Source organism: Nocardioides agariphilus (assembly GCF_015352445.1).
In the GTDB taxonomy this organism is placed as follows: Bacteria; Actinomycetota; Actinomycetes; order Propionibacteriales; family Nocardioidaceae; genus Nocardioides; species Nocardioides agariphilus.
In genome coordinates this window covers 1-43,311 of sequence record NZ_JADKPO010000038.1, presented here as the reverse complement: position 1 = coordinate 43,311, position 43,311 = coordinate 1, and the positions used below count along the sequence as shown (strand labels likewise).

Annotated in this window: 36 protein-coding genes; 16 read left to right on the top strand and 20 right to left on the bottom strand. The window is 69.9% G+C overall.

Annotation, left to right across the window (positions count from 1 at the left end):
* Window positions 1-150: 150 nt before the first annotated feature.
* A complete protein-coding gene (locus ISU10_RS20155) occupies window positions 151-999 on the bottom strand; it encodes a GNAT family N-acetyltransferase (protein ID WP_194698236.1) in 849 nt (282 codons plus the stop codon).
* 44 nt (window positions 1,000-1,043) lie between these two features.
* On the opposite strand from ISU10_RS20155, the gene ISU10_RS23325 reads away from it, so the two are divergent.
* Together ISU10_RS23325 and ISU10_RS20145 are read left to right on the top strand one after the other, a co-directional pair.
* Window positions 1,044-2,660 (top strand): glycosyltransferase family 61 protein, encoded by a 1,617-nt coding sequence (locus ISU10_RS23325; protein WP_194698235.1) that lies wholly within the window; start codon window positions 1,044-1,046, stop codon window positions 2,658-2,660.
* 44 nt (window positions 2,661-2,704) lie between these two features.
* A complete protein-coding gene (locus tag ISU10_RS20145) occupies window positions 2,705-4,150 on the top strand; it encodes an MDR family MFS transporter (protein WP_370865749.1) in 1,446 nt (481 codons plus the stop codon).
* Here ISU10_RS20145 and solA read toward each other — a convergent pair.
* Complete coding sequence (gene solA / locus ISU10_RS20140; RefSeq protein ID WP_194698234.1) at window positions 4,147-5,289, bottom strand: N-methyl-L-tryptophan oxidase; 1,143 nt, start codon at window positions 5,287-5,289, stop codon at window positions 4,147-4,149. The genes ISU10_RS20145 and solA overlap by 4 nt on opposite strands.
* A gap of 23 nt (window positions 5,290-5,312) precedes the next feature.
* Here solA and ISU10_RS20135 point away from each other — a divergent pair, with 23 nt between their 5' ends.
* Window positions 5,313-5,954, top strand: coding sequence for a hypothetical protein (locus ISU10_RS20135; protein ID WP_194698233.1), 642 nt, complete (start codon window positions 5,313-5,315; stop codon window positions 5,952-5,954).
* A gap of 54 nt (window positions 5,955-6,008) precedes the next feature.
* Here the strand turns inward: ISU10_RS20135 and ispG are convergent, their stop codons facing one another.
* From ispG to ISU10_RS20115, 4 genes are all read right to left on the bottom strand, one after another.
* Entirely contained in the window at window positions 6,009-7,139 is a 1,131-nt protein-coding gene (gene ispG, locus ISU10_RS20130) for a flavodoxin-dependent (E)-4-hydroxy-3-methylbut-2-enyl-diphosphate synthase (protein WP_194698240.1), read from the bottom strand.
* Between the two features lie 116 nt (window positions 7,140-7,255).
* Window positions 7,256-8,617 (bottom strand): M50 family metallopeptidase, encoded by a 1,362-nt coding sequence (locus ISU10_RS20125; protein WP_306442233.1) that lies wholly within the window; start codon window positions 8,615-8,617, stop codon window positions 7,256-7,258.
* A 40-nt stretch (window positions 8,618-8,657) separates the two neighbouring features.
* The gene (locus ISU10_RS20120; protein WP_194698232.1) at window positions 8,658-9,770 is read right to left on the bottom strand and encodes a 1-deoxy-D-xylulose-5-phosphate reductoisomerase; all 1,113 of its coding nucleotides are present in this window, start codon (window positions 9,768-9,770) and stop codon (window positions 8,658-8,660) included.
* Between the two features lie 37 nt (window positions 9,771-9,807).
* On the bottom strand, window positions 9,808-10,731 hold the full coding sequence (locus tag ISU10_RS20115; RefSeq protein WP_194698231.1) for a LysR family transcriptional regulator: 924 nt from the start codon (window positions 10,729-10,731) through the stop codon (window positions 9,808-9,810).
* Window positions 10,732-10,851: 120 nt separating this feature from the next.
* Between ISU10_RS20115 and ISU10_RS20110 the strand changes: the two genes are divergently transcribed.
* From ISU10_RS20110 to ISU10_RS20100, 3 genes are read left to right on the top strand one after another with little or no spacing between them, the layout of a single operon-like run.
* Window positions 10,852-11,160 carry a CBU_0592 family membrane protein gene (locus tag ISU10_RS20110; protein WP_194698230.1) on the top strand — a complete coding sequence of 103 codons (309 nt, stop codon included), beginning with the start codon at window positions 10,852-10,854 and terminating at the stop codon, window positions 11,158-11,160.
* A gap of 15 nt (window positions 11,161-11,175) precedes the next feature.
* Window positions 11,176-12,333 (top strand): acyl-CoA dehydrogenase family protein, encoded by a 1,158-nt coding sequence (locus ISU10_RS20105; RefSeq protein WP_370865748.1) that lies wholly within the window; start codon window positions 11,176-11,178, stop codon window positions 12,331-12,333.
* A gap of 5 nt (window positions 12,334-12,338) precedes the next feature.
* Window positions 12,339-13,124, top strand: a complete 786-nt coding sequence (locus tag ISU10_RS20100; protein WP_194698229.1) for an enoyl-CoA hydratase-related protein — start codon at window positions 12,339-12,341, stop codon at window positions 13,122-13,124.
* A 12-nt stretch (window positions 13,125-13,136) separates the two neighbouring features.
* Here the strand turns inward: ISU10_RS20100 and yczR are convergent, their stop codons facing one another.
* Window positions 13,137-14,588: a MocR-like transcription factor YczR gene (gene yczR / locus ISU10_RS20095; RefSeq protein ID WP_194698228.1), complete on the bottom strand. Its 1,452-nt coding sequence runs from the start codon at window positions 14,586-14,588 to the stop codon at window positions 13,137-13,139.
* Window positions 14,589-14,649: 61 nt separating this feature from the next.
* Between yczR and yczE the strand changes: the two genes are divergently transcribed.
* Together yczE and ISU10_RS20085 are read left to right on the top strand one after the other, a co-directional pair.
* Window positions 14,650-15,297: a membrane protein YczE gene (yczE, locus tag ISU10_RS20090; protein ID WP_194698227.1), complete on the top strand. Its 648-nt coding sequence runs from the start codon at window positions 14,650-14,652 to the stop codon at window positions 15,295-15,297.
* 20 nt (window positions 15,298-15,317) lie between these two features.
* Window positions 15,318-16,592: an alpha/beta fold hydrolase gene (locus ISU10_RS20085; protein WP_194698226.1), complete on the top strand. Its 1,275-nt coding sequence runs from the start codon at window positions 15,318-15,320 to the stop codon at window positions 16,590-16,592.
* Window positions 16,593-16,665: 73 nt separating this feature from the next.
* Here ISU10_RS20085 and ISU10_RS20080 read toward each other — a convergent pair whose 3' ends face one another.
* From ISU10_RS20080 to ISU10_RS20045, 8 genes are read right to left on the bottom strand one after another with little or no spacing between them, the layout of a single operon-like run.
* The gene (locus tag ISU10_RS20080) at window positions 16,666-17,130 is read right to left on the bottom strand and encodes a thioesterase family protein (RefSeq protein WP_194698225.1); all 465 of its coding nucleotides are present in this window, start codon (window positions 17,128-17,130) and stop codon (window positions 16,666-16,668) included.
* The gene (locus ISU10_RS20075; RefSeq protein WP_194698224.1) at window positions 17,123-18,073 is read right to left on the bottom strand and encodes a 3-hydroxyacyl-CoA dehydrogenase NAD-binding domain-containing protein; all 951 of its coding nucleotides are present in this window, start codon (window positions 18,071-18,073) and stop codon (window positions 17,123-17,125) included. Before ISU10_RS20075 ends, ISU10_RS20080 begins: the two co-directional genes overlap by 8 nt.
* A complete protein-coding gene (locus ISU10_RS20070; RefSeq protein ID WP_194698223.1) occupies window positions 18,070-18,954 on the bottom strand; it encodes a beta-keto acid cleavage family enzyme in 885 nt (294 codons plus the stop codon). Before ISU10_RS20070 ends, ISU10_RS20075 begins: the two co-directional genes overlap by 4 nt.
* 8 nt (window positions 18,955-18,962) lie before the next feature.
* Entirely contained in the window at window positions 18,963-20,123 is a 1,161-nt protein-coding gene (locus ISU10_RS20065) for a serine hydrolase domain-containing protein (RefSeq protein ID WP_194698222.1), read from the bottom strand.
* Window positions 20,124-20,128: 5 nt separating this feature from the next.
* Window positions 20,129-21,934 (bottom strand): ABC transporter ATP-binding protein, encoded by a 1,806-nt coding sequence (locus ISU10_RS20060; protein WP_194698221.1) that lies wholly within the window; start codon window positions 21,932-21,934, stop codon window positions 20,129-20,131.
* Window positions 21,934-22,839: an ABC transporter permease gene (locus ISU10_RS20055; protein ID WP_194698220.1), complete on the bottom strand. Its 906-nt coding sequence runs from the start codon at window positions 22,837-22,839 to the stop codon at window positions 21,934-21,936. The genes ISU10_RS20060 and ISU10_RS20055 overlap by 1 nt, the downstream gene beginning before the upstream one ends.
* On the bottom strand, window positions 22,836-23,873 hold the full coding sequence (locus ISU10_RS20050; protein ID WP_194698219.1) for an ABC transporter permease: 1,038 nt from the start codon (window positions 23,871-23,873) through the stop codon (window positions 22,836-22,838). The genes ISU10_RS20055 and ISU10_RS20050 overlap by 4 nt, the downstream gene beginning before the upstream one ends.
* 10 nt (window positions 23,874-23,883) lie before the next feature.
* Complete coding sequence (locus ISU10_RS20045) at window positions 23,884-25,308, bottom strand: ABC transporter substrate-binding protein (protein ID WP_370865747.1); 1,425 nt, start codon at window positions 25,306-25,308, stop codon at window positions 23,884-23,886.
* 330 nt (window positions 25,309-25,638) lie between these two features.
* Between ISU10_RS20045 and ISU10_RS20040 the strand changes: the two genes are divergently transcribed.
* On the top strand, window positions 25,639-26,424 hold the full coding sequence (locus ISU10_RS20040) for an IclR family transcriptional regulator (protein ID WP_194698218.1): 786 nt from the start codon (window positions 25,639-25,641) through the stop codon (window positions 26,422-26,424).
* Between the two features lie 31 nt (window positions 26,425-26,455).
* Window positions 26,456-26,989 carry a CGNR zinc finger domain-containing protein gene (locus ISU10_RS20035; RefSeq protein ID WP_194698217.1) on the top strand — a complete coding sequence of 178 codons (534 nt, stop codon included), beginning with the start codon at window positions 26,456-26,458 and terminating at the stop codon, window positions 26,987-26,989.
* A gap of 10 nt (window positions 26,990-26,999) precedes the next feature.
* Here the strand turns inward: ISU10_RS20035 and ISU10_RS20030 are convergent, their stop codons facing one another.
* A complete protein-coding gene (locus ISU10_RS20030) occupies window positions 27,000-27,671 on the bottom strand; it encodes an AMP-binding protein (RefSeq protein ID WP_194698216.1) in 672 nt (223 codons plus the stop codon).
* A 65-nt stretch (window positions 27,672-27,736) separates the two neighbouring features.
* Between ISU10_RS20030 and gabT the strand changes: the two genes are divergently transcribed.
* Genes gabT through ISU10_RS20015 form a run of 3 tightly spaced genes read left to right on the top strand, consistent with a single transcriptional unit; the run spans window position 27,737 to window position 31,929 of the window.
* Window positions 27,737-29,092, top strand: coding sequence for a 4-aminobutyrate--2-oxoglutarate transaminase (gene gabT, locus ISU10_RS20025; RefSeq protein WP_194698215.1), 1,356 nt, complete (start codon window positions 27,737-27,739; stop codon window positions 29,090-29,092).
* A gap of 42 nt (window positions 29,093-29,134) precedes the next feature.
* Window positions 29,135-30,838 carry an arginine--tRNA ligase gene (gene argS / locus ISU10_RS20020; RefSeq protein ID WP_228501463.1) on the top strand — a complete coding sequence of 568 codons (1,704 nt, stop codon included), beginning with the start codon at window positions 29,135-29,137 and terminating at the stop codon, window positions 30,836-30,838.
* A gap of 38 nt (window positions 30,839-30,876) precedes the next feature.
* Window positions 30,877-31,929 (top strand): LLM class flavin-dependent oxidoreductase, encoded by a 1,053-nt coding sequence (locus tag ISU10_RS20015; RefSeq protein ID WP_194698213.1) that lies wholly within the window; start codon window positions 30,877-30,879, stop codon window positions 31,927-31,929.
* Window positions 31,930-31,960: 31 nt separating this feature from the next.
* Here the strand turns inward: ISU10_RS20015 and ISU10_RS20010 are convergent, their stop codons facing one another.
* Both ISU10_RS20010 and ISU10_RS20005 read right to left on the bottom strand, forming a co-directional pair.
* Window positions 31,961-33,178 carry a saccharopine dehydrogenase family protein gene (locus tag ISU10_RS20010; protein WP_194698212.1) on the bottom strand — a complete coding sequence of 406 codons (1,218 nt, stop codon included), beginning with the start codon at window positions 33,176-33,178 and terminating at the stop codon, window positions 31,961-31,963.
* 8 nt (window positions 33,179-33,186) lie between these two features.
* Window positions 33,187-34,623 (bottom strand): gamma-aminobutyraldehyde dehydrogenase, encoded by a 1,437-nt coding sequence (locus tag ISU10_RS20005; RefSeq protein ID WP_194698211.1) that lies wholly within the window; start codon window positions 34,621-34,623, stop codon window positions 33,187-33,189.
* A gap of 173 nt (window positions 34,624-34,796) precedes the next feature.
* Here ISU10_RS20005 and ISU10_RS20000 point away from each other — a divergent pair, with 173 nt between their 5' ends.
* Entirely contained in the window at window positions 34,797-36,020 is a 1,224-nt protein-coding gene (locus ISU10_RS20000; protein ID WP_194698210.1) for an LCP family protein, read from the top strand.
* A gap of 172 nt (window positions 36,021-36,192) precedes the next feature.
* Here ISU10_RS20000 and ISU10_RS19995 read toward each other — a convergent pair whose 3' ends face one another.
* Entirely contained in the window at window positions 36,193-37,881 is a 1,689-nt protein-coding gene (locus ISU10_RS19995) for an amidohydrolase (protein WP_194698209.1), read from the bottom strand.
* Entirely contained in the window at window positions 37,882-38,883 is a 1,002-nt protein-coding gene (gene speB / locus ISU10_RS19990) for an agmatinase (RefSeq protein WP_194698208.1), read from the bottom strand.
* 193 nt (window positions 38,884-39,076) lie between these two features.
* Between speB and ISU10_RS19985 the strand changes: the two genes are divergently transcribed.
* Window positions 39,077-40,477 carry an aspartate aminotransferase family protein gene (locus ISU10_RS19985; RefSeq protein WP_194698207.1) on the top strand — a complete coding sequence of 467 codons (1,401 nt, stop codon included), beginning with the start codon at window positions 39,077-39,079 and terminating at the stop codon, window positions 40,475-40,477.
* A gap of 110 nt (window positions 40,478-40,587) precedes the next feature.
* A complete protein-coding gene (helR, locus tag ISU10_RS19980) occupies window positions 40,588-42,798 on the top strand; it encodes an RNA polymerase recycling motor ATPase HelR (protein WP_194698206.1) in 2,211 nt (736 codons plus the stop codon).
* Window positions 42,799-43,311: the final 513 nt, after the last annotated feature.

Here is a 43,311-nt window from a genome sequence, read left to right as displayed (position 1 = left end):
GAGACGGTCGCTGCGCGACCTCCTCAACCAACCGACGAGTCGCCGGTTGAGGTGCGAGCCGAGACGGTCGCTGCGCGACCTCCTCAACCAACCGACGAGGCGCCGGTTGAGGTGCGAGCCGAGCGAGCCACGACACCAAGATCCGTCCGTTCAGTACATGACCGTGCTGAACGTCGCAGTCTGCTCGAAGCCGACCCGGTCGTAGGCGCGGCGGGCGGGCTGGTTCCAGTCGTTGACGTAGAGGGAGACGACCGGGGAGATGCGTGACCTGACAAGGGCGACGACGGCTGCCATGCCGCCGACCGCGAGTCCCTCGCCGCGGCGCTCGGGAGTGACCCAGACGCCTTGGACCTGAGCGTTGGTGGGCGTGGCGAAGGCGACCTCCGCCTTGAAGACCACGCGCCCCGCCTCGTAGCGGGCGAACGACCACCCGAACTGGATGAGCTGGCGCACCCGCGCGCGGTAGCCGTCGGCGGCGCCACCGAGCTCAGGTGAGACCCCCAGCTCCTCGGTGTACATCGCCACGCATGCCGGGTAGAGAGCCGCGAAGTCCTCGGCGCGACTCGGACGCACCAAAGGGTCCGGCTCGACGAGTGGAGGGCCCGACGCGACCAGGTGCGGCTGGCACCAGCGCGTCTCCCTGGGCGGCCCCCACGGCGCCTCGAGATGGCTCCACAACGAGCGGACGGCCTGCTCCGGGCCGACCACGGTCGACACCGTGCGTCCTCGGCCCAGCAGACGCTCGGCAAACACGGCCGTGTCCTCGGGCCCTGCCTCGACCGGGACCAGGTTGGCGCCGACGTGGCACGCGGAGACCAGCTCACCCTCGACGAACCGGCCCCACACCTCGCCGCCGAGCAGCCGGGGCTCCAGGCGGGTCTGACGGGCACGGTGGGCGGCGAACACGTTGACCGTCGGGTCTCGGTCGGTCAGCGCGAGGAACTCCGCGAGATCGGAGGCGCCGAGGGGGCGCACCCCTGACCGCGTGGTCGTCCGCACGGGCGTGAGCCTACTTCGACCTGGGGTTCCCTAGGCTGAGTCGAGTGGGCTCCCCGACGACACCGGTCGACATCGCCCGAGCGGCGGTCGCAGGCGTGCGCTCACCCGCGGTGGCCGTCGTGGCCCGAGGTGCGCATCCCGACCTGGTGGCTCGTCTCGGCCAGGCCCTGCCCGACGCCATCGTCTCGGCGTTCGACCTAGACGAGGAGATGAGCTCGGTCCACCTGGCGCTGACCGCGGGCCGGCCGTGGGACCTGGTCCTCGACGTGGCCGGCGGCAAGGGGGCCGCGCGGCGCTGGCCCAACCTGCTCCACCACGTCCGGTGCGGCGGCCAGGTCGCGGTCCGCGTCCCCGACGAGGCAACCCAGCTCGGCGCGTCCTTGGCCGAGATCCGCGCCGCGCAGCAGGCCGGGGCAGCTGCCCCCACCCCCGGCCGCGACCTGCGCGACAACGCCGAGCGAGACCTGGCCGCACTCGCCGCCTCGACCCATGACGTCCACGTCAGTGACGGCTGGCTGCGTGCAACCAGCGATGTCGAGACACTGGCCAAGGTTCCGGAGGAGGACGGCGACCGGTTCTTGGCGGCGAGACCGGAGGCGGGACGCACGCTGACGACCATCCCCGGCCTGCGCTTCTCCTCGCGCTGCGCGGTCAGGTCGAGCGCGCCGATCGACCTCCCTGCCGCGTACGACGCTCCTGCGATGTCGCTGCGCGAGTACGCCGACGCGATCTGCCTGGGGCGCCAGGCGGCGTACGGCGACGGGTTCGTGCTCCCGGAGAGCTACCGCCACCCGTTCAAGCGGCGCCTGCGCAACGTGGCCTTCGCCGAGTGGGCGCCACGGTTCGTGCTCCGGCCCGAAGCGCCCTCGGCTGCGCTCGAGGGACCGGCGTACCTGCTCGACACCTATGTGCGGGGCCACTTCGGGCACGCCCTCACCGATCAGCTGGGGCACTTCTGGGGCTGGCGCGCAGCCCTCGAGCTGCACCCGGACCTCTCGGCACTGATCTTCGCCGAGCCGGGTGAGGACCTGGCCGGCTGGGAGTACGACCTCCTGGCAGCAGGTGGCGTCGAGGCCTCGCGCGTCGTCGTCGCGCACGAGCCCACGCGGGTGCGACTGCTGGTCGCCTCGTCGCCGATGTTCGGCATGCCCGCCTACGTGCACCCGGCGATCGCGACGACCTACGCCCAGATCGGCACGAGCCTGGCCTCGCGCGCCACCTCCCAGACCCCTGCTCCTGTGCGGATCTTCTGCTCGCGACGCCCTGGCAAGCGCAACTGCCACAACGCCCAGGAGGTCGAGGCGCTGTTCGAGGCCTACGGGTTCACGGTCGTCTTCCCCGAGGACCACTCATTGCCCGACCAGGTGCGGATGGTGCGTGAGGCCGACGTGATCGCCGGATTCGCCGGCAGCGGGATGTTCCAGATCGCGTTCGCCGGAGGGCCCAAGCACGTGGTCCTAGTGGGCTCGGAGTCCTACACGGCCAGCAACGAGTACCTGATCTCATCGGTCCTCGGCCATCGGCTGGACCTCGTGCTGTGCCGCCCCGACGTGCCCAAGCGGGAGTCGGGCGGCTTCTCGGTCGAGTGGTACCAGTCCGACTTCACCTACGACGACGCTCGAGAGGGAGTGTTCCTGCGCGAGGTCCTGGCCGGTCTGTGAGACAGCCGGGAACAAGCGGAGACGGCCTTCGGTTGCCGCCGAACGTGGCAGACGCGACCCGGGCACCCATCCGCAGGTCTGACGTGGGCCTGCGCTCCGAGCGTGGTCCGATCCTGCTGTCGGTGATGCTCGCGACCGGTCTCGTCGCGATCGACTCGACCATCTTGGCCACAGCGGTGCCCTCGGTCGTCGGCGAGCTGGGCGGGTTCTCGCAGTTCCCCTGGCTGTTCTCGATCTACCTGCTGGCCCAGGCGGTGTGCGTGCCGCTCTACGGCAAGTTCGCGGACCTCGTCGGGCGCAAGCCGATGATGCTGCTGGGTATCTCCATCTTCCTGGTCGCCTCGGTGCTGTGCGGCTTCGCGTGGAGCATGACCTCGCTCATCGTGTTCCGGGCGCTGCAGGGGCTGGGGGCTGGCGCCGTGCTGCCGATGGGTCAGACGATCATCGGCGACGTCTACTCGGTCGCCGAGAGGGCCAAGATCACCGGTTACGTCGCCGGGGTGTGGGCCGCGTCGTCGGTCGTCGGCCCCACGCTGGGCGGCGTCTTCTCCGACTACATCTCGTGGCGCTGGATCTTCTTCGTCAACATCCCCATCGCCATCGCGGCCATGACCGTGCTGCAGCGCAGCTTCCACGAGTCCGTCCAGCGCACCCGACACCGCATCGACTACGCCGGGGCCGGACTGCTCGCGGTCGGCGGATCCCTGCTGATCCTCGGTCTGCTCGAGGGCGGCGTGGCCTGGGCCTGGAGCTCGCCGGCCAGCATCGTCGTACTCGCCTCGGCCGTCGTGCTGCTCGTGGTCTTCGCCTACGTCGAGTCGCGCGCCGCCGAGCCCGTGCTCCCGTTGTGGGTGTTCCGCGAACGAGTCCTGATCGGCGCCAACGCCACCTCGCTGTGCGTCGGCGTCATCCTGATCGGCCTGACCGGCTACGTGCCGCTGTTCGCGCAGGGCGTGCTGGGCCACGGTGCGGTCGTGGCGGGCTTCGCGGTGGCCGCGCTCACGCTGGGGTGGCCGATCGCGGCCTCGCTGTCGGGGCGCGTCTACCTGCGCGTGGGCTTCCGGGACTGCGCACTGCTCGGTTCCGCCTTCGCGATCCTGGGCTCGGCACTGCTGCTGACGGTCGGCGAGGACAGCTCGGTGTGGCGGATCGCCATCGCCTGCTGGGTGATCGGCGTGGGGATGGGCTTCACCGCGTCCCCCGTGCTGATCGCGGCCCAGCAGGCCGCCGACTGGACGACGCGAGGCGTCGTCACCGGCACCAACCTGTTCGCGCGCTCGGTCGGCAGCGCGGTCGGTGTCGCGGTGTTCGGTGCGATCGCCAACGCCGCCGTCACCTCACGGGTCGGCGACGCCCACGAGGACCTCGAGCACCTGCCCGCGTCGGTGCTCGCGCCGGCGATCCACGACGTCTTCGTCGCCTCGGCCGTGGCCGCCGTGGTGATCGTGTTGACGGTGCTGGTGATCCCCCGCCGCACCGCCACCGACTAGCGCGATGCCCGGCCGAACCGCGCCGGGTCGAACAGTCCGATCGGGTGCGCTGTCGAGCCGTCGAGCGCGAGGTCGGCGAGGATCTCCCCCAGCACCGGCACGAACTTGAAGCCGTGACCGGAGAAGCCGCATGCCACGACCACGTTGTCGTGGCCGGGGTGGGTGCCGACGACGAAGTGCTGGTCGGGCGTCGTGGTGTAGAGGCAGGCCAGCCCCCGCACGAACCTTCCGGCCATCGTCGGCACCAGCTCGTTGATCGCCTCGGCCATCACGGCGACCTCGTCGGCTGAGACGCGGTGGTCGAGGGTGTCGGGGTCGATGACCTCGCCGTGGTGGTGCAGCCCTACCTTCAGCCCGTCCTTCGCGTCCTGCCCCTCGAGCACCGGGAAGCCGTAGGGGTGCAACGGCGGTCGCTCCCCGATGAAGATCGGCTGGCGTCCGACCTGGTAGGAGGCGAGGTCTCCCGAGGGTCGAAACCAGCAGACCAGCTGGCGGGTGACCACCATCGGTACACCTAGGTCGGCGAGCAGCCGTGGCGCCCACGCCCCCGGGGCGATGACCAGTCGCTCGGCCTCGATGGCGCCGCCGGCCGTGTAGACCCGCACGCCCGAGGTATCCGCCTCCCAGGAGAGAGCCACCTCCTCGAACCGCAGGTCGGCACCGGCGGCGACGGCTCGGCGTACGTGCTCACGCACCGTTCGCTCGGGGCGTACGTAGCCGCTGCTGGCCTCGTAGAGACCGACCTCGTCGTCGCGCGGTGCGAAGTTGGGGAAACGGTTCCTGATCTCACCGGCGTCCAGCACCTCGTGGGGCAGGTCGTGCTCACGCGCACTGGCCATCGACCCCGCCACGACCTCGGCGTCCGGGTGGCCCAGCATCAGCCCGCCGGTGAGCCGGAAGATGCCAGGGTCGTCGCGCTCGAGGTCGGCCCACAGGTCGTAGGCGGACCGCAGCAACGGCACGTACGACGGGTGCTCGAAGTACGCCTGCCGGATCACCCGCGAGTCACCGTGGCTCGACCCCCGGTCGTGGGCCGGGGTGAACTGCTCGACGCCGATGACGTCGGCGCCGCGACGCGCGAGGTGGGCTGCGGCGGCGCTGCCCATGCCTCCCAGGCCGATCACCACCACCCGCGTCATGGCAGGAGCCTATTGTCGGGGCGATGCGCAGCCGTCGGTTCCCGTTCGTGGTGGTGGTGCTCCTCGCCCTGGCCGGGTGTGGGGACCAGACATCGGAGCCGCCCGCGACACCGTCCGCGACGTCCACGAAGCAGTGCAGGCAACAGTGGCAGGACCTGAAGGCGCTGCACGGCGAGAACGGCAACCCCGAAGGCTCCGCGCGCGAGCTGGTCGCCCGCTGGGACGAGATGTACCAGCACGGCCTCGAGCTCGAGACCTCGGCCACTGTCGAGGACTGTGGCGAGGCGATCGAGGCGTACGGCGCGCAGTGGGCTGGCCTCGAGTCGCTGATGTACGGCCTGCATCCCTACGACATGCCTCTCCAGCTGGCCATCGACGAGGGCAACCGCAAGCACTGGGTGCAGTTCCAGAAGGAGATGGGCACCCCGGCCGTGCTGTCCGAGGAGCTGCGCCAGGCGTTCAGTCGGCTCCGCATCCTGGCACCCGAGTCGTACGACGACCTGTCCGAGGTGCTGGCGGGCGCGGGCGACGTACGCCTGGAGGATCCGGAGTCGGTCGACGACTTCGTCGCCGAGGTGGCCGCGGCCGCCGAGCAGAGCAAGAGCTACCTCGAGGCCGTGCGGGTCGACGGCGTCATCGACAACGCCGAGCTCGACGAGGAGTGACGCCACCGCCGGTCGAGGAGGGCGGTCACGCCCGTCTCAGAACCCGGCGAGCGCTCAGGACACGGTGACGCTGGCTCCCGCGCCCGCGACAGGCTCCATCTCCTCGGCGATCCGCATCGCTTCCTCGATGAGCGTCTCGACGATCTGCGACTCGGGCACGGTCTTGATGACCTCGCCCTTGACGAAGATCTGGCCCTTGCCGTTGCCGGATGCTACGCCCAGATCGGCCTCGCGCGCCTCGCCGGGACCGTTGACCACGCAGCCCATCACGGCCACCCGCAGCGGCACCTCGAGCCCGTCGAGGCCGGCGGTGACCTCCTCGGCCAGCTTGTAGACGTCGACCTGGGCCCGCCCGCACGACGGGCACGACACGATCTCGAGGCGGCGCGGCTTGAGGTTGAGCGACTCCAGGATCTGCAGACCCACCTTGACCTCCTCGACCGGAGGGGCGGACAGCGAGACGCGGATGGTGTCGCCGATGCCCTTGCTGAGCAGGGCCCCGAAGGCGACAGATGACTTGATCGTGCCCTGGAAGGCGGGCCCGGCCTCGGTGACGCCGAGGTGCAGCGGCCAGTCACCAGCAGCGGCCAGCAGCTCGTAGGCGCGCACCATCACGACGGGGTCGTTGTGCTTGACGGAGATCTTGAAGTCGTGGAAGTCGTGCTCCTCGAAGAGGCTCGCCTCCCACACCGCGCTCTCGACGAGGGCCTCGGGGGTCGCCTTGCCGTACTTGTCGAGGATGCGCTTGTCGAGGCTGCCGGCGTTGACCCCGATCCGGATCGAGGTGCCGCGGTCCTTGGCGGCCCTGGCGATCTCCTTGACCTGGTCGTCGAACTTGCGGATGTTGCCGGGGTTGACGCGGACGGCGGCGCAGCCGGCGTCGATCGCCGCGAAGACGTACTTCGGCTGGAAGTGGATGTCGGCGATCACGGGGATCTGCGAGTGCTGCGCGATCTCGGGGAGCGCGTCGGCGTCGTCTTGGGACGGGCAGGCCACGCGCACGATGTCGCAGCCGGTGGCGGTCAGCTCGGCGATCTGCTGGAGCGTGGCGTTGACGTCGGAGGTCAGCGTCGTGGTCATCGACTGCACCGAGATCGGGTGGTCGCTGCCCACCCCGACCTTGCCGACCTGGATCTGACGGGTCTTGCGGCGGGGAGCCAGCACCGGTGGCGGCGCCTCGGGCATCCCCAGGCTGATCGAAGTCACGGGCTTCAGGCTACCGACGGGTGGGTTGGCTCCACGACTCGGCGAGCCACCAACATCTCTGCCGCGCGCCGAAGCTTGAGCACGCGCACCCTCACTCAGCCCTCGAGGTGGATCGGGACCACCAGGTCGCCGACGATCAGCACGACACCCATCACCAGGAGCACCGCCGCGACGGCGTAGGCGACCGGGAGCAGCTTGGCGACGTCGACGTAGCCGGGGTCAGGACGGCCGGAGATGCGAGCCAGTCCTCGCCGCCCAGCCTCCCACAGCGCCCCGGCGATGTGGCCGCCGTCGAGCGGGAGCAAGGGGATGAAGTTGAACAGGCCGATGAAGAGGTTGAAGCCGGCCACCAGCATGAGCAGGAACACGATCTTCTCGCCGAGCGGGAAGGCGTCGTGAGCTGCGGTCTCGCCTGCGATCCGACCACCGCCGACGATGCTGACGGGACTGTCGGGAGCGCGCTTCTCGACGCCGACGATCGCCTTCGCGACACCCCACACCTTGCCGGGCAGGTGGACCAGGGCCTTGACGGTGCTGCCGGTCATCCAGGCCATCTGCTCGACGGTGTAGACGGGGCCCCCGTGGACGACGACCTCGTGGCCCTCAGCGGTGACGCCGAGGAAACCGACCGCCTTCAGCGTCAGGTCCGTGTCGGAGGTCGGTCGCAGCTGGACGCTGGTGCTGGTCGTCCCGGTCAGCAGCTGCCCGTCGCGCTCGAAGCCGATCACCGCCTTGCCGCCGGAGTTGTGGCGGATCAGCCCACGCAGCTGGTCCCAGCCGGTGACCTCGGTGCCGTTGAACGACACGATGACGTCGCCCGGAAGCAGGCCTGCCTCGACAGCCGGGGTCGGGGGGTCCGCCGGCCGACAGGGCCGGCTCTCCTCGCCGTAGGGCACCAGGCACTGCGACACCGTCTCGACGACTGGCTGGCCGGCGTTGGGCTCGTAGGACCGGTCGCCGTAGGTCGCGAAGACCCCCCAGAAGATGACGAAGGCGATCAGCAGGTTGACGGTCGGACCGCCGGCCATCACCACGACCTTCTTCCACCAGGCGAGCTTGTAGAAGAGCCGGTCGGCGTCACCGGGCTTGACGTGCTCCCACTCCGCGGCGCGGGCATCGGAGATGAGCTGGGTGAACATGCCGGTGTTGGACTTGCGGACCTTGACGACGGTGTTGCCGTCCTCGTCGAAGGTGACCTCGTCGGCCACCGCGTGCGCCGACGGCGGCAGCATGCCGACGATCTTGACGTAGCCGCCGAGCGGCACGGCCTTGATGCCGTACTCGGTCTCGCCGCGCTGACGGCTCCACACCGTGGGGCCGAAGCCGATGAAGTACTGCGTGACCTTCCCGCCGAACTTCTTGGCCGGGATCATGTGACCGAGCTCGTGGAGACCGATCGAGACCAGGATGGCCGTCACGAAGATGACCACCCCGAGCAGGTACAGCAGAGCGCTCATCGGGGTCTCGGGGTGCCTCTCACATCAGGGTCCACGGTTGTCAGCTTCCGACCAGGCGAGTCGCCTCGCCGCGGGCCCAGGCATCGGCGGCGAGCACGTCGTCGACGGTGAGCTGCTCCCCTGAGCGTACGTCGTGGGCGGCCAGGACGTCGGCAATCGTCGGCACGATCCGCCGGAACTCCAGGCCACCTGTGCGGAATGCCTCGACCGCCACCTCGTTGGCGGCGTTGTAGACGGCGGGCGCCGTGCCTCCGGAAGTGCCCGCCTGGCGGGCGAGCGACACCGCAGGGAACGCCTCGTCGTCGAGCGGGAAGAACTCCCAGGTCTCCTGGCGGGTCCAGTCGACCGCGGGTGCAGTGCCACGCACCCGGTCCGGCCACGCCAGGCCGAGCGCGATGGGGATCAGCATGGTGGGCGGGCTCGCCTGCAGCAGGGTCGAGCCGTCGACGAACTCGACCATCGAGTGCACCACGCTCGTGGGGTGGACCACGACCTCGATGCGGTCGAACGGGATGTCGAACAACAGGTGCGCCTCGATGACCTCCAAGCCCTTGTTGACCAAGGTCGCCGAGTTGATGGTGACGACCGGGCCCATGTCCCAGGTGGGATGGGCCAGTGCCTGCTGGACCGTGACGCCGGCCAGCTCGGCCGCCGTACGCCCCCGGAACGGTCCCCCGCTCGCCGTCAGGACCAGCCGGCGTACCTCCTCGGCGGAGCCGCCCCGCAGGCACTGGGCGAGGGCCGAGTGCTCGGAGTCGACGGGCACGATCTGCCCGGGTTTGGCGCGGCCGGTGACCACCGGGCCGCCGATGATCAGCGACTCCTTGTTGGCCAGGGCCAAGGTGTTGCCGGCGTCGAGGGCGGCCACGGTAGGGCGCAGTCCGACCGCACCCGTGATGCCGTTGAGGACCACGTCGCACGAGAGTGCGGCCGCTTCCACCGAGGCCGACTCACCCAGGCCGTGGAAGAGCATCGGGTAGGCAGCCGACCACTCCTCCACCTGGGTGCGGAACAGCTCGAGGTTGCTGCCCCCGGCGGTCAGCCCGACGACCCGGAACCGGCCGGGGTTGGCGCGGCACACATCGAGGGCCTGGGTGCCGATCGAGCCCGTCGAGCCGAGCACGACGACGTCACGGCGAGCTGGTTGCACCATGACCACATGCTCCCAAACGCGTCGTAGCCACCGGCCCTCACATGCCCGACGACTCATAGGAGAAGGCCGCCGAGGCCTCGCGGACCAGAGCAGTGGCGGCTGCGAGCGCGGGACTCGCCGCCCGGGTGCGGGACAGGTGGCGCAGCACCACGCGGCGCATGCCGAGTCCGGGGACGTCGAGGAGGTCGACGCCGTCGGTCGGCAGCGACTCCAGCGCCAGCGCGGGGGCCAGCGTGACGCCCTCGCCTGCGGCCACCAGCGACAGCGCGTTCTGGTAGCTGAGGAAGGTGTGCTGGGTCGACTCCTCGCCCCCCAGCTCGCGGCGCACCCGCCGGACGGCCTTCGCGCTCGCAGCGGCCGGGTCCAGGCCGAGCCAGGGCATGCCCAGCCGGCTGAGGTCGACCACGTCGAGGCTCAGGAGTGCTCCGGAGGGGACCACCAGCTTCCACGGCTCGTCGAGCAGGGGTACGTCGGTGGTGCCTCGCGGCGGCGTGTAGCTCTCGCCCGCGTCGAGCTCGACGACGGCCGCATCCAGCCCGCCGGCTCGCAGTGCCCGCATCAGGTCCGGCTCGTCGGCCTCGACCGTCTCGAAGCGGAGCGCCGGATGACGTTGTCGCCACTCGGGCAGGGCAGGTGCCAGCACGCTGGCCAGGAAGGACTGGAAGCCACCGATCCGCACCGTGCCGCTGACGGAGGCGTCGTCGTGCTCGAGGCGCGAGCGGGCCAGGGTGAGGGAGCGCTCGATGTCCTCTGCCGCCTCGGCCAGCGCCAGCCCGGCCGGCGTGAGCACACTCCCGGTCTGCGTGCGTTGGAGCAAGACGTGCCCGGTCTCCTTCTCGAGCCTGGCCAGCTGCTGCGACACCGCCGAGGCCGTGACAGCCAGTTCGTCGGCTGCGGCCAGCACACCGCCATAGCGGGCCACCGCCAGCAGGAACCGCAATCTGCGGGGGTCGATCTGCACTTAAGCGATGCTAAACGTGAGGTTGATCAAACTGCAATTGTGCTAATGCTGTTCGACCTCCACCATGGACGGGTCGGGCCGACGGTCGGCCGCGTATGACGGACATCGAGGAACACGGAAATGATCGCGGCAGCCATGGGGTGGATCGGCACCATCGGGACGATCGGCGCCTACGTGATGCTCAGCCAGGGCCACTGGGACGCCCGCTCCCTCCGCTACGGGCTGCTCAACATCGCCGGCGGCATCCTGTGCGGCACCGCCAGCGCGGCGTACGGCGCGTGGCCGAGCGTCGCCTCCAACGTGGTGTGGTCGGCGGTCGCGTTGCACTCGGTGGTCGCGACTGTGCGTCAGCGCCGACGCCGGCCCCTCGCCGCGGTCGTCCCCCTTCGCCCCCTCGACCCCGAGCCGGCGCTCGCCCGGGCCGCCTAGCGGAATACTGGGCCCGTGTTCGACTTCGCGATGACCGACGAGCAGCGCAGCATCGTCGAGACGACCCGGGCCTTCGTCGAGCGCGAGCTCTACCCCCATGAGCAGGAGGTCGAGCGCAGCGGTGCGCTGGATCCTGGGCTGGCGTCCCGCGTCCGGGCCAAGGCACTGGCCGCCGGCATCTACGCCGCCAACATGCCAGAGGACGTGGGCGGCGCCGGACTCGACGCGGTGACGCTCGTGCTGTTCGAGAAGGAGCTCGGCAAGACCAGCTACGCGCTGCACTACACCTGCGTGGCCCGGCCCTCCAACATCCTGCTCGCGGGCACTGCCGAGCAGCGGGAGCGCTACCTGCTCCCAGTCGTGCGTGGGGAGCGCGTCGAGTGCCTGGCCATGACCGAGCCCGACGCCGGCTCCGACGTTCGTGCGATCCGCACCCGCGCAGTACGCGAGGGCGACGGATGGCGCATCCGCGGCACCAAGCACTTCATCAGCCACGCCGCGGAGTCCGACTTCGTCATCCTGCTGGCCCGCACCGGCACCGACGAAGGGGGACGCGGCACCATGTCGATCTTCCTGGTCGACCTCGACTCCCCCGGCGTACGCGTCCACGACGGCTACCGCAACGTCTCGCACCGCGGGTACACCAACTCGATCATCGACTTCGACGACGTGCTGGTGTCCGGAGACGCCCTCCTTGGCCAGGAGGGCGAGGGCTTCGCACTCGCCGGCACGTGGTTGGGGGCCACGCGCCTCCAGGTGGCAGCAACCTGTCTGGGCCGAGCGGAGCGGGCCCTGGACCTTTCGGTCGGCCACGCCGCCACCCGGGTGCAGTTCGGTCAGCCGATCGGCAGGTTCCAAGGCGTCGGGTTCAAGCTCGCCGACATGGCGACCGAGCTACGCACCGCCGAGCTGCTGACGCTCTACACCGCCTGGAAGGTCGACCAGGGCGCCGCCTCCGACGCCGACATCGCGATGGCGAAGCTGAAGGCGACCGAGGTGCTGGCGATGGTCGCCGACGAGGCGATCCAGATTCATGGCGGCATGGGCCTGATGGACGAGCTGCCCCTCGAGCGCATCTGGCGCGACGCGCGCATCGAACGGATCTGGGACGGCACCTCCGAGATCCAGCGCCACATCATCTCGCGGTCGCTGCTGCGGCCGCTCGGAGCGTGAGGTCGATGTCGGTGGCTCTCCATCTGCACCAGGAAGACGGGATCCTCGAGGTCACCCTCGACCGGCCGAAGGCCAATGCCATCGACCTGGCCACCAGCCGCGAGATGGGAGAGGTGTTCGCGGGCTTCCGCGACGACCCTGCCCTGCGGGTCGCGATCGTGCGCACCGCCGGAGACAAGTTCTTCAGCGCCGGCTGGGACCTCAAGGCCGCAGCTGCGGGAGACGACGTGCTCGGGGACTACGGCGTCGGCGGCTTCGGCGGACTGCAGCTGCTGCCCGACCTCAACAAGCCGGTGATAGCCGCGGTGCACGGCCTGGCCATGGGCGGTGGCTTCGAGCTGGCGCTGTCGTGCGACCTCGTCTACGCCACCGAGAGCACGCAGTTCGGACTGCCCGAGATCAACGCCGGCACCCTGGCCGATGCCGCCACCGTCAAGCTGCCCAAGCGCATCCCCTACCACGTGGCCATGGACCTGCTCCTGACCGGACGCTGGATGGGTGCGCCCGAGGCCGCCCGCTGGGGCCTGGTCAACGAGGTACTGCCGGACGATGACGCCGTACGCGCCCGGGCCTGGGAGACCGCCCGCCTGCTCGCCGCTGGCCCTCCTCTCGTCCTCGCCGCGATCAAGGAGGTCGCTCGGGTCGCCGAGGCGCTCCCCTTCGCCGAGGCCATGGACCTGGTCACCCACAGCCGGCTGCCCACCGTGCGGGCGCTCTACGACTCCGAGGACGAGAAGGAAGGTGCGCGCGCCTTCGCCGAGAAGCGACCTCCGGTCTGGAAGGGCCGCTGACCGCGAGTCGGCTCAGGCGACCATCACGCGGGATGAGGCCGGGGTGACCGCACTGGCGGACCCGGAGACCTTCGTCCACGCCTGGGCGAGGCGTCGGACAGCCTCCTCCAGCTCGGGGACGGGTCGGGTCCACGGGATCCTCACGAACCTGTCGAGGCCACCCTCCGCCGCGAACGCCGGGCCCGGGGCGACGATGACCCCGAGCCGCTCAGCCTCGGCGGCCAACGACGTCGCGCGAGCGACCGGCAGCTCGCACCACACGGCGAGCCCGCCGGTGGGTCGCCGGAACCGCCAGTCGGGGAGCTGCTCGGCAATGGCGGCGAGCAAGGCGTCACGACCCTCACCGAGCCGTTCGCGCTGCCGGTCAGCGACGGCTCCGCCGTTGGCGAGGAGCCGGGCCAGCACGAGCTGCTCCATCACCGGCGCGCCCAGGTCGAGACCGAGCCGGGCCCTCGTGAGCCGGTCCATCTCGCCGCGCGGCGCCCGGATCCAGCCGAGCCGCAGACCGCCCCAGTAGACCTTGCTGGCGCTGCCGATCGTGATCGTGCGGTCGTCGAAGGCAGCAAACGGCGGCGGCATCTCCTGACCGTCGAGGGCCAGTGCCTGATGGGCCTCGTCGACCACGGCCACGGAGCCGGCGCGGCGCAGGTGCCGCGCGTAGGCACGGCGCTGGGCCTCGGTCATCAGGTGGCCGGTGGGGTTCTGGAAGTCGGGGATGAGGTAGGCGAGCGTGGGCCGCACCTGCTGAAGGGTCGCGCCGATGGCATCGAGGTCCCACCCGTCGGGGTCGACGGGCACGCTGCTGATCCGGGCGCGGCTCTGGCGGAACGCCTGCGTGGCGTTGGGGTAGACGGGCGACTCGACGACGACACGGTCGCGCGGGCCGGTGTAGGCCTGGGCGATGATCGAGGCCGCCGTCAGAGCACCCGGGGTGACCATGATCTGCCCCGGGTCGGTCGGTAGCCCGCGCGCGTCGTACGTCGCCGCGATGGCTGCCTGCAGCCGTGGCAGACCGGCCGGGAAGTAGCCGTGACCTCCGAGGTAGGCGGGCAGCTCGACGGCGGCCTCGGCATAGGCCGCCGCGATGCCCGGAGGTGCGGACGCCGCCGCGCAGTTGAGGTCGATGGCGTCGCCATCGTCGGGACCGGGGAGCAGCGCCCGGTCGTGGACCCGCGAACGCCCACCGGGCACCCGGGTGAACGTGCCGGCTCCCTGGCGCGCCTGTGCGTAGCCGCTCTCCCGCAGCACGGCGTAGGCCCGTGTGACGGTGGTGCGAGACACGCCGAGCGAGTCGGTCAGGTCGCGCTCGCTCGGCAGCCGGACGTCGAGACCGATCCGGCCGTCGCCTACCAGCTCGATCAGGGCGTCGGCCAGGCCGGCGTAGGCGGGCGAGCGGTGGAAGCCCTCGGCGAGAGCGGCCACCCTGGCCGCCGAGATCGACTGCCCGGAAGTGGTCTGCGCCATGCAGGCCACTGTTTCACGATTGGCTATCGATTCAAAGGCCAATCTTCGTCACGCTTGTCCTGTGTCCACCGCAGCACCCGCCCTCGTCCACCTCGGACCTCTCGCCCAGCTGCGCGCAGGCCGCCTGACTCGGCGACTGGTGCAGCTCCTGGTCGGACTGGTGATGTACGGCGTCTCCGTCGCCATGATGGTGCGCGGCGGGCTCGGCGTCGCTCCGTGGGACGTGCTGACCTCCGGCTTCGTCCGCCACGTGTCGATCTCCTTCGGCCAGGCGGTGATCGCGATCAGCTTCGTCGTCCTCCTGTTCTGGCTCCCGCTTCGCGAGACGCCCGGCATCGGCACCCTGGCCAACGCGTTCCTGATCGGGCTGTCGGCCGACGCGACCCTGGCCGTACTCAGCCAACCCGCCTCCCTCGTACCTCGCGCCGGCCTGATGCTCGGCGGCATCGCGCTGTGCGGCCTGGCCACCGCGGTCTACATCGGAGCCCAGCTCGGCCGCGGTCCCCGCGACGGGCTGATGACCGGCCTGGCCCGCCGTACGGGCCTCTCGCTGCGGCTCGTGCGCACCGCGCTCGAGGTCACCGTGGTACTGGTCGGCGTGGCCCTCGGTGGACAGCTCGGCATCGGCACCGTTCTCTTCGCGGTGACGATCGGCCCGATCGCCCAGGCGCTGCTGCCGGTCTTCCTGGTCAGTGTTCGCGGCGACTGAGGTCACGCCAGACTCATCCCATGGCGCCGACCCGCATCCCCGGCCTCGTGCTCACCGACCACGTGGTCGACGTACCTCTCGACCACGCCCATCCGGAGGACGGGCGCACGATCGAGGTCTTCGCCCGCGAGGTCGTGGCCACCGGCAAGGAAGGCGACGACCTCCCGTGGATGGTCTTCCTCCAGGGTGGGCCTGGCGGCAAGTCGCCACGACCGTCGAGCGGAGGCGGTGGCTGGCTGTCACACGCCACCAAGACACACCGGGTGCTGCTGCTGGACCAGCGCGGCACAGGTCGCAGCACCCCGCTCACCCGGCTGAGGGTCAGGGGCTGGTCCGACGAGGAGATCGCGGCGTACTTGCGGCTGCACCGCGCCGACAGCATCGTCCGCGACGCCGAGGTGCTTCGTGACCGGCTGGCGGGAGGCCAGAAGTGGTCGACGGTGGCGCAGAGCTATGGCGGCTGGGTGACAATGACGTACCTGTCGACCGCCCCGCAGGCGCTGGAGGCCTGCTATGTCTTCGGCGGTCTCCCCGGGCTGACCGCCACCGCCGACGATGTCTACGCGCGGACCTACCCGCGGGTGGCGGCCAAGAACGCCGAGTACCACCGTCGCTTCCCCGAGGACGTGGCGCGCGTCCGGCGGATCGCCGACCACCTGCGTGAGCACCACGTCGAGCTACCCGGCGGCGACCGGCTGACCGCGCGGCGCCTCCGGCTGCTCGGCGGGTCCTTCGGGATGGCCGATGGCTACGACCGGCTGCACTGGCTCTTCGACGAGGCCTGGCACGGTGCGGAGCTCTCCGATCTGTTCCTGGCCGGTGTCGAGTTCGTGACGGGCCACGTCGAGGGCCCGCTGTTCGCGCTGCAGGAGTACATCTACGGGCAGCCCGGCTCGGGAGCGAGCGCCTGGGCGGCCGAGCGGGCGATGGCCAAGCGACCGGAGTTCGCCGAGGACCACGAACCGCTGCTGTTCACCGGAGAGATGTTCTTCAGCTGGATGTTCGAGGAGATCCGGGCTCTGCGACCGTTCCGGGGTGCGGCCGACCTGCTCGCTTCCGCGGAGGACTGGGGGCCGCTGTACGACGTGGATCGCCTGGCCCGCAACGACGTACCCGTGCTCGCGATCGTGTACTTCGACGACATGTACGTCGACTCCGGTCTCCAGCTCGACACCGCCAGCCGCGTCGGCAACGTCCGGACCTGGGTCACCAACGAGTACGAGCACGACGGCCTGCGCGTGGACGGCGCCCGCATCCTCGAGCGGCTGATGGAGATGCGCGCCGGCCGCGTGTGAGCCGCGCTTGTAACGCGGGGTTATCGGCACCTGCCAAGCGTCGCGGCCCGTGGGAGGTACGGATAACCCCGCGTTACAAGGGGGGAACCGGGCCGATACGGCGGCCAGCCTCGGGGGGTGGGGGGATGCAGGCGGACCGGGCTCGGGTGAGTACGTCGTCGGGCAGGCGCGAGGAGGAGCCGCCGGTCACGTGCACCCCGAGGATCTCCTCGGTCGCCCGCAGGCGGCCGTCGGCCCACAGCTCGTGCCAGATCCACAGCAGCTTGGGCGCCACCCCGATGATCGATGAGCGCACCTCCAGCTCGAACCCGGCGCGGATCTCATCGAGATAGCGCACGTGCGCCTCCACGGTGTAGAGGGACGAGTCGTGGGCCGCCTGATACTCTGGGCCCAGCCCCACCGCGTCCATCACGGCGTCGGTCGCGTGGCCCATCACCAGGACGTACCAGGGCTCGGAGAGATGGCCGTTGTAGTCGATCCAGTCGTCTCGGACCGGCTCCCTCCAGATGGAGAGGCTCGCGCCCGGCGCGTCAGGCACGGCCCAGCGCCCGCAGGATCGCGATCACGCCGCGGTCCCGCTCGGCCACGAGCTCGTCGATGGACCGGCCCGCGGCCTCCCGCTCGCACCCGTCGACGACCGCGTCGCGCAGCTTCGGCGTCAGCTCCGGAGCCTCCAGGCGGGTCCACGGAGAGAGCAGCGACGGCCCGAAGTGGTCGAGCATGTGGGCCATCCCGCCCTGGCCGCCGGCCAGGTGGAAGGTGAGCATCGGACCCTGCAGCGCCCAGCGCAGACCCGGACCATCGGTGATCGACAGGTCGATCTCCTCGACGGTCGCCTCCCCCGCCTCCACCATGTGCAAGGCCTCGCGCCACAGTGCCTCCTGCAGCCGGTTGGCCACGAACCCGGGCACCTCGCGCTCCATCCGGATCACCGACTTGCCGGCGTGGCGGAAGAAGTCGGCTGTCCAGTCGACGACCTCGGCCGAGGTGGCCTCGCCGCCGACGACCTCCACCAGCGGGATGAGGTACGGCGGGTTGAACGGGTGGCCGACCACCGTGCGCTCCGGATGGGCGCAGCGCACCTGCATCTCGGTCATGCCGTAGCCCGATGTCGACGACGAGATCACGACATGCTCGGGAGTGGCCGCGTCGATGTCGGCGAGCAGCTTGCGCTTGAGCTCGAGGTCCTCCGGCGCACTCTCCTGCACGAAGTCCGCCTGCGCGCAGGCTGCTGCCAGGTCCTGCTCGACGCTGAGGCGGTCCAGGCTCGCCCCCTCCGCGAGGCCGAGGTCGGTCAGGGCCGGCCAGGCCGCCTCCACCAGGTGCCGCAACCGGCTCTCGGCGTCCTCGGCCGGGTCCCAGGCCACCACCCGGTAGCCGCGCGCGAGGAAGTAGGCCACCCAGCCGCCGCCGATCACACCGGCGCCGACGCAGGTCACCGTGCGGACCTCCTCGGGAGCGACTCTCGTCTGCGGGGTCATCGCTTCTTCAGCGCGAGGATCTCGCGCCCCTCGTCGGGGGTGGCCACGTGGGCGCCCATGCTCTCCACGATCGTCTTGGCCCGCTCGACGAGCTGGGCGTTGGTCGCTTTGACGCCCTTGCTCAGGTAGAGGTTGTCCTCCAGCCCCACGCGCACGTGGCCGCCCAGCAGTACCGACTGCGCGACCCAGGGCATCTGCATCGGGCCGAGGGCGAACGACGCCCACACCGCGTCCGGGGGAAGCTGAGCCACCATGGCCGCGAGCGTCAGCGGGTCGGCCGGCGCGCCGTACGGGATGCCCATGCAGAGCTGGTACATCGCCGGGGCATCGATCAGCCCCTCCTCGACCAGCTGCCTGGCGAACCAGAGGTGACCGGTGTCGAAGATCTCCATCTCGCAGCGAACGCCGAGCTCCTGGATCTTCTTGGCGCCCTCGCGCAGCATGTCGGGGGTGCTGACGTAGACCAGGCTGCCCTCGCCGAAGTTGAGGCTGCCGCAGTCGAGGGTGCAGATGTCGGGCAGCAGCTCCTCGACGTGGGGCAGCCGGTCGACGCCGCTGACCAGGTCGGTGCCCTCGAGGAACGTCGTGGGGTTGTGGGGGTCGAGCACCAGGTCGCCGCCCATCCCGGCAGTGGTGTTGATGATGACGTCGACGTCGGCGGCCCGGACGCGCTCGACCACCTCGCGGTAGTAGGCGACCTCGCGAGAGCCCTTGCCGGTCTCGGGATCGCGCACGTGGATGTGGATGATCGTCGCACCGGCCCGCGCGGCCGCGATGCCGGACTCGGCGATCTGCTCGGGTGTCACCGGCACGTGCTCCGAGCGGCCGACGGTGTCACCGGCGCCGGTCAGCGCGCAGGTGATCATCACGTTTCTGTTCATGCCCAGGGTCACAGCGAGGCTCCTTCGTCAGGGGTGTGTGGTGTGGAATCCAGCAGGCTGTGGAGGCCGAGATAGCTGAGGTCGCGGGCCTGGCGGTCGACCCACGCGTCGCCGTAGGGCCACTGCGAGGTCTTCACCACGACCGCGCCGGTTCTTCGGTCGGCGGCGGCGAACTGACCCCGACTGCCGTCGGCGGTCACCCGGTGGCCGGCGTCGTCCATCGGCCACCAGTGGTAGCCGAAGCCGGCGTGCGAGGTGATGGTGCTCGGCAGGCGGCCGACGCCGAGAAAGGAGTACGCCGGCCGGGCGGCCGCCTCGACCCAGTCGGGGTCGAGCACGAGGTCCCCATCCATCAGCCCATCCACCAGCCCGTCCGCCATCACCAGGGCCACGCGTGCCCAGTCGCGCGACGTGGCGGCGAGGCCGCCACCGGCCAGCGCCACGCCGTCGGCGTCGACCGCCACGACCGCGTCGTGGGTGCAGCCGAGCGCGGCCCACAGCCGGGCGACGTCGTCGGCGTAGGTAAGCCCGGTCGCGCGCTCGCGCACCCAGTCGAGCACCTGGGAGTCCGCGGTGTTGTAGGACCAGCGGGTGCCGGGCGTCGCGCCCGGGCGAACCTCGCCGAGCAACGCGCGAGACGGCACACTGCCTGCGAAGCAGAGCAGCAACCGCGAGGCCAGGCTGACGGGGTTGCGGTGGTCCTCGACCCAGTCGACGCCACTGGTCATCGTCAGCACGTCGAGCACGGTGGTGCCGTCGTAGCCGGTGCCGGCCAGCTCGGGGACGAGCTCGACCACCTCGTCGGCGAGAGCCAGCACCCCGTCCCGGACTGCCCTGCCGATGAGGTGCGCCAGCACGGACTTCGTCATCGAGGCGCCGAGGAAGAGCGTGCCGGCGTCCAGCCCGTTGGCGTACCACTCGTGCACGACCACGCCGCCCTCGATGACCAGCAGCGACGTCGACGAGGTCTCCTCGCGCCACTCCTCGAGAGACCACAGGCGACCCGCGCCCGCGACCTCCACGGCCAGGTCGCGCGGGCTCGACGGCAGCTCGGCCGCGGACACCGCAGGTACGACGACATGCCTCCACGCCGCCGCGTGGTGCGGGTCGGTGAACAGCAGGCCTGCCAGCCCAGATGAGTGATCTTGGCGCGCGGTCGTCGCAGGCACGGACGTCAGTCGATCCTCGGACTCTTGGAGAGCAGGTTGCGGGTGTACTCCTCCTTCGGCGTCTCCATGACGGTGACCACCGAGCCGGACTCGACCACGCGGCCGGCCTTGAGGATCTGCACGCCGGAGCCGATCGAGCGCACCAGGGCCAGGTTGTGGGTGACGAACAGCATGCTGATGCCGCGCTGCTTGCGGAGTCCTTCGAGCAGCGCCACGATCGAGCCCTGCACCGACACGTCCAGCGCCGAGGTGATCTCGTCGCAGATCAGCACGTCGGGCTCGGCCGCCAGAGCGCGGGCGATCGCCACGCGCTGGCGCTCGCCGCCGGAGAGCCGGCTGGCCTGGTACTTCAGCATGCGCGGACCCAGAGCCACCTGGTCGAGCAGCTCGACCACACGGTCGGTGGCCTCCTTGCCCGAGGCGATGCCGAACAGCTCCATCGGCCGCTTGACGATCTGCTCGATGGTCAGGCGCGGGTTCAACGAGAGGTAGGGGTTCTGGAAGATGTACTGCAGGCGCTTGCGGTTGGTCGCGTCCCGCTGGCGGGCGCTCTTGGCCAGCACGTCACCGTCGAAGGTGATGGTGCCCGTCCAGTCCTTGTGCAGGCCGCCGACCGAGCGGGAGATGGTCGTCTTGCCGCTACCGGACTCGCCGACGAGCGCGATGACCTCGGCCTTGGCCAGGTCGAAGCTCACGTTGTGCACGACGTGCTTGCGGCCGTAGAAGATGTTGAGGTTGTCGATCGAGAGGATGATGTCGCGCTTGCGGTCGGGGTCGGCGTCGGGCACCACGCCCCGCGAGATGTCCCAGGTGCCGATCTCGCCGGCCCGGATGCACCGGACCTGGTGGTCGGGGGCGATCTCCCGCAGCTCCGGGACGTCCTTGCGGCAGGCGTCGACGGCGTAGGCGCACCGGTCGTTGAACCGGCAGCCGCTCGGACGGGCGCCCGGCGCCGGTGTGCGGCCCGGGATGCCGGTGAGGGCGCGGGCGTGGCTCAGGTGCGGGATCGAGTCCAGCAGCGCACGCGTGTAGGGGTGCGACGGCGACCGGAACATCGCCTCCTTGGGACCCAGCTCTGCGATCTGGCCGGCGTACATCACCGCCACGCGGTCGGCGATGTTGGCCACCACAGCAAGGTCGTGGGTGACATACAGCGCGCTGACGCCGTGGGTCCTGCAGAGCTCGGCCATCGTCTCGAGAACCATCGCCTGCGTGGTGACGTCGAGACCGGTCGTCGGCTCGTCGAGCACCAGCACCTTGGGCTTCGGCAAGAACGCCATGGCCAGCGCGACACGCTGGACCTGGCCGCCCGAGAGCTGGTGGGCGTAGCGACTGAGGAACTCGTCGTCACTCGGCAGGCCGACCTCGGCGAGACCGTCTCGAGCACCCTGGAGCCGCGACTCCTTGGTGCCGATGCCACGCAGCTCGAGCAGCTCCACGATCTGCTTGCCGATGCGGATGGCGGGGTTGAGCGCGGAGGCCGGGTCCTGCGGGACGTAGGCGATCTCCTCGCCCCGGACCTGGCGCACCTCCTGCCACTTCATGCTCAGGATGTCGCGTCCCTCGAGCAGCACCCGGCCCGAACCGATGTAGGCGCCCGCCCGCGAGTAGTTCAGCAGGGAGGTGCCGACCGTCGTCTTGCCCGACCCGGACTCGCCGACCAGGCCGACGACCTCGCCGGGCTTGAGCACCAGGTCGATGTCGTTGACGACGTCGATGTCCTTGCCGGTCAGCAGGACGCTCAGGTCCTCGACGACCAGGCCGCCCTTCTTCTCCACCGGTGCCGCGTCGGATGAGCTGGTGGCGGTCATCAGTTGTCCCCTCGCTGGGCTACTTGGGCGATGCCGTCCGCCATCAGGTTCGTGCCGATCGCGAAGATCGCGATGATCAGCACGGGAGCCAGCACCGCCCACGGCTGGGTGGCGAGGCCGAGCCGGTTCTCCTGGATCATCTGGCCCCAGTTGGCCGCCCCGGGGTCGGCCGAGAAGCCCAGGAAGCCCAGGGCACCGACCAGGCCGATGGAGTAGGTCAGGCGCAGGCCGCCTTCGGCCAGCAGCGGGGCGTTCATGTTCGGCAGCACCTCGGCGAGGATCACCCGGCTGCGCCTCTCGCCGAGCGCCTCGGCCGCGATCACGAAGTCACGCGTCACGATTCCGAGGGCCACGCCGCGGGCCAGGCGCGCCACGCGCGGAGCGTGGGAGACACCCACCAGCACGATGAGCACCCAGGCCGAGGGCCGCTGCAGTGCGGTCAGCACGACGAGCGCGAGGAGGATCTGCGGGAAGGAGAGGATCACATCGTTCAGACGCATCAGGACCTCGTCCCACCAACCGCCGCCGTAGGCCGCGACGACGCCGATCGCGATGCCGAGCACCATGCCGAGCAGGGTGCCGAGCAAGGCGATGAGCAGGATCTCGCCACCGCCGTGCATCACCCGGCTGAGCACGTCCTGGCCGAGGTAGTCGGTGCCGAACAGGCCCGTCGCCTTGTTGTAGGGCGGCCCGGCGACCTCGTTCTCGCCGTAGGGCGCGAGGTAGGGCGCGAAGATCACGAACGCCACGAGCAGCACGGTGATGCCGAGACCGACGGTGAACCGCTTCTGTCGGAGCGCCTTCTTGAACGTGCCCGGCTCGGCGGGGGCGATCGGCGGAGGCGGAGGAGCCTCCTCGCCGGAGAGGGAGACGTGCTCGTGCTCGTGTGACTGGTCAGCAGTCATGATGAGATCGCCGTCCTCGCGCGGGGAGTGAGCAAGATGGACAACAGGTCAGCGATCAGGTTCACCACGACGTAGACGCTGGCGATGATCATGCTGAGCGCCTGCACGACCTGCACGTCGTGGTTGCGCACGGAGTCCACGAGCTGCAGACCAATGCCGGGGTAGGAGAACAGCGTCTCCACCACGACCACGCCGCCGGCCAGGAAGGCCAGCTGCAACGCGATGACCTGGATGCCGGGGACGATCGCGTTGAGCAGCGCGTGCTTGCGCATCACGACGCCCTCGGGGATGCCCTTGAGCCGCGCCAGCTCGACGTACTCGCTGTCGATGACCTCGAGCAGCGAGGCACGCACGATGCGGGAGACGTACGGCGAGACCCACAGCACCAAGGTCAGGGTCGGGAGGACCATGACCTTCCAGTTGTCCCAGGGGTGTCCGGTCGGCGAACTGATCGTCACGGCCGGGAACACCTTGAAGACCGTGGTGGCCAGCAGCGCCAGCAGCAGCACGCCGATGACGAACTCGGGCAGTCCCGCGATGGCCAGCAGCACCGTCTGGATGACGGTGTCCGGCCGGCGGCGCCGGTAGTGGACCGAGATCATCGCGATCAGGAACGACACCGGGATCATCACGATCGCGGCCAGGAAGACCAGCATCGCGGAGTTCTGGACCGGCCCGGAGATCAGCTCGCTCACCGGGCGCCCGCTCGCCAGGGACGTGCCCAGGTCACCGGTGAGCAGGCCGCCGAGCCAGTCGAAGTAGCGACTGAAGATCGACGCGTCAGCGTTGAGCAGCTTCTCCAGCTCGGCGACCCGGCCGGGGTTGGCGTTGTAGTCGCGGCCCAAGATGGCCCGGATCGGGTCACCGAGGGCAGCCGTGGCGAGGAACACCAGGATCGAGACCAGCCACAGGGTCAAGACGGCGAGGCCCAGCCGGCGAGCGATCCAGAGGAACCACGCCGCGGCACCGTGCTGGCCCCGCGGCGGGGCGACCTCTTCGAGCGGACTTGCGACGATGGTGCCGAGATCTGTCATCTCGTCGGCCCTACTGGACCGAGACCTTGTTGAACTTGTAAGACCCCAGCGGCAGGTACTTGCTGCCTTCGAGGCCGTTGACGTTGGGACCGTACCCGTCGACCTGCTGGCGGAAGCCCCAGATGATCAGGCCGCCCTCGTTGTACTCGATCTCCTGGGCCTGGTGGAGCAGCTCGGCGCGCTTGGTGTCGTCGAGCTCCTGGGCGGCGGCGTTGACCAGGTCACGGTGATCGGCGTTGTCCCAGTGGGTCTCGTTGTAGGTGCCGCCCTGGTCGGGCGGGAAGGTGCCGACCACGGCCTGTGGGATGTAGTTGCGGGTGTTCCAGAAGTCCTGGGCGAAGGTGTACTGGAGGTACTGGTCGTCGTAGAACGGGGTCTTCTTGGTCACCTTCACGTCCACGCCGGCCGCCTTGGCCTGCTCCTTGAACAGGTTCGCCGCAGCGGTCGCCACCGACCCGATGTCGTCTCCGGTGAACAGCTCGACCTGCAGGCCCTCCTGCCCGGCCTCCTTCAGCAGCGCCTTGGCCTGGTCGATGTCCTGCTCACGCTGCGGCAGGTCCGCGGCGTAGGCGACGTCGAACGGGGCGTACATGTCGTTGCCCAAGGACCCATAGCCACTGAGCGCCTGGTCGATCATCTGCTGACGATCCACGATCAACCGGAACGCCTGCCGCACCTTCACGTCGTTGAACGGCGCCTGGTCGACCCGCATCGTGAACGGCACCCACGCACCGGTATCGGTGATCAGCGTGCCACCACCAGCACCCTTGATCGTGTCGACCAGGTTGTAGGGCAGGTTGTCCACCGTCTGGATCTGACCAGCCTGCAACGCATTGACCCGCGCACTGTCATCGCTGAAGTCCTGGATCTGCAGCTCGTCGACGAATGCCGCATCACCCCAGTAGTCGGCGTACTTGGTGAACGTGCTGGTCTTGCCGGGCTCGAAGGACTTGTAGGCGAACGCACCGGTGCCGACCGGGTTGGCCGGGTCGAACTCGCCACCGGGGATGATCCCCAACGTGTACTCGGCCAGCAGCGAGTCGAGGATCGCGTACGGCGCCTTCAACACCAGCTGCAACGTGGTGTCGTCGACCACCTTGCACGCACCGAAGTCGAGGATCGTGGAGAGCTGACCCCCCGCCGAGAGCGGCGCATCGGGGTTGGCCACCCGCTGGATGCTCTTCCAGGCGTCGTCGGCGGTCACCGTCTTGCCGTTGTGGAACGTGACGCCCGCACGCATCTTGATCGTCCAGGTCTTCGCGTCCTCCGAGCCCTCCACCGACTCCGCCAAGGCCGGCTCCAGCTCGTAGTTGTTGTTCCAGAACAACAACGGCTCATACAAGTTGTTGACCCGCGCGATGTCCGCAGCCGTCACCGGCGCATGTGGATCCAACGTGTCCTTGCTCGACCCGCCGGTCGCCCCATGGATCAACACACCACCGGACCCCTGCGGACCACCACCACCATTGCCACCACCACCGCCGCTGCTGGAATCACCCCCGCACGCGGCCAAGAAACTGCTACCTCCCACCGCTGCAGCACCCAACCCCGAGTACCTGAGCAACTGCCGGCGGGAGAACTGGAAACGAGGGCCTTGCGCAAGAGGCTGGTTCACTTGGTGACTCCCTGGTTGCACGATACGAACAACATCGGATGTGATTCAGGCAACATAGAGTCGCTCCGGGCGGTGGTCAATGGCTACGCGAAGGGTTCTCCCATGGTGAGCAATACGCAACTGGTTGCAACAGACGCAACTGGCGCCGCCATGCCGGCCCCCGGCCCGTCCACCAGCATCCAGTCGATCGAGCGGGCAGCGGTCCTGCTGCGCGCGGTCGCCGCCGCCTCGGGACCGGACGCCACGGCCACGGCATTGGCCGAGAAGGTCGGGCTCAACCGCACCACCACGTGGCGGATCCTGACGACCTTGGAGCACCAACGCCTCGTCAACCGCGACCCCACGACCAACACCTACTCCCTGGGCTTCGCGCTGATCGACCTCGCCGGGCAAGCAGGCGGGGAGGCGCTGGTCCGCTCGGCGCGCGCCGTCCTGCGCCACCTGGCGGCGGAGTCCGGCGAGACGGCGGCGTTGGCGCTGGTCCGCGACGCGGTGCTGACCTACGTGGCCGAGGTGACCGCGGGTGCGGTCGTGGCCGCCGGCTGGCACGGTCGCTCGGTGTCGTTGCACGCGACCTCGACGGGCAAGGTGCTCTTGGCCTGGTCGGACCCCGAGGACCTCCGTCTCCTGCTGAGGCTGCCGCGAGGCGGTCGGCTCCCCCGTCACACACCGACGACCATCACCTCGCTCACCGCGCTCGAGAAGGAGCTCGCTCAGGCCCGCGTCCGGGGGTACGCCGTGTGCCGCGGCGAGTTCGAGAGCTCGGCCTGGGGCGTCTCGGCCCCCGTCCTCGACCTCGCCGGGCGACCCGTCGCCGTGGTCAGCGTCTGGGGTCCGAGCGAGCGCCTGACCGCGGATCGGTTCGAGGCCCTGGGCTCGCTGGCCGTCAAGGCGGCACGCGAGATCGAAGGACGGCGCAGCGCGCCTCCGGCGTGATCGAGTGGTCGATCGCTTGTAAGGTGTCAGCGTGGTCTTCGCACATGACACCGAGCTGTCGCTCCAGGCGGCGGTGTCGCTGGTCAACTCTGCCGAGCCGCCCGACACACTGACCTCCCTGCCCGAGCTCGAGGCGTTCTGGACCACGTTCGGCTACACCGGGCGCCACGACCGCGACGAGGCCGAGCTGGCCGCGGTGCGCGCCCTGCGGCCCCGGCTTCGTGAGCTGCTGACCGCGAACCGCGACGATGCCGTCGCGCTGGTCAACGGCCTCCTCGAGCAAGCAGACGCGACGCCTCAGCTGGTGCGCCACGACGAGCTCGACTGGCACCTGCACGTCGTGGACCCCGACCGCCCGATGGCCGAGCGGATCACCGCCGAGACCGCGATGGCGATGATCGACGTGATCCGCGCCGACGAGATGTCACGGCTGGGCGTCTGCGCACAAGACGACTGCGAGAGCATCGTGCTGGACCTGTCGCGCAACCGCTCGAAGATCTTCTGCGGCACGACGTGCAGCAACCGGGCGGCCGTGGCCGCCTACCGCGCCCGCAGAAGCCAGTGACAGGCAGGCCTCAGGGCAGCGAGAGCATCACCAGCGCGCCGTCGACGAGGCTGAGCAGCGCGTCGAGCGGCCAGTCGACGCCGTCGTCCTCGAGCACCTGAGCGACGGTGAGGACGCGGCCGCCGACGACGAAGGCATCGGCACTCGCCGCCACCTCGACGACCGGCGCCGGGTCCACACGCCCCGCGCGCATCAGCACGTCCCACTCGAGGTCGTGTCCCTCGGGCGGCTGACCTCGCCAGATCGCGGCTCCCGGCGCATCCCGCGTCGCTGCGAGGGCGGCAGCCAGCGTCGTGTCGGTGCCCTCGGCGACCACCACCACCGGCCGGTGGGTCGCGAGCGGGGCGACCGGGTCGGCGTACTCCTCCACGCCGACATGGACGGCGCCGATGCGGGCGGTGGCCAAGGCTGCGACCAGGCCGTGCAGTCCCATGGGCAGACGTGAGAGCACCCGGTCGCCCGGCCCCACGCCGCAGGCGCGCAGCGCCCCACCGAAGGCGGCGACCTCCTCGAGCAGGCGCGCGAAGCTGTGCTCGGTGCTGGCGGCCGTGATCCGGCTGACGCGCAGCGCGATCTCGTCGGCCAGGCCCCGCACGACGTGACGGTCCAGCGCGTTGAAGCAGAGGTTCAGCGTGCCTGCGGAATCCGCCTCTCCGGGGCGGTGGATCCAGTCGATCTCCACGGTCGCACTCTCTCGTTTCCGTACTGCCCTGGTGATCACCGCTACGGATTCCCTACATTTGCGGCATGACCCAGGCCCTCTCCCAGACCCGCACCGGTGGCCCCGCTCTCCCGCAGGAGCGCCGCCTCGTCACCGACATCCCCGGCCCGCGCTCGACCGAGCTGCTGGCCCGGAAGAAGGCCGCGGTGGCCGACGGGGTCGGCACGACGCTACCGGTCTTCGTGGAGGCCGCCGGCGGAGGCGTCATCGTCGATGCCGACGGCAACTCGCTGATCGACCTGGGCTCGGGCATCGCGGTGGTCTCGGTCGGCAACGCCGCGCCGGGTGTCGTCCGTGCCGTCACCGAGCAGGTGGCCGCGTTCACCCACACCTGCTTCATGGTCACGCCGTACGCCGGGTACGTCGAGGTCTGCGAGGCCCTCGCCGAGCTGACCCCCGGCGACCACGCGAAGAAGAGCGCCCTGTTCAACTCAGGTGCCGAGGCCGTCGAGAACGCCGTCAAGATCGCGCGGGTCGCCACCGGCCGCGACGCGGTCGGGGTCTTCGACCACGCCTACCACGGCCGCACCAACCTGACGATGGCGATGACCGCCAAGAACATGCCGTACAAGAACGGCTTCGGACCGTTCGCCTCGGAGATCTACCGCGCGCCGATGTCCTACCCGTTCCGCGACGGGCTCTCCGGCGAGGAGGCCGCCGCCCGCGCCATCGACCACCTCGACAAGCAGGTCGGCGTCGCCAACCTGGCCTGCATCGCGATCGAGCCGATCCTCGGCGAGGGCGGGTTCATCGAGCCGGCACCCGGCTTCCTGCCCGCGCTGGCGGCCTGGGCGAAGGACAACGGCGTGCTGTTCATCGCCGACGAGATCCAGTCCGGCTTCTGCCGCACCGGCGCATGGTTCGCCGTCGACGACGAGGGTGTCATCCCCGACCTGGTCACCACCGCCAAGGGGATCGCCGGGGGCCTGCCGCTGGCCGGCGTCACTGGTCGCGCCGAGATCATGGACTCCGTGCACGTCGGCGGCCTGGGGGGCACCTACGGCGGCAACCCGGTCGCCTGTGCCGCCGCCCTCGGCTCGATCGCCGAGATGAAGGAGCACCGCCTCGACGCCCGCGCCCTGGAGATCGGCACCCTGATCCGCGGCCGCCTCGAGAAGCTCGCCGCCGAGCACGCGGTGATCGCCGACATCCGCGGTCGCGGGGCGATGCAGGCCATCGAGCTGTGCGCCCCGGGCACCAAGGACCCCGACGCCGCCCGCGCGGCCGCGGTCTCGGCGTACTGCCACAAGTCCGGCGTCGTCACCTTGACGTGTGGCACCTGGGGCAACGTGTTCAGGTTCCTGCCGCCGCTGGTCATCTCCGATGCTCTGCTCGAGGAGGCCTTCGACGTGGTGGCGGAGGCGTTCGCCGCGACGGCCTAGTCCCATCGATAGCCTGAACGGGTGCCCAGCCCCGTCCAGGTCCTGACCGAACGCTTCCAGTCCGCGCTCGAGACGGCGTTCGGCGAGGAGTACGCCGGCACCGACCCGGTCATCCGGCCCAGCCAGTTCGCGGACTTCCAGGCGAACGCCGCGCTGGCCTTGGCCAAGCGTCTCGGCGACAACCCGCGCGCGGTCGCGCAGCGGATCGTGGACGCGCTCGACATCGACGACATCGCAGACGCGCCCGAGATCAGCGGGCCAGGATTCGTGAACCTGCGGCTCCACGACGCCTGGATCGCCGCTCAGGTCGACGCGCTCGACGCGCGCCTCGGCGTACCTCTGCAACAGCCACAGACGATCCCCGTCGACTACTCGGCTCCCAACGTGGCCAAGGAGATGCACGTCGGCCACCTGCGCACGACCGTCGTCGGCGACGCGCTGGTCCGGACGTTGGAGCACCTCGGCCACCGGGTGATCAGGCAGAACCATGTCGGTGACTGGGGCACGATGTTCGGCATGCTCATCGAGCACCTGCTCGACGTGGGCGAGGACTCACCCGAGGCGTTGCTGATGGTCTCGGACCCCAACGCGTTCTACGCCGCCGCCAACGCGCAGTTCGCCAGCGACCCGGAGTTCGCCACCCGCGCGCGGGCCCGGGTGGTGATGCTGCAGGGCGGCGACGAGGACACCTTGCGGCACTGGCACGAGCTCGTCGACCTGTCCAAGCAGTACTTCAACCGCATCTACGCCACCCTCGGCGTGACGCTGACCGACGACGACCTCGCAGGTGAGTCGACCTACAACGACGAGCTCGCCGAGATCTGCGAGGAGCTCGAAGAGCGGGGCATCGCGACGATCAGCGACGGCGCCCTGTGCGTGTTCCTCGACGGCTACCTCGGCCGCGAGGGAAAGCCCGTCCCGTTGATCATCCGCAAGTCCGACGGCGGCTACGGGTACGCGACGACAGACCTGGCGACCATCCGGCGCCGCGTGCGCGACATGAAGGCCGACCGGATCCTCTACGTCATCGGCGTGACGCAGGCGCTGCACCTCAACATGGTCTGGGACACGGCCCGCAAGGCGGGCTGGCTGACCGACGACGTCGAGGTCGTGCACGTGCAGATCGGCAGCGTGCTGGGCGAGGACCGCAAGCTGCTGCGCACGCGTTCGGGCAAGCCACTGAAGCTGATGGACCTGCTGACCGACGCGGTCTCGACGGCCCGGTCGGTCGTGGACCAGGCGCGACCCGACCTCGCCGAGGACGTCCGCGCGGCCATCGCACCCCAGGTCGGCATCGGCGCCGTGAAGTACGCCGACCTGGCCGTCGCCCACGACAGCGACTACGTCTTCGACCTCGACCGGATGGTCACGCTCACTGGCAACACCGGGCCGTACCTCCAGTACGCCGCCGCCCGCATCCGCTCGATCTTCCGCAAGGCAGGGCTCACGCCGGCTCAGGCAGACGCGACGGTCGTCGTCACCGAGCCCGCCGAACGCGCGCTCGCGCTTCGTCTGTTGGACTTCGGCGAGGTTGTCCTCCAGGTCGGCGACCTGCTCGAGCCGCACCGGTTGTGCGGCTACCTCTTCGACCTCGCCCAGCTGTTCTCGTCGTTCTACGACGAGTGCCCCGTGCTCAAGGCTGAGGGTGACACCCGCGCTTCGCGTCTCGCCTTGTGTGCCGCAACGCTTGCCGTGCTCGACCAGGGCCTCGACCTGCTGGGGATCCCACGACCCGAGCAGATGTAGGCACGGAACAGGCTGCGGGTCGCGTGGGTTGACCACCCGTGACCTCGCCAGCCCTGTCGGTCCTCGACCTCGTCCCCGTTCGCTCCGACCAGACGTCCGGAGACGCGCTGGCGGCGACGCGATCCCTGGCCCGCGTTGCCGACGAGCTCGGCTTGCGCAGGTACTGGCTCGCCGAGCACCACAACATGCCGGCGGTCGCCGCGACCAACCCGCCGGTCCTGATCGCGATGGTCGCCGCTGCGACCGAGCGCATCCGGGTCGGCTCGGGCGGGGTGATGCTGCCGAACCACGCGCCTCTGGTCGTGGCCGAGCAGTTCGCCCTCCTGGAGGCCGCGCATCCGGGCCGCATCGACCTCGGCCTCGGGCGGGCTCCCGGCACCGACCAGGTCACCGCCTGGGCGCTGCGCCATGGCGGTGGCGGCGTCGAGGCCGACGCAGCCGAGCACTTCCCGACGTACGTCGACAACATCCGCACGATGCTCTCCCCCGGCGGCGCAGGGCTCGACGTCGGTGGCCGCCTGCACGCGCTCAACGCCACGCCTCACGCCGTCAGCACACCGACGGTCTGGCTTCTCGGCTCCTCCGACTTCTCCGCGCGGCTCGCGGCGAGCAAGGGGCTGCCGTACGTCTTCGCCCACCACTTCTCCGGTAACGGCACCGCGGAGGCGCTCGCGTTGTACCGCGAGGGCTACGTGGCATCGGAGGCGCACCCGGAGCCCCGCACGTTCTTGACGGTCAACGCCGTCGTGGCGCAGACGCAGGACGAGGCCGACCGCCTCGCGCTGCCCAACCTGCTGGCCATGGTCGCGCTCCGCACCGGCCAGCCGCTGGCTCCGCAGCCACTGGTCGAGGACGCCGAGGCCCGCGGGCTCGCCGAGCAGCACCAGGCGCTGGCGCACGCGATGCTGGGTCGCTGGGTCGTCGGCACGCCGGACTCAGCAGCCAAGCAGGTGCGCGAGCTCGCCTCGACCTTCGACATCGACGAGGTCATGCTGCACCCCGTTGCGGGCGCCCACGTGGGCGCGCCCGCCGACCGGTCCCCGGCACGCGAGGCGACCCTGAGACTGCTCAGCGAGGCGCTGTCGGCCTAGCGCCGGCCGCCTTCTCGGCTGGCCTGGCGTCTCAGACCGTGTCGAGCTCCAGCTGTCCCCACGGTGAGCCGTAGGCGGTCAGCAGGTCGAGGAAGGGCACCGCGTCGAACGCCTCGGGGCCGAGCACGCCGGCACCCGACCAGGTGCCCTTGGCCAGCAGCTCCAAGGCGACCACCGGGTTGATCGCGGTCTGCCACACCACGCACTGGTGGCCGTACTCGGCCATCGTCTGCTCGTTGTCGACGACGTGGTAGAGGTACGTCGAGCGTGGTTCCCCGTCCTTGGCCGTGCCGGTCACCCATAGACCAGCACACGTCTTGCCCTTCATCCGCGGCCCCACGGTCGCCGGGTCCGGCAGCACGGCAGCCACCACGTCGCGGGGGCTGACCTCGACCCCCTTGACGCGAACCTTCTCGGTGCGGTCGAGGCCCAGGGTGTTGAGCACCTTGAGGATGTTGATGAACTCATCGCCCAAGCCGTACTTGAAGGTCGCCCGCTTGCAGTCGACCCAGCGCGGCATCAGGAGCACCTCCTCGTGCTCCACGTTGACGCACTCGACCGGCCCGATCCCCTCGGGGAAGTCGAAGACCTCTGGCTCGGAGAACGGTGCGGTCGTGTGCCACTCGCCGTCTTGCCAGATGACGGGCGGGTTGAGGCACTCCTCGATCGTGGTCCACATCGAGAACGACGGCGCGAAGATCTCGTTGCCGTCGTCGTCGGTCACCACCAGGTTGGCTCCGTCGCGAGTGCCGAGCTCGTCGATCTCGGAGAACAGGTGGTCAGCGGCGTAGCGCGCGAAGACGTCTGACAGCCCCGGCTCGACACCGATGCCGACCAGGGCGAGGCGGCCCGCCGACTCCCACTGCCCCGCGACCGCGAACTGCTCGTCGCCGAGCTTGACCCCGGTCTTCTCGTAGGGCGACTCGGGGTGCGGCTTGGACAGCGACATCGCCATGTCGAGGTAGTCGGCCCCGGCGTCGTAGGCGCCGTTGAAGATCGACATGTTGAACACCGGGTCGACGGCGTTCATCACGTGGGTGATGCCGTGCTCGCGCACGAGGGCCGCCACCGACTCCTGAGAGGACGCGTCGACCTGTGCGGCGGCGTACCGGTCGTCCTGGGCCGCCGCCTTCTCCGCACGCGAGGCGTCGTAGTCGGCGATGACGATCTGCTCGAAGAAGTCTCGGCGAGCCGCGATGGATGCGAACGCGGCGCCGACGCCTCCGGCGCCGATCAGGAGGATGCGCATCGAGGAGTTCACGCCTCGCCGAGGAAGTGCATCACGTGCTTGATGCGCGTGTAGTCCTCGAAGCCGTAGACCGAGAGGTCCTTGCCGTAGCCCGAGTGCTTGAAGCCGCCGTGGGGCATCTCGGAGACGAAGGGAATGTGGGTGTTGACCCACACGCAGCCGAAGTCGAGCTTCTTGGACATCCGCATCGCCCGCGCGTGGTCCTTGGTCCAGACCGAGGAGGCCAGGCCGTACTGGACGCCGTTGGCCCAGCGCAACGCCTCGGCCTCGTCGGAGAACTTCTGCACCGTGATGACGGGGCCGAAGATCTCGGTCTGGATCTGCTCGTCGTCCTGCTTGAGACCGGAGACCACGGTCGGCTCGTAGAAGTAGCCGGCCTCTCCCTGCTGGTGACCGCCGGTGTTGAGGGTCGCGTGGTCGGGCAGCCGGTCGACCATGCCCGAGACGTGGCTGAGCTGGTTGGCGTTGTTGACCGGGCCGTAGAGCACGTCCTCGTCATCGGGCATACCGGTCTTGGTGCTCTTGGCCTGCTCGGTCAGCGCGGCGACGAAGTCGTCGTGGACCCCCGGGCCGGCGATCACCCGGGTGGCCGCCGTGCAGTCCTGGCCGGCGTTGAAGTAGCCGGCGACAGCGATCGCCTCCGCCGCGGCCTCGACGTCAGCATCGTCGAAGACCACCACGGGCGCCTTGCCGCCCAGCTCGAGGTGCACACGCTTGAGGTCGCTGGAGGCTGACTTCGCGACCTCCATGCCCGCCCGCACCGAACCGGTGATCGCCACCATCTGCGGGGTCTTGTGCTCGATCAGCGCGCGACCCGTGTCGCGGTCGCCGCACACGATGTTGAGCACGCCCGGAGGCAGGAACTCCTGGGCCAGCTCGCCCAGCAGCGTCGAGCTCGCGGGCGTGGTGTCACTGGGCTTGAGGACGACCGTGTTGCCTGCGGCCAGCGCCGGGGCGATCTTCCAGATCATCATCATCAGCGGGTAGTTCCACGGGGTCACCTGGCCGATGACGCCGATCGGCTCCCGGCGCACGTAGGAGGTGTGGCCGGCCATGTACTCGCCGGCCGAGCGACCCTCCAGGATGCGCGCGGCACCCGCGAAGAACCGGAAGTGGTCAGAGGCGTAGGGCATCTCCTCCGACATGGTCAGACCCAGCGGCTTGCCGGTGTCCTTGGACTCGACCGCGTTGATCTCCTCCGCGCGCCGCTCGATCGCGTCGGCGATCTTGAGCAGTGCGTTGGAACGGTCCTGCGGGGTGGAGTCGCCCCAGCCCTCGAACGCGTCGGCGGCGGCCGCGTAGGCCCGGTCGACGTCTGCGGCACCCGACATCGGCGCGGTCGCGTAGACCGCCCCGGTGGTGGGGTCGATCACGTCGTAACGCTCTCCCGACACGCTGTCGACGAGCTCGCCGTTGATGACGTTCTTGAAAGCCTGGTCAGCCATGCTGTATCCCCTCGGGAAGCCTCGTGTTGGGGGGAGCCTAGCGAGGCGGTCAGCAATTCTGTAGGGCAGTCACGCACGGAAACCTCCGTCGCGGGTACTGGACAGAACGAGAACCGCACATCGACCCGCGTCGAGACGGCGGATCCCGAACCTAGGACCGCACAAGGAGTCAGATGCGCACGTCGTGGGTCAACAGGGCGTGGGTCGAGCCCACGCTCTGGGTCGCCACCCCGGTTCTGTACGTCCTCCTGCTCGCGTGGCTCTCGCTGCACGGCCACCTGGACGCAGCCGTCCTGCTGGTCGTCATGGCCATCCTCGGACTCGCGGGGGTGGCCGTCTGGCGCTGGCGCCTCGGGCACCGCCGGTGGGCCGCCCTCTTGGCCCTCGGCGCCGTGGTCGTGGCCGCGACGAGCGGCTGGTACGCCTACGCGCTCAACGCCAAGATCGCCGAGATCCCCCGGGCCGACGACGGGATCCTCAGCACCAACGAGGACCTGCGACCCGACTCGAAGCCCACCAAGGCCGTCAACATCTTGCTGATGGGAGCCGACAACGCCGAGCGGCTGGTCGACAAGCCGACCGTCGCGGAGCTGCTGGCCGACGGCACGTGGGACCCAGGCACCTACAACAGCGACACGATGATGGTGGTGCACATCCCCGCCAACAGGAAGGCCGCCTACGTCGTCTCCGTGCCTCGTGACTCCTACGTCCCGATCTACGACGGTGAGGGCGTCGAGCACGGGAAGGACAAGATCAACGCCGCCTTCCGCGACTACGGACCGTTCGGCGCGCTGCGCACGGTCGAGCAGCTCAGCGGGGTGCGGATCCAGCACATGGCGGTCATCGACTACGCGGGCTTCAACCAGCTGACGCGTGCGATCGGCGGCGTGGAGGTCTACATCCCCGACACCTTCACCGACACGCAGCAGAAGGTCACCTGGGAGCAGGGGTGGCAGCACCTCGAGGGTGAGCGGGCGCTGCAGTACGTACGCACCCGCCACGGCCTCGAGGGCGGCGACTTCCAGCGCATCGACCGCCAGCAGAACTTCCTGCGCGCCGTCTTGCGCAAGACGCTGTCCGACGGCACGATCGGCAACCCGGTCAAGCTGAGCGAGGTGCTCTCCGCGGTCAAGGACCACCTGACGGTCGACGACAGCTGGTCGACCGGAGCCTTGCGCAGCCTGGCCTTCGGCATGCGTGGCGTCGACGCGAGCAAGGTGCGCTTCATGACGCTGCCGCTCGGCGAGTACCGCACCGACCCCGTCGCCGGCGCCATCAACATCATCGACGAGGAGGCGGCGAGGCTGCTTTGGAAGGCCGTCCTCGACGACCGGGTCGGGCGCTACCTCAAGGCCCACCCCGACGACGAGCTCCCCGACGAGAAGCAGGTTGACTAGCCCCACCGCTGGTTGAGGAAGGCGCGACCACTGCTGGTTGAGGAAGGCGCGACCACTGCTGGTTGAGGAAGGCGCGACCACTGCTGGTTGAGGAAGGCGCGCTAGCGCCTGTCTCGAAACCAGCTCAACAAAGCCGCTCAGCTGGTTTCGAGACGGTTGCTGCGCAACCTCCTCAACCAGCGACGGAGTAGACCACTGAACCGTCGATCCAGCTCGACACCACCGCGGTGGCGCCGATCTCCTCGGCCGGCCGGGCGAACGGGTCACGGTCGAGGACGACCAGATCGGCAGCGGCGCCGGGCGCGAGCACTCCCGCGCCGTCGATCTCGTCGCGCCGGTTGATCCAGGCCGAGCCCGAGGTGTAGGCCGCCCACGCGGTCTCCAGGTCGATGGCCTGCTCGGGCAGGAAGGCACCCTGCTCCTCGCCGTACGCCGCCCGGTTGACGGCGACGTGCATGGCCTGCATCGGGTCAGCGGTCGAGACCGGCCAGTCGCTGCCCATCACGAGCTTCGCGCCCGAGCGGTGCAGGTCACCGAAGGGGTACTGCCACCTCGACCGCTCCGCCCCGAGGAACGGGATCGTCAGCTCGGACATCTGCTCCTCCAGACAGGCCCACAGCGCCTGCGCGTTCGCGGCCACGCCGAGCTCGGCGAAGCGCTTCACGTCGTCGGGATGGATGACCTGGATGTGCGCGATGTGGTGGCGCCGGGCCGGACGCCTGTCGTGCCGGGCCATGCCGAGGCCTTCGATCGCATCGAGGGTCTCGCGGGTGGCACGGTCGCCGATCGCGTGCACGTGCACCTGGAACATCGCCGCGTCCAGGGCCCTGACCGCCTCGACGAGAGCTCCGGCCTCGACGAACGAGTGACCGAGGTTGTCGGTCACTCGGCCATCGATGTCGAGGTAGGGAGTCAGCATCGCGGCAGTGAAGTTCTCGGCGACGCCGTCTTGCATGATCTTGACCGCGCGGGCCTGGAAGCGCCCGCCGGACAAGGCCTCGCGCCGCGCCTGGAGCTCCTCGACCTGTTCGACGCCACGGCTGCGCTCCCACCAGAGGGCACCCACGACGTGGGAGCGCAGGTCGCCGTTGGCGGCCGCCTTGACGTAGGTCGCGCCCGGGTCGTCCATGCCGGAGTAGGCGCCGACGATGGCGTCCTGCCATGCGGTGACCCCGACCGAGTGCAGGTAGCGCTGGCCCTCCAGCAGCCCCGCGTAGTAGTCGTCGCCGGTGGCCGCCGGTGCGTGCCGGGAGACCAGCGCCATCGCGCCCTCGTGGAGGGTGCCGGTGGGGCGCCCGTCGGCGTCCCTCTCGATCCGCCCGTCGTCCGGGTCAGGGGTGTCACGGTCGATCCCCGCCACCTCCAGCGCGCGGGAGTTGACCCACGCACCGTGGTGGTCGCGATTGGGCAGGAACGCGGGGCGGTCCGGCACGACGGAGTCGAGGTCGGCGGCAGTGGGGGTGCCGCCCGGGAAGGCCGGCATCGACCATCCGCCACCCAGCACCCACGAGACGTCAGGGTGGGAGTCGGCATAGGACTTGATCGCCGCGAGGTACTGCTCGCGCGTCGAGTGCTCGGAGATGTCGCAGCGCAGTCGCTCCAGCCCACCTTGGATCGGGTGGCAGTGCGCGTCGGTGAAGCCCGGGCTCAGCAGGCCACCCGCCAGGTCGACCACCTCGCTCCCGCCGGTCGAGGAGGGCGCGCTGGCGCTTCCGCTGGTTGAGGAAGGCGCGCTGGCGCCTGTCTCGAAACCACCGGGAGCGACCAGGACGACCCTTCCGTCCTCGACCAGCACATCGGCTCGCCCGAGGTAGGCGTGCCCGTCGAAGACGGCTCCGTTGACGAAGGCGGTCGTGGCCATTCAGCGTCCTTCCAACAGGGGTCCGGCGGGGTCGTGCGAGATGCCGTGCTTGCGAGCAGCCAGGCCCGACAGGGCCTCCAGGCACACACGGTTGGCGAGGAACGTGGTGATCTCGGCGTGGTCGTAGGGAGGCGAGACCTCGACCACGTCGATACCGGCGACGGGCAGCTCGCGGCAGATGCGGCGTACGGCGTCGAGGAGCTGACGCGAGGAGAGCCCACCCGGCTCGGGTGTCCCCGTGCCCGGCGCGTGTCCGGGGTCGCACACGTCGATGTCGACCGAGAGGAAGACCGCGTCGCAGTCGTCCAGCGCGATCTCGAAGGCCTCGTCGAGGCACTCCTCGAGGCCGCGCTTGCCGATCTCGGTCATCTCGTAGGAGCGCATCTTCTGCTGCGCCATCCAGCTCAACGTCTCGGGGCCCGGCCAGTAGCCGCGCAGACCCATCTGGAGGAACCTGTCGCCGCGCAGCGCGCCGGACTCGATGAGGCGGCGCATCGGCTGGCCATGACCGTAGAGCGAGCCGAACTCGATGTCACCGGTGTCGGCGTGCGCGTCGAAGTGGATCATCGAGACCCGCCCGTATCCCAGGTGCCGCGCCACCCCGGTGGCGTCGGGAAGCGCGATGGAGTGGTCCCCGCCCAGTACGAGGGGTACGGCGTCGGCGGACGCGACGGCGTACACCGCGTCCTCGAGCGCGTGCAGCGCCCGCTCGATCTCGCCCGGCGGCATCTCGACGTCGCCCGCGTCGACGACGCGGATGTCTTGGAGCGCGTCGACGCGCAAGGCCATATGGGGTCGCGAGCCGTCTTGTGGCAGGTAGTCGGTCCCCCGGATCGCCATCGGGCCGAAGCGGGTGCCGGGCCGGTGGGAGGTGCCGCCGTCGAAGGGCGCCCCCACGATGACGACGTCAGCCGCGGCCAGCGCGTCGGTGTCCTCGAGGTCGACCGGATCCACCCCGAGGAAGGTGATATCGGGTCCGAACTGGGCGCCGTACCGGGTCATGGGCTGTTCCTACCAGGGTCGGGGGGCCCGGCGCACGCTTCGGATTTCGTTTCGAAACGGCCACACGACTACTGATTCGCTTGGCGTTCCTCGGTTGTGAGCGGCATGATGGGCCTGAAGACCTACCGTTTCCTATATCCGGCGTCACCACCTCCGACGACCTGCAAGGACACCGATAACCGTGTCGAGCGACATGCCCGCCTTCTACGATGACGACGAATTCGCCCGCCTCCAAGCCGCGGGACGTGACCACCTCTGGCTGCACTTCTCGCGCCACTCCGTCTACGAACAGGGCGAGATGCCCGTGATCGTCAAGGGCGAGGGTGCCTACCTCTACGACGCGAAGGGCAAGCGCTACCTCGACGGTCTGGGCGGCCTGTTCGTCAACCAGCTCGGTCACGGGCGCACCGACATCGCCGAGGCGGCCGCCAAGCAGGCGGCCCAGCTGGCGTTCATGCCGCTGTGGTCCTACGCCCACCCGATGGCCATGGAGCTCGCCGAGCGGGTCGCCGGCTACGCGCCCGGAGACCTCAACCGGGTCTTCTTCACCAGCGGAGGCGGCGAGGCCGTCGAGTCCGCGTGGAAGCTCGCCAAGAACTACTTCAAGTTGACGGGCAAGCCGACCAAGCACAAGGTGATCAGCCGCACGATCGCCTACCACGGCACCCCGCAAGGCGCCCTGTCGATCACCGGCATCCCGACGATGAAGCAGGCCTTCGAGCCGCTGGTGCCCTCGACCTTCCGGGTGCCCAACACCAACTTCTACCGGGCGCCGGAGCGCTTCCAGACCGGCGCTGCTGGTGATCTGGAGGCCTTCGGGCGCTGGGCGGCCGACGAGATCGCCGTGGCGATCGAGAACGAGGGCCCCGACACGGTGGCCGCCGTCTTCCTCGAGCCCGTGCAGAACTCCGGCGGCTGCTTCCCGCCCCCGCCCGGCTACTTCCAGCGCGTTCGCGAGATCTGCGACGAGTACGACGTGCTGCTGGTCAGCGACGAGGTGATCTGCGCCTTCGGCAGACTGGGCTACTGGTTCGGCGCCGAGCGCTACGGCTACCAGCCCGACATCATCACCTGCGCCAAGGGCATCACCTCGGGCTACTCCCCCTTGGGCGCGATGATCGCCAGCGACCGCCTGATGGCGCCGTTCCTGGAGGGCCACACCTCGTTCCTCCACGGCTACACCTTCGGCGGCCACCCCGTCTCCTGCGCGGTCGCGATGGCCAACCTCGACGCGTTCGAGAACGAGAAGGTGCTCGAGCACGTCCGCGACAACGAGGGCGCGTTCCGGGCCACGCTCGAGCAGCTCAACGATCTGCCGATCGTCGGCGACGTGCGAGGCGACGGCTACTTCTACGGCATCGAGCTGGTCAAGGACAAGGCGACCAAGGAGACCTTCGACGACGACGAGTCCGAGCGCCTGCTGCGTGGCTTCTTGTCCAAGGCGCTCTACGACGCCGGCCTCTACTGCCGCGCCGACGACCGCGGCGACCCGGTCATCCAGCTCTCGCCGCCGCTGATCTGCGACCAGTCGCACTTCGACGAGATCGAGCAGATCCTGCGAGTGGTGCTCGACAAGGCAGCCACGCTGCTCTGAGAACGAGGGGGAAACGGTAGTGGCGAGGGGTCATCCCCTCGCCACTATCAACGTATAACCCAGATGGGGCCTTGCGGCAAGACCCCCGTGCGGCCTCATCATCACCCATCGTGACTCCGCTACAGACTCGCGCCTTCGACCTCCCCGACCACCTCCGCGCCAAGGACGACCCCGCACTCATCGGCGACGACGAAGCCCACTTCGCCGCGATCAACGACTCGCTCGACCAGACCATCGCCGACCTCTCCGAGCGCCTGGGGGCTGCTCGCCTCGACGTCGGCGAGAGCAGCACGGCCGCCCTCGAGCGCGACCAGGAGGTTCATCGCCTGAGCGCTCGGCTCCGCACGCTGCGCCGCTTCGGCCTCGACCTCTGCCTGGGCCGGATGGTCTTCGCGGAGACGTCCGAGACGGTCTACGTCGGCCGCCTCGGACTCTCGGACAATGACGGTGGGCGCCTGCTCGTGGACTGGCGCTCCCCCGCCGCCGAGCCGTTCTTCGGGGCGACGCACGCCAACCCGATGGGCCTGGCCTCCCGTCGGCGCTACCGGTGGACGCAGGTCACTGGTCGACCCCGCGTCACCGACTACTGGGACGAGGTGTTCACGCCCGACGGCCTCGAGGGCCACGCCGCTCTCGACGACCAGTCGGCGTTCGTCGCGAGCCTCGGCAGCAGTCGTACCTCCCGCATGCAGGACGTGCTGGCGACCATCCAGGCCGACCAGGACGCCATCATCCGAGCGGGCTCGCGCGGCACCCTGGTGGTGGACGGTGGTCCGGGCACCGGCAAGACGGTCGTCGCGCTGCACCGTGCGGCGTACCTCCAGTACGCCGACCCACGGCTGGGCGAGGGACGCGGCGGCATCCTCTTCGTCGGACCCAGCCGGCCGTACCTGTCCTACGTCGGCGACGTCCTGCCGGGCCTCGGTGAGGACGGCGTGCGCACGTGCACGCTGGCCGACCTGCTGGCCGACCTGCTGGCCGACCTCGTCGCTGCAGAAACAGACCTGGTCGAGGAGGCGGACCCGCAGGTGGCTGCGCTGAAGGCATCGGCGGCGATGGTGGGTGCGATCGAGACCGCAGTCGGGATCTACGAAGAGCCGCCGCCCGAGGGCATGGAGGTCGACACGCCCTGGGCCGACGTCTGGCTCAGCGCTGCCGAGTGGGCCGAGGCCTTCGGGTCCCCCGAGCCGGGGACCCCGCACAACGAGGGCCGCGACGTCGCGTGGGAGGCACTCGTCGCGATCCTGTGGGACAAGCTGGACGCGCCCGAGGACGGTGAGGTCTCACTCGATCTCTTCCGGAGGGCACTGGCCGGCAACGAACAGCTCACCGACGCCTTCGGGCGCGCCTGGCCGGTCATCGACCCTCTCGACCTCGTCGGCGACCTCTGGTCGGTCCCGGCGTACCTACGTCACTGCGCCCCGTGGCTGGGGCCCGACGACGTACGTGCGCTCAGGCGACCCGATCCGCTCGCCTGGACGACGGCCGACCTCCCCCTGCTCGATGCCGCCCGACGGCGGCTCGGCGATCCTCAGGCATCGCGGCGCAGGCGTCGGCAGGCAGCCATCCGCGCCGCCGAGCGCGAGGAGATGTCACAGGTGGTCGACCACCTGATCCAGGTCGAGAACGAGACCGACGGCTCGGACCTCAAGGTGATGGGCATGCTGCGCGGCGAGGATCTGCGCGCCGCCCTCGTGGACGTCGCCGGTGCGCCCGACGCCTCCCCCGACGGTCTCGCTGGACCGTTCGCCCACGTCGTGGTGGACGAGGCCCAAGAGCTCACCGACGCCGAGTGGCAGATGCTGCTCGCGCGCTGCCCCTCGCGCAGCTTCACCGTCGTCGGCGACCGCGCCCAGGCGCGACACGGCTTCACCGAGTCGTGGCACGAACGCCTGGAGCGAGTCGGGCTGCGCGACATCGCGCAGGCCTCGCTCAGCATCAACTACCGGACTCCCGTAGAGGTGATGGCTGCTGCCGAGCCGGTCATCCGGGCAGTGCTGCCCGACGCCAACGTGCCCACGTCCGTTCGCAGCAACGGCATCCCGGTGACCTATGGTCCGCTCGGCGACCTCGACACCATCGTCGCTACCTGGCTGGCTGAGCACCCCGAGGGCGTCGCCTGCGTGATCGGGCTCTCGTCGTACGTCGGCTCCGAGCGCGTGCGCTCGCTCTCACCCTCGCTGGCCAAGGGCCTGGAGTTCGACCTCGTCGTGCTCGTCGAACCCGAATCCTTCGGTAACGGCATCGAGGGCGGCGTCGATCGCTACGTCGCCATGACCCGCGCAACGCAGCGCCTGGTAGTGCTGACCAGCCAGCCGTGAGCGGAGACGCGCCGTCTCCGCTGGTTGAGGAGGTTGCGCAGCAACCGTCTCGAAACCCGGTGGGTGTCGCTGGTTGAGGAGGTTGCGCTAGCAACCGTCTCGAAACCCGGTGGGTGTCGCTGGTTGAGGAGGGCGCGCGGTCTCCGTTGGTTGAGGAGGTTGCGCTAGCAACCGTCTCGAAACCCGGTGGGTGTCGCTGGTTGAGGAGGGCGCGCGGTCTCCGCTGGTTGAGGAGGTTGCGCTAGCAACCGTCTCGAAACCCGGTGGGTGTCGCTGGTTGAGGAGGGCGCGGTCTCCGCTGGTTGAGGAGGTTGCGCTAGCAACCGTCTCGAAACCCGGTGAGTGGACAGTCGCTCGCCCGTGTCGCTGGTTGAGGAGGACGCGCCGGTCTCTGCTGGTTGAGGAGGTTGCGCTAGCAACCGTCTCGAAACCAGGTGACCGCGACGTCGGCGGTTCACTCGCGGGGTTTCGAGACAGGCGCTAGCGCGCCTTCCTCAACCAACGGGGGGGCGG

Coding starts and splice junctions, on each gene's coding strand:
- ISU10_RS20075 (WP_194698224.1), bottom strand. CDS start 18,073: ATGACCCCGCAGACGAGAGTCGCTCCCGAGGAGGTCCGCACGGTGACC.
- ISU10_RS20000 (WP_194698210.1), top strand. CDS start 34,797: ATGCGCACGTCGTGGGTCAACAGGGCGTGGGTCGAGCCCACGCTCTGG.
- ISU10_RS20055 (WP_194698220.1), bottom strand. CDS start 22,839: ATGACTGCTGACCAGTCACACGAGCACGAGCACGTCTCCCTCTCCGGC.
- ISU10_RS20135 (WP_194698233.1), top strand. CDS start 5,313: ATGCGCAGCCGTCGGTTCCCGTTCGTGGTGGTGGTGCTCCTCGCCCTG.
- ISU10_RS20070 (WP_194698223.1), bottom strand. CDS start 18,954: ATGAACAGAAACGTGATGATCACCTGCGCGCTGACCGGCGCCGGTGAC.
- ISU10_RS20110 (WP_194698230.1), top strand. CDS start 10,852: ATGATCGCGGCAGCCATGGGGTGGATCGGCACCATCGGGACGATCGGC.
- ISU10_RS20010 (WP_194698212.1), bottom strand. CDS start 33,178: ATGCGCATCCTCCTGATCGGCGCCGGAGGCGTCGGCGCCGCGTTCGCA.
- solA (WP_194698234.1), bottom strand. CDS start 5,289: ATGACGCGGGTGGTGGTGATCGGCCTGGGAGGCATGGGCAGCGCCGCC.
- ISU10_RS20050 (WP_194698219.1), bottom strand. CDS start 23,873: ATGACAGATCTCGGCACCATCGTCGCAAGTCCGCTCGAAGAGGTCGCC.
- ISU10_RS19995 (WP_194698209.1), bottom strand. CDS start 37,881: ATGGCCACGACCGCCTTCGTCAACGGAGCCGTCTTCGACGGGCACGCC.
- ISU10_RS20060 (WP_194698221.1), bottom strand. CDS start 21,934: ATGACCGCCACCAGCTCATCCGACGCGGCACCGGTGGAGAAGAAGGGC.
- gabT (WP_194698215.1), top strand. CDS start 27,737: ATGACCCAGGCCCTCTCCCAGACCCGCACCGGTGGCCCCGCTCTCCCG.
- ISU10_RS20005 (WP_194698211.1), bottom strand. CDS start 34,623: ATGGCTGACCAGGCTTTCAAGAACGTCATCAACGGCGAGCTCGTCGAC.
- ISU10_RS20100 (WP_194698229.1), top strand. CDS start 12,339: ATGTCGGTGGCTCTCCATCTGCACCAGGAAGACGGGATCCTCGAGGTC.
- ISU10_RS20040 (WP_194698218.1), top strand. CDS start 25,639: ATGCCGGCCCCCGGCCCGTCCACCAGCATCCAGTCGATCGAGCGGGCA.
- yczR (WP_194698228.1), bottom strand. CDS start 14,588: ATGGCGCAGACCACTTCCGGGCAGTCGATCTCGGCGGCCAGGGTGGCC.
- speB (WP_194698208.1), bottom strand. CDS start 38,883: ATGACCCGGTACGGCGCCCAGTTCGGACCCGATATCACCTTCCTCGGG.
- ISU10_RS20120 (WP_194698232.1), bottom strand. CDS start 9,770: ATGGTGCAACCAGCTCGCCGTGACGTCGTCGTGCTCGGCTCGACGGGC.
- ISU10_RS20125 (WP_306442233.1), bottom strand. CDS start 8,617: ATGAGCGCTCTGCTGTACCTGCTCGGGGTGGTCATCTTCGTGACGGCC.
- ISU10_RS20085 (WP_194698226.1), top strand. CDS start 15,318: ATGGCGCCGACCCGCATCCCCGGCCTCGTGCTCACCGACCACGTGGTC.
- ISU10_RS19985 (WP_194698207.1), top strand. CDS start 39,077: ATGCCCGCCTTCTACGATGACGACGAATTCGCCCGCCTCCAAGCCGCG.
- ispG (WP_194698240.1), bottom strand. CDS start 7,139: ATGCCCGAGGCGCCGCCACCGGTGCTGGCTCCCCGCCGCAAGACCCGT.